This is a genomic window from Ruegeria sp. CDSC068, assembly GCF_059610545.1.
Map to the genome: position 1 here is coordinate 284,101 of NZ_JBXWNV010000001.1, position 56,734 is coordinate 340,834.

Consider the following 56,734-nt stretch of genomic DNA (forward strand, 5'->3'; position numbering starts at 1 on the left):
TCATGGCGCACCCGGCCTATGATCAGTGCATCAAGGCCAGTCACGTGTTCAACCTGCTGGACGCGCGGGGCGTGATCTCGGTAACCGAACGTCAGGCTTATATCGGCCGCGTGCGGGCTTTGGCGAAGCAATGCGCAGACGCATTCCTGCTGACCGAGGCCGCCGGGTTCCAGGCCTAATGCGCCGCTCAGGCCAGTCCGGGCAGCAAGACCTTAAGGCCAGCCGCGATCATGCTGATTGCGATGGCCGACAGGATCATGCCCATGAACCGGCTCATGATAACACGAGCATTGTCAGAAAGACGTTTGGCAATGGCTGCGGCGTTCCAGAATGTCACGAACAGCAACAGCAGGACGGCCAGGAAAACGCCAGCGTAAACAATGGCATCTACCGGTTTATGGATGTGGCTCGCATACAGGATCAACGTAGTGATTGTGCCCGGCCCGACAAGGATCGGAAAGGCCAGCGGATAAAAGGCAACCGTATCAGGTTCGGGGTAGGATTGCCGTTCCCCCTCGGTTCCGTGATGCGACGTGCTGGGCTTTCCGTTCAGCATGTTCAGACCAATCATCAGAACGACCAGACCACCCGCGACGCGCAGGTCATCGACGCTGATGCCGAACAGGCTGAGCGTTTGACTTCCCACAGCCGCAAACGATGCGCCAAGGATCAGGCAGTAGAGGGCCGTCTTTGTAGCCACTTTGCGTTGCTCAGCCGGGGCAAGGCCGTCGGTGACGCTAAGGAATACTGGCAGGTTCGTGATTGGATTCATGATCGCAAAAAGCGCTCCGAAGAATCCTACGGCAAGGGTGCTGTCCATTTCAAAAGTCTCTTTCCGGCCTGTAATCAATTGGAACCTGTCCTATTTTTACCGATGGTGAAAGAGGCATCGTGAGCAAAAGGAAAAGACGATGACAGGAAAAGTGCTTGCGATCATAGTGCTGATCTCGGCGGCAGTAGCCGGTTTTGGGATGTATTACCTGCAGATCTACGGGTTTTATTATGACGTGGAATCTAAGCCCGGGCAGGATGTCATGTTGATGACGGAAGGGGCCGAGGCGCCCACGCCTATATCCTACAGTGCGTTTCAGGCGATTGACGCGGACAGCTCACCCATCCGCTACCGTGCGTGTTTCGAAACGGATCTGACGCTTGCGCAGATTGAGGAAAACTATGTCGCGGTCGAGAATGCAGAGCCGCTGACCGCGCCCGGATGGTTCGATTGCTTTGACGCCGTGGCGGTGGCGGATGCCCTGAAATCAGGCGAGGCCAAAGCCTTTCTGGGCGCAAAAAACATCCACTTTGGCGTTGACCGAATTGTTGCCGTTACAAATGGCGGCAAAGGCTATGTCTGGCACGCGCTGAACAATTGCGGCGAAAAGGCCTATGACGGCACCGTGATTGGCGAAGAATGCCCGGACCGGCCACAGAATTGAGGATATGATGACCGCCGAGACCCTGCAGATACCTGATTTCCTGACCGCTACGTTGGGCTTTGCGGTGTATCTTTTGGGGGTCGAGATCAATGCGCGCGTCGCCGCATTGCGCCAGTTTAACATTCCCGAACCAGTCACGGGTGGCCTGCTGGCCTCACTGGTCGTGCTGATATTGTATCTGGCCTTCGATCTTGAGCTGTCCTTTGGCCTTGCCACACGGGATTTTCTATTGGTGGTGTTCTTTGCGGGCATCGGGTTAAACGCGCGACTCTCTGACCTGATATCAGGCGGCAAGCCTCTGTTTTTACTTTTGATCCTGACTTTGGCGACGATAGTCGCGCAAAACGGGATCGGGGCAATTGGGGCGTCTATGTTCGGGTATCCGGCGCAGGCTGGGGTTCTGTTCGGCTCGGCTTCTCTGATCGGCGGCCATGGAACCGCGATCGCCTGGGCACCTGAGGTGGCCGAGGCCACCGGTCTGGACGGCGCGACTGAGTTGGGGGTTGCCGTCGCTACCCTCGGGCTGGTTCTGGCCGCTTTGATTGGCGGGCCGATCGCAAGGCTTCTGGTAGAGGGGCGCAACCTCAGCCCCGCGCGTCCGGATGAGGACCACACTGTCGGCCTGCCGATCGATTCCGACGAAACGGCGATAAAGATTGACCATGTCACAATCATGCGGGTCTTGTTGTATCTCAATCTCGCGATCATCGCGGGGTATTTCTTGGGAGAGGTGATCAGCGCCGCTGGCCTGAAGCTGCCCCTGTTTGTGCCTTGTCTGATCATGGGCATCGTAATCGCAAATCTGCGCGCAACGTTTTTCCCCAGCCGTCCACCGATCGAACGTACACCCTCACTGGCGTTGATCTCGGAATTCTCGCTGGGCGCGTTTCTGGCGATGTCGCTGATGAGCCTTCAATTGTGGACTATCGCGGAATTGGGCCTGGCGATTGTGGTCATCATGTCGGCCCAGACCCTGTTCACCGTAGCTTTCGTAATCTGGGTTCTGTTTCCGGTCATGGGCAGCAATTATCGCGGCGCCGTTCTGGCCGCCGGTTTCGGGGGCTTTGCCCTGGGCGCCACCCCGACTGCAATTGCAAATATGACCGCCGTCACCAAGCGATATGGCCCATCGCCTATTGCTTTTATCGTATTGCCCCTTGTATCCGCATTCTTTGTGGATATCGCTAATGCCATCGTCATTCAGACGATCGTCAATTTCTAAGGACCGAATATGCCCGACCTGCTGATCGAATTGTTTTCCGAGGAAATCCCCGCGCGCATGCAGACTCGTGCCGGCGAAGACCTGAAAAAGCGGATCACCGATGGTTTGGTCGAGGCTGGTTTGACCTACGCATCTGCTGCTACGCTGACAACGCCGCGCCGCCTGACGCTGGCGGTCGAAGGGTTGCTTTCGGAAAGCCCCATGATCCGCGAGGAACGCAAGGGTCCGAAAGTCGGCGCGCCGGACAAAGCCATCGAAGGTTTCCTGCGGGGCGCAGGTCTGACCCGCGATCAACTGGAAGAGCGTGAAACACCCAAAGGCGCGGTTTATTTCGCCACCGTCGAAAAACCGGGCCGTCCCGCTGCCGAGATCATCGCCGAGGTACTCGAGGCGACGATCCGCAACTTCCCCTGGCCGAAATCCATGCGATGGGGCAATGGCGGTCTGCGCTGGGTGCGTCCGTTGCACTCGATCCTGTGTATTCTGACCGATGAGGCTGGCGCGCAGGTCGTGCCGATGGAGATCGAAGGCATCAAGTCCGGCGATACCACGGAGGGTCATCGTTTCATGGCGCCGGGTCGGTTCGCCGTGTCGTCCTTTGAGGATTACGCCGCCAAGCTGAAACGCGCATTCGTTGTGCTGTCGCCTGCAGAACGCGCTGAGCATATTTGGAACGACGCCCAGAACCTTGCTTTTGCGGCGGGTCTGGAAGTAGTCGATGACAAGGGCCTGCTGGCCGAGGTCGCGGGTCTGGTCGAATGGCCAGTTGTCCTAATGGGGCGGATCGACGACGAGTTTCTGGAACTGCCTCCCGAGGTTCTGCAGACCTCGATGAAAGAGCATCAGAAGTTCTTTTCCGTGAAGAACCCCAAAACGGGCCGGATTGAGCGGTTCATCACTGTTGCGAACCGTGAAACCACCGACAACGGCGCGACCATTTTGGCAGGGAACCAAAAGGTGCTGTCGGCCCGTTTGGCCGATGCCAAGTTCTTCTGGGAGAATGACCTCCGCGTTGCCAAATCGGACATCGCCCAATGGACCCGCGCGCTGGAGAATGTGACCTTCCACAACAAGCTGGGAACTCAAGCCGAGCGGATCGACCGCATCGTGGCGCTTGCCCGCGAATTGGCCCCGGTGACGGGCGCGGATGCCGATCAGGCCGAGAAAGCCGCTCGATTGGCCAAGGCCGATTTAAGCTCCGAGATGGTCTATGAATTCCCGGAACTTCAGGGGCTTATGGGTCGTTATTACGTCGAAGCCGCCGGCGAGGACGCCGCCGTGGCCGCCGTGGCGCAGGAACATTACTCGCCGTTGGGGCCGTCGGATGATGTGCCCACCGCGCCGTTGTCAGTAACTGTGGCGCTGGCCGACAAGTTGGACACGCTGACCGGGTTCTGGGCGATTGAGGAAAAGCCCACGGGATCGAAAGACCCGTTTGCCCTGCGCCGCGCGGCGTTGGGCGTGACGCGATTGATACTCGAAAACGATTTGCGTCTAAGATTGGATCGGTTCTTTGATAGCCAGTTGGTTCGGGCAGAGGGTGCCATCAATGACGCGTTGCCGAAATCAGATGTCGAGGACCTGCTGGAAGAAATCGCGGATCACGGCGTCTTCGGTGCAGCCTTCAAAGCGGTCAAAGACAATCTCGGCGACAAGCCGACCGCTGAATTTCTGGGGTTGGAGAAGAAAGTCCCGGACGCGTCCGACGATCTCCTCTCCTTCTTCCACGACCGACTCAAAACCTTCCTCCGCGACGAGGGCATTCGCCATGACATCATCGACGCCTGCATCGCGATAGACGGCAATGATGACCTCAACCTGCTGGTCAAGCGCGCCCGCGCGCTGAATGCCGTGATCGCGACCGAGGATGGCGAAAACCTCGTGCAGGGGTTCAAGCGCGCCAACAATATTCTGACCCAGGCCGAGGAAAAGGACGGGGTCGAGTATTCCTATGGCGCTGATATCAAATTTGCGGAGACTGACAGTGAAAAGGCTCTGTTCGGCGCGTTAGAAGCTGCACAGGCCAAGATCGACCCGGCGCTGAAAGCCGAGGATTTCCCAAGTGCGATGTCGGCCATGGCCGACCTGCGCGGCCCAGTGGATGCGTTTTTTGAGGATGTTCAGGTCAATACCGACAATGACATCCTGCGCCGTAACCGCCTGAACCTGCTAAGCCAGATCCGTCAGGTCTGCTCCAGTGTTGCTGATCTGAGCCGCATCGAAGGCTGATCCAGAACGCCCTTGCGCCGTTGGTGCAGGGGCTTATGCTGCGGTGAAATCAAAAGGTGCCGCAGTGCAGAATAATCCGCATACTACGCTTATCACGTCCGAAGCGCCCGTTGCTGCCAACACGCATGGCGGGCGGGCGAAATGTCTGCAACGTCTGGTTCGTCTGGAACTGCCGGTTCCACGAACGGTCGCCCTGTCGTTTGATGCGGTGCATCAGATATCGGATGGGCAGGTGCCGGATTTGGCCGCTGTTCTTGAGCAGTTTGAACAGACCGCGCTGCTGTGTGTCCGGCCCAGTTCAGAAGATCCCGATTGGGGCGGCCCGGGTGCCATCCTGAACATCGGCATGAATGACGCGCGCTATGTTGACCTGTCGGATTCGATGGGGGTCGAGGCCGCGGCTGCGCTGTATCTGCGCTTTGTCCAAAGCTACGCGGTTCATGTTGCGCGGCTGGACCCGGATGTGTTTGACGAGATCGATGCAGATGGCCGTGAGGGGCTGCAGAAATCTCTGAGGGCTTACGAAGACGAGACGGACGAAGCCTTTCCACAGGATCGCGGAGAGCAGCTGATTGCCGTGCTGCGTTCGATGGCACGCGCATGGGAGGGCACCTCGGCGCGATTGTTGCGTCAGGCAAAGGGGGCGCCGGCGGACGCGGGTCTGGGTTTGGTGATCCAAGAGATGATCCCCGGCGTTGGGCAGGGCGAGTGCGGATCGGGTGTGCTGCAACTAATTGATCCGACCACTGGATTGCCTCAGATCACCGGTCGGTATCTGAGCCAAAGTCAGGGGCGGGATGCGCTGGGGGAAGGCGTCGCGGCGCTGTACCTGGAAAAGGATCCGCGCGGAAAGTCCCTGGAGGAGGTCGCGCCCAAGGCATTTGCGGACCTCAAAACGCATGCGGCGCTGATGCGGGTCAAGCTGCGCGAGGAAATGCAGGTCGAGTTCGTGATTGAAAACGGCCACGTTCACATTTTGGATGGTGTCCGGGTTCAACGCAGCGCACGCGCGGCGATGCGGATCGCTGTGCGCCTGGCCGAAGACGGGATCATTCCTCCGCAAGAGGCTGTAATGCGGGTTGATCCACATTCCCTGAACGAGCTGTTGCACCGGCAGGTTCACCCTGATGCGGAACGCGACACCCTGACCACCGGAATTGCCGCCAGTCCGGGTGCTGCGACCGGCAAAATCGTTTTCACCTCGGCCGAGGCTCAGGCAAGCGCCGCGCGGGGAGAGCCGTGCATTTTGGTGCGCCGTGAAACCTCCCCGGAAGATGTGCGCGGTATGCATGCCGCCGTGGCGGTCCTGACGGAAAAGGGCGGCATGACCAGCCACGCGGCCGTGATTGGCCGGGGTTTGGGCCTGCCGTGCATCGTCGGCGCGTCCGAGATGCGGTTTCAGACAAAGAAAAAACAGCTGATGGCTCCCGACGGGCGGGTTTTCAAAACAGGCGACACATTGACCATCGACGGTAGCTCGGGTCAGGTGTTGGCGGGTAGGCCGACGATGCTCGAGGCCGCGCTGGATGATTGTTTTCAGACCCTGATGGGTTGGGCGGACGCAGAGCGAGACATTGCAATTCGCGCCAACGCGGACACACCCGCAGACGCACAAACAGCGCGGAACTTCATGGCGCAAGGGATCGGGTTGTGTCGGACTGAACACATGTTCTTTGACCCCGGTCGTCTGATCGTAATGCGCGAAATGATCTTTGCGCAGACCTCATCCGGTCGCGAAGCGGTGTTGGAACGCTTGTTGCCGATGCAGCGCGATGACTTCGCGCAGCTTTTCCGGATCATGGAGGGACAGCCTGTCTGTATCCGTCTGTTCGATCCACCGTTGCACGAGTTTCTTCCGACGACGCGCACCGGGCAACGCGAACTTGCCGAAGCGCTAGACCTGCCAGTCTCAGATGTCGAACGCAGGGTCGACGCCATGACCGAATATAACCCGATGCTGGGCCTGCGCGGCGTACGTCTGGGTGTGACGGTTCCCGAAATCTACGACATGCAGGCGCGTGCGATTTTCGAGGCGACACTTGAAGCCAGCAAAGACGGCGCACCGGTGGTGCCCGAGGTGATGATCCCGCTGGTATCCGCCAAGCGCGAGGTCGAACTGGTCAAGGCGCGCATCGATTCCGTGGCAGCGGCCGTCGCCGCCGAACGGGGGCAGGAATTTGAGTACCGGTTGGGCGTGATGGTCGAAACCCCTCGGGCCTGTTTGCGGGCGGCCGAAATCGCGCCGCAAACCGCGTTTTTAAGTTTCGGAACCAACGACCTGACGCAGATGACCTATGGCCTGTCCCGCGATGACGCTGGTCGGTTCATGTCGGCCTACGTCCGGCAGGGTGTCTTTGTCGAAGATCCGTTTCACGTGTTGGATGCGGACGGAGTTGGCGAATTGCTTAAACTGGGGGCTGAACGCGGCAGGCAAGCACAGCCAGAAGTGACATTGTCAGTTTGCGGCGAACATGGCGGGAACCCCGAATCAATCGCCATTTGCCGGGAATTGGGCTTTGACTATGTGTCCTGTTCGCCCTTCCGGGTGCCCGTCGCTCGGCTGGCTGCCGCTCAACTGGCAATTTCGTCCAGACTTGGGGGTTGACAGAAGGGTGGCACTCTAGAATTAGTAGGTAACAGAAAGCGCCGTCGTCAAATATTGTTGACGAAACGGCGATTTTCCACTTGCTTTTCCGTCAGAACTGGACGTCGCCGTTTGAATTCGGTAAGAGCCTCATCGCGCCCGCCGGGGGAGGGTCTGGCGCTGAATGTGCCTGTGCGAGGTTATCTGATGCTACGATACATATTGGCTGTTGCCACATTGGCAGCAACCGTGCTGCCGAGTGTTTCCATCGCCGAGAGGGAAGCCACCGAATCTGCCAAACGCGAACTTGTGACCCGAAGCGAATTGCCCGGGCAAAAGTTCCGCGATTATTTGGGCCTGTTCAAGCCGCGTAAATCGCCTGTGCTTGAAAAAGTATCCTATTCAAAGAATTGGCTAGACCAATTGCCAACCGCCACTGGGGACGAGAACTTCAAATGTCTGGCCGAGGCGCTGTACTTTGAAGCGCGCGGCGAAAGCGTTCGCGGTCAGTTCGCCGTGGCCGAGGTGATCCTGAATCGGGTCAAAAGTAGCCGCTTTCCAAGTTCGCTGTGCGGGGTGATCAAGCAGGGAACCGGTAAGAAGTACCAATGCCAGTTCACCTACACCTGCGATGGTCAGAAAGAAGTTATCCGCGAGAAAAGAGCCTATGAGCGTGTGTCCAAGGTTGCCCGCGCGGCAATCGACGGCGTTGGCGTCGGGCTGACCGAAGGGGCGACCCACTACCACACCAAAGCGGTGCGCCCGTCATGGTCACGTGTCTACAAAGAAACGGCCCGGATCGGCGTTCACATTTTCTACCGCCACAACTATCGGACCGCGAGCAACTGATTGACGCACCCGCGCTGGAACCTTGATTGCGCGGGGCGTTTTCTGCCTTATGTAGCGGGCCAGGAGGTCCGCCATGATGTTATCCCGCAGACGGTTTCTGCAAACTTCGACCGCGCTTGCTCTGCTGCCAAAGGTAGCACATGCGGTCAGCTCTGATCTGGTCGCGCAAGAAGCGGTGCAACAGATTGCGCCTGACGGATATCCAGCTACGCCGGTTTGGACCTATGGCGGCCGCGTTCCCGGAGTCGACATCCGATTGCCTCAGGGCGGGCGCGTCAGTCGCAAGCTGATAAACAACCTGTCTCAACCGACGGCAGTGCATTGGCACGGAATTCGGATCGACAACGCAATGGATGGCGTGCCCGGGTTGACGCAGGACGCGGTCGAGATGGACCAATCCTTCGACTATGACTTTGTTGCGCCAGATGCAGGAACCTATTGGTATCACTCGCATAACCGGTCTACCGAACAGGTTGCCCGAGGTCTCTATGGACCCCTGATCGTTGAAGAATCTAACCCGCCGGATGTTGATCAGGATCTGACGCTGATGTTGGATGATTGGCGGCTGGACCCTGAAAGCGCGCATATCGTGGATGATTTTGACAATGGACACGACCTTAGCCATGCGGGGCGGCTGGGTAATCTGGTGTCCGTCAATGGCGGCTTTGATCCGGCTTATCCTGTTGGATCGGGGGAACGATTGCGATTGCGTCTGATCAATGCATCGAACGCTCGGATATTTGATTTGGCGTTGGACGGGCTGGCGGGTTGGATCGTGGCACTGGATGGCATGCCGCTGGCAGTTCCATTGCCTGTAGAGGACAGCTTTCCACTTGCGCCCGCACAACGGGCGGACCTTGTCGTGGATGTGACGTCCGCGTCCGGGGATGTCGCGGGTCTTGCCAGTATCGAGCGGGATGGCGGCTATGGCTTGGTACGCTTTCAAGTTTCCGAAGCGTCCACATCGCAAAGGCAGGGTATTGAACCATTGCCTGCGAACAATATGCCTGAATTTCAGTATGATCAGGCACCGCTGCATCGTATGTCCCTGCAGGGCGGTGCGATGCGATGGCTGGAAGGGGCCAAGCTTGGCGATCAGGACCTGACAGGCCGTGAGCTGGCTCAACTGGGCCGGTTCTGGGCGTTGAACGGATACGCGGAACGACCCAAGGATCCGTTTCTGGATGCGCGTCTGGGTCAGGTGCACCGGATCGAGTTTGTGAACGAAACCGCTTTCCCTCATGCCATGCACCTGCATGGTCACCACTTCCGGCTCATCCTGCCGGATGGCAGTTTGGGGCCTTGGCGCGACACCGTGCTGGTGGACCGGGGCCAGACCCGTCAGATCGCGTTGGTCGCGGACAATCCGGGAGACTGGCTGCTGCATTGCCATATGCTGGGACACGCTGCTTCGGGTATGATGAGCTGGTTCCGCGTAACCTGACGCCGCATTCGATGGCTGGAAAGACGCATGTTGCGGTGTTATACGCCCGCGCATCGTTTATTTTGGGCAAACACGTCCACAAAGCCCGAAAAGGTCCGCCTGTATGAGCTCTGAAATCCGTCTTGCCTTTGCGCACCCGTCCGAGCGGTCCGAAGCGACCGCTGCCCGGGGGCCGTTGGATCGTATTTCTCTGCGTGATCATATCGTCGAGGTTGAAATCGGCGCGTTTCAGGCCGAGCGTGGAACGACCCAGCGGATTTGCTTTAACATCGTGGTCGAGGTTCGCCCCTTGAGTGATCCCATCGACGATGACGTGGATCGCATCCTGTCTTATGACCGGGTGACTGAGGCGATCGCGTATGAGCTTGCGGCGGAACGTCTTAACCTGCTTGAGACTTTGGCAGACCGGGTGGCCGAGCGAATTTTACTTGAACCGCAGGCCGTAAGAGCTTTTGTCAGAATAGAAAAACTGGATCGTGGTCCTGGCGCTTTGGGTGTCGAGATCGTGCGCGGAAAAGACAAGACTCACCACGACGTCGTCGAAGAGGAACGCCCGCATCCCCGTCTGGCTTTCCTGTCGAATGAGGCCATTGCCTCGCCCAATCTGACCGGGTGGATCGATCAGTTGGAAAACCGCGAACGACCCCTAATCCTGTGCGTCGGTGCGGCGGATATGCCTGTTTCACAGACTGGCCACGCGATGACCCAACGCCGAATTGATCTGTTGGCGATTGAACAGAATGCCTGGGTTTTAGCTGCCCGCGATCACCGCTGTGTCGTCGTTTCAACGCGGACTGAGCTGGATTGGGCCATGAAAAATGGTCAGATTTGCGTCTGGGCGCCCTCGAAAATCGTGCTGGATGCTGTTGACGGCCAATCGGCGGCACCTTCGGATGCGGTCGCGCTGGCGGCATGGTTTGCTGCCACTTTTGAGGCGAGTGAGATGATGGTGATCGGCGGCGCGCTGCCCGACGCCCCTGAAACCCCTTTGCGTGCGATCTCGGTGGATCAGGCACAACTGTGACCGCTTATTTTCGACCTCTGGTTCAGCATGGTCCGAACCGTCCGCCGGGTTCAGTGCCGCTAGCTGGCCAGCCGCTTTGGTTTACCCATGTTGAACGGTTAAGCCGAAAAGAACGTCCAATGATCATTGCCGTGCAGGATGTACCAGGTGATGCGCTGGACCGACTGACGCGTCCGCGTGCCGATGTTGCGGGCCTTGCCATGGATCGCCCGCACATTATGGGCATTCTGAATGCGACCCCAGATAGTTTCTCGGATGGCGGTGTGCACAATTCGGTCAGCGCGGCCCAATCTGCGGCTGAACAGATGGTTTCACAAGACGCAACCATTCTGGATATCGGCGGCGAATCGACCCGACCCGGCGCAACCTTCGTGCCCGAAGATGAAGAGATCGCCCGGACCCGCCCCCTGATCGAAGCCATCAAATCCCGCACTGATGCGTTGATATCCATCGATACGCGCAAATTCGCCGTCGCCAAAGCCGCGTGGGAGGCCGGAGCAGGGCTGATCAACGATGTAACAGGATTTACCTTCGACCCACAGCTTGGGCCGTTTTGCGCGCAAGTTGGCGCTCCGGTCTGTGTGATGCACATGCAGGGCGATCCGGGCACGATGCAAGACAATCCGACCTATGACGACGTTCTGCTGGACGTCTACGATTTCCTTGAAGGTCAGGTGGATCGTCTCGAAAACCTCGGGTTGGATCGGGATCAGATTATCATTGATCCGGGCATAGGGTTTGGCAAGACCGAGGCACATAACCTGGCCTTGCTGCAGGGGATCAGCCTGTTTCATGGTTTAGGTTGTCCGATCCTGTTGGGCGTGTCCCGCAAAGGTATTATCGGACAAATAGGCAAAGAGCCGCGCAAGGACGCCCGCGCGCCGGGATCAATCGCCGTCGGGCTGGCTGGATTGTCACAAGGCGTTCAAATTTTGCGCGTGCACGATGTTGCTGAAACCGCTCAGGCCTTGCGCCTTTGGGTCGCCGTCCGGTAAGGCGGAGGCAGGCAAGAAATGACGGAGTGACATTATGCGCAAGCTGTTCGGAACCGATGGGGTGCGGGGTACCGCCAATACCCATCCAATCACGGCCGAAATGGCATTGCGCATCGGGGCCGCCGCTGGCCGTTACTTTCGCCGTGACCAATCAGACGTTCACCGTGTGGTGATCGGTAAGGATACGCGCCTGTCCGGTTATATGGTGGAAAACGCCCTGACGGCCGGATTGACCTCGACCGGGATGAACGTGTTGCTGCTTGGGCCGGTTCCGACGCCCGCTGTCGGTCTGATGACACGGTCGATGCGCGCAGATCTGGGGGTCATGATTTCGGCCAGCCATAACCCGGCCGAAGATAATGGTATCAAGTTCTTTGGCCCTGACGGATACAAGCTGTCTGATCAGGCGGAGCTCGAGATTGAAAGGCTGATCGAAGAAGGTGTCAAACCTGCGCAGGCCCAGAATATCGGCCGTGCCAGACGGGTGGATGATGCGCGATTCCGATATGGTGAACGCGTCAAATCTTCGCTGTCGCGTGACTTGCGTTTGGATGGGCTAAAAGTTGTAGTCGATTGCGCCAATGGGGCCGCGCACCGCACGGCGCCCGAGGTTTTGTGGGAACTGGGTGCCGAGGTGATCCCGGTCGGCATCACGCCGAATGGTAAGAATATCAACCTCAACTGTGGCTCGACCAAACCGCAGCTGGCTGCCGAAACCGTCGTGGCCCATGGTGCAGATGTCGGGATTTGTTTGGATGGTGACGCCGATCGCGTCGTCATGATCGACGAGAATGGTCAGGTCGCGGATGGCGATCAGTTGATGGCGCTTTTGGCGACCAGTTGGGCCGAGGCAGACCGCCTGAAAGGCGGTGCGTTGGTTGCAACGGTGATGTCGAACCTAGGTCTGGAACGTCATCTTGAAAACCATGGTCTGCGTCTGGAGCGCACCGGCGTCGGGGACCGCTATGTCGTTGAACGTATGCGCGAAGGCGGGTTCAATCTGGGCGGCGAACAATCAGGCCACATCGTCATGAGCGATTACGCGACCACAGGTGACGGCCTGATGGCGGGCCTCCATTTCCTGGCGGAGATGGTTCATACGGGTCGCAAAGCATCGGAATTGGCTGTGCAGTTCGAAACCGTACCGCAAATGCTGAAGAATGTGCGTTATGGCGAAGGACAAGCTCCGCTTGAGGCCGCCAGTGTGCAGGCTGCAATTTCTGACGCCGAGGCGCGGCTGAACGGGCAGGGGCGGTTGCTGATCCGCAAGTCGGGTACGGAACCTCTGATCCGCGTCATGGCGGAATGTGAAGATGATGCGCTGCTGACCCAGGTTGTCGACGGCATCGTTGCCGAAGTCGAGGCCGTCACAGGCTAGCGCCCGGTCAGCATCTTTCGCAGGCTGAACCACTGACTGATGGCAAGACCTGTCAGGATCATGGCCAGCGCCACGAAAAAGCGCAGCGGCAACGCCTCGGACAGGACCCATGCGCCGAACACCATCGACCAGATTGGCACTTGGTAGTTAACGAGTGTCATGAACACCGATCCTGCGCTGCGAATGACGGATACGCGCAGCAGTGTTGCGAATGCCGTAGGGACCAACCCCAAAACGATGATGGCAATGCTTGGGCGGGTACCTTCCCATGTCGGGACGCCTTCAGTCACGAACATGATCGGCAGCAGGATTACTGCGCCGACCAGCAGGGTCAGGGCGGCCAGAACCACCGGATCAATGGGCGGGCACTGCCGGGTGAAGATCGACGCGCAGGAATAGCATAAAGCGGCCCCGATGCAGGCCAGTTGCGCCAAAGGTTCCGACCCGTGGCCGAGTTGCGCCAAGCCGGGGCCGATCAGCACCAACGCACCGCAGAATCCAAGGGTCACGCCCACCAGTTTTCTCAGGTTCAGGGGCTCGTCCGAAAAGAAGTGCGCCAGCGGCAGTACCATCAGAGGGATTGCGGCCATGGACAGTCCCGCGAAGGCGGACGGTACGTATTGCTGCCCCCAGCTTAGCAGAACAAAGGGCAGGGCCGAGGACAAGATACCGATCACGATGACCGAAGCCCACAGGGCGGCCGACCCCGAGGGTAGCTTGCGGTTTGTAGCGGCCATCAGCCCCAGCAACATTACTGCGCCCAGCGTCGTCCGCGCGGTGGCGACGGTGATAGGTCCATACCCTTCCAGCGCCATGGCAACGACCATGAATGTCCCGCCCCAGATCAGGCCGAGGATGATAACGCCGCTCCAATCGCGGGATGTGGGGTGCTGGACCATCTTCGTCTCGGCTTGGGGCATGGACAAAAAAGGGCGGCCAGATGGGCCGCCCTTTCCCATTCGCTTGGCAGGATCAGTTCTTTTCCTGATCGACCAGCTTGCCGGCGGAAATCCAGGGCATCATGTCGCGCAGTTTCTTACCAACCTGCTCGATCTGGTGCTCATCATTGTGGCGGCGAGCCGCTTTGATGGTCGGCTGACCAACAGCGTTTTCCAGCATGAAGTCACGCACGAATTTGCCGGTTTGGATGTCCGACAGCGTCTCTTTCATCGCTTTCTTGGTCTGCTCATAGGGCAGGATCCGTGGGCCGGTGACGTACTGGCCGTACTCGGCAGTGTTCGAGATCGAGTAATCCATGTTCGCGATACCGCCTTCATAGATCAGGTCAACGATCAGCTTGGTCTCGTGCAGACACTCGAAATAGGCCATTTCGGGTGCATAACCTGCCTCAACCAGAGTTTCGAAACCACAACGGATCAGTTCGACGATGCCGCCGCACAGAACGGCTTGTTCGCCGAACAGGTCGGTTTCGCATTCTTCACGGAAGTTGGTCTCGATGATGCCCGAGCGACCGCCACCAATTGCCGAGCAATAGGACAGGCCGATTTCCAGCGCTTTGCCGGTCGCGTCGTTGTTCACGGCAACCAGGCAAGGCACGCCGCCGCCCTTGACGTATTCGCCGCGCACGGTGTGGCCGGGGCCTTTGGGAGCCATCATGATGACGTCGATGCCTTCTTTCGGCTCAATCAGACCAAAGTGGACATTCAGGCCATGGGCAAACGCAATGGCCGAGCCGGGCTTGATGTTGTCATGCACGTATTTCTTGTAGGTCTCGGCCTGCAGTTCGTCGGGCATGGTGAACATGATGACGTCGCACCAGGCTGCCGCTTCGGCGATACCCATGACTTCCAGGCCTTCGGCTTCAGCTTTCTTGGCCGATGCGGAGCCTTCGCGCAGAGCGACGACAAGGTTCTTCGCGCCCGAGTCGCGCAGGTTCAGTGCGTGGGCGTGGCCTTGCGAGCCGTAGCCCAGGATCGCCACTTTCTTGTCTTTGATCAGGTTTATGTCGCAATCGCGATCGTAATAGACGCGCATGTCGCCGGTCCTTTCTGGTTAGATTGCCGAGGGTTTTACCTGCCGGATGTTGTATTGGCGATAGGGTTGCACTTGAGTATTTGTGAAAAAGATGAAGAATAATTCGTGTAACACCAGAAATGCGAAAAATTCATGCTTGATGACATTGACCGCCGAATCCTGCGCCACTTTCAGGCCGATCCCAGCCTGACTGCTGCGGAACTGGCCGAGCGTTGCCGTATCAGCCAGGGTGTCTGCTGGCGCCGGGTCGAAAAGATGCAGGCAACCGGAATAATCCAGGGGCAGGAGGCCGTGATCGATTGGGCGGCGCTTGGGTATGCTGTCGAGGTTTCGCTGCGCGTAACGCTGGACAAGACGCAATCGCGCGCGTTTGACGAATTTACTGCCGCCGCCCGGCAAGTGCCCGAGGTGATCGAATTGCAAACATTTCTGGGCAGGGTGGATGTGCGGCTGTCGGTGATTGCCAGGGACATGTCACACTACCAACAACTCTACCGTGACCGCATTCTGACCCTGCCGCATATCGCGGATATTGAGGCCTTGATGCATATCGCGAGGGTCAAGAGCGAAGAGGTCTTGCCGGTATGACCGAATTGGATGAGCTGGACCGAAAAATACTGTGTGCGTTGGCTCAGGACGCCTCCCAGAGCGCCGGGGCGTTGGGGCGTAAGCTGGGTCTGTCACAACCGGCGACATGGCGCCGCATCCGCCGGCTGGAAACCTCGGGCGTTATCAAAGGTCGCCGGCTGCGCCTGAATGCCGAGGCGTTGGGATTTGGCGTGACGGTATTCCTTGGCGTGAAACTGGCGCGCAAGGGTCAGGTCAGTCTGGAGGATTTTGAGCGTGCCGTCAGTGCTATTCCAGAAGTTCAGACCGTCGAGCATGTGCTGGGTCTGTACGATTATCGCCTGCGAGTGGTTGCCCGCGACCTGTCCGATTTTGAGCGGGTCCTGCGCCGTCGGATTATGACCTTGCCCGGCGCAGGAGATGTCGAAGCCAACGTCCTGCTAAGTGAGGAACGTTTGCCGGGACCGATCGGATAAGCCCGTTCAGTACCGAGTGCGGATGCAATATCCGGGATGGTGCGTCATCCGGGCAAATGCCATCGGATTTCCGTTCTTCCAGGTCGTGCGCTCTAGCTGGATCATCGACGTTCCGGGGGTTGTTCCCATGAATTCCGCCAATCGTCCGTCCGCGGATATCGCGCAAAAGGAGACCTCAGCCTCGGTAAACGGAGAGGCGTTCAGTAGCCATTCATGAGGGCCGTGGTTGGTCAGATCGGCATGTTCGATTTCGGGCACCGCATCTATGTTGATCCAGCGTTCTTCCAATTGGAAGGGACGGTTATCTGCATAGTGCATACAGATGACTTGCAGGACGCGAATGTCCGCCGATACACCGATCTGTGAAGCCAGCCAACCGGGGCTTGCGACCACGTTGCGTTCGACCAGCGAGTACCGATAGGTTGCATTTTGGTTTTCAACCGTTTGACGAGCCAAAGAAAATTCCAGCTTGGCATGCTTGCTGGGTTCCTTTTTGACCCGGGTCCCGCTTTTGCGTTTGCGCTCGACAAAGCCCTGATCGGACAGTTCGCGCAGGGCACGGTTCACTGTAGCGCGTGCGCAATTGAATTCCTCGGCAAGTTGCGTTTCGGTTGGCAGAAGCGATCCCTGCGGCCAAATGCGGCTTTCAATCCGCCGTTTGACTTCGTCCCTTACAACTTGAAAACTGATCCGCTTATGCGCATTCACCTGTCGAAATACCTTTCTTCTGTAAAGTGAGTGCATCTGGTCAGAAACACGTCAGAGTGTAAAGGGCAGCTGACACTAATTGGCGTCATTTCTTGCCAAATTCGACCAACAAAATATCATTTGAGTGTTTTGTTTTTAGTTCCCTTAGGTCAGATATTCGGGTTCAGTACGGGTCTCGGCAAATTAACCCGGGTCGCGAGGCCGCTGACGACAATTTGAAAGGACAAACCATGCCAGCGCTATTGGACACCGTCGATCCCTCTGGGCTCGAAGAGTTCTCGGTCGTGTTTACGGATAGGTCGCTGAACCACATGTCGGTTCAGTTTCAGCAGGTGATGCGCGACATCTCGGGCTTGCTGAAGGATGTGTATAATGCGGATGGTGTGGCGATTATCCCTGGTGGTGGCACCTATGGCATGGAGGCCGTCGCCCGGCAATTTGCGCGCAACGCCAATGTATTGGTCGTTCGGAATGGGTGGTTTTCCTACCGCTGGAGCCAGATTATCGAATCCGGTGATCTGACGGCGTCAGCGACGGTTCTCAAAGCTCGTGAAACCGGCAATTCCAGCCCGTCTCCCTTTGCCCCCGCACCGATTGACGAGGTTGTTTCAACAATCCGTGAACAGCGTCCGGATGTTGTATTTGCCCCACATGTAGAGACCTCGGCCGGTGTCATTCTGCCCGATGATTACGTGACCGCCATGGCCGCCGCGGCGCACGAGGTGGGGGCCTTAATGGTGCTGGACTGCATCGCGTCGGGTTGTGCCTGGGTCGATATGAAGGCCACCGGTGTGGACGTTCTGATCTCGGCGCCCCAGAAAGGGTGGAGTGCATCGCCCTGCGCGGGCCTTGTCATGCTATCTAAGCGCGCCGAAGCGCGGTTGGAGGAGACTACTTCGGACAGCTTTGCCGTTGATCTGAAGAAATGGCGGCAGATCATGCAGGCCTATGAAAATGGCGGGCATGCGTATCACGCGACCATGCCCACGGATGCGTTGAAGGCATTCCGCGATACGATGGTCGAGACCCGCGACTATGGGTTCGACAAGCTGCGGGACGCCCAATGGGCGTTGGGCGATGGTGTGCGGGCGATGCTGCGGGACAAAGGCATCGTTTCGGTTGCGGCAGACGGATTTGGCGCGCCGGGTGTCGTGGTCAGCTATACGGCGGACCCGGATGTTCAGAATGGCAAGAAGTTTGCCGCTTTGGGCATGCAGATCGCAGCAGGTGTGCCGTTGCAATGTGATGAACCCGAAGGTTTCAGCACCTTCCGCCTTGGTCTGTTTGGTCTGGACAAACTATACGACGTCGACGGCACCATCGGACGGCTCAAGCGCGTGCTGGATCAGGTTCTGTAAAACCATTCGGGCCTTAGCGTACGCCGAGGCCCATTTGCATCAAGGTCTTGCGAACAGCCGGCAAGGAATAGAGCGCATTCAGCCCCATTGCCCGCACGTCCCTTAACGGTCGCGCTTCAATCATTGAGGCGCGGTTCAACAGATCGATGCCTTTGACCCGCATCTCAATCTCGGTATGGCGGGCTTTGTGATAGGCATCGAGCATCTGTGCATCGCCCAGACCTTCGGGGCGGGCCTGCGCCAGTTCCAGCAGGCTGCTCAGATCACCCAGCGACATGTTCAATCCCTGTGCACCAATTGGCGGCACCACATGGGCGGCCTCTGCCATCAGCGCGACTCGCTCGCCAGCCAGACGTTCCGCTGACTGGCTGATGATCGGCCAGATGGTCCGGCGCGAAGCCAGTTTTAACGGTCCGAACAACCCACAGGACCGTTCGGTCATCAACGCTTCAAACGCCTCGGGCTCGGTGTTGAGCAACTCAACCGCGCGGGGTCCGCGCTCCATCCACACAATCGCCGAAGACGGTTGCCCCTGCCAATCGGGCAGGGGGACCAGGGTGAACGGCCCGCCCGAGCGGTGAATTTCGGTCGAAACATTGTCGTGCGGGATGGGATGTGTGACTGCAAAGGCCAATGCTTTCTGGCCATAGCGCGTGGTATGGACGTTGATCCCAGCCGCCTCGCGCATGGGAGAGTTGCGCCCGTCAGCGGCGACCACCAGTTTGCAACGAATGCGGCTGCCGTCACTCAGGCCGACACGCGCTTCGGCAGTGCGGGTGAACAGACTGACAGTGCCAGTACCGGGGCGGAAATCGACGTTGGGCAGTTCGGCCAGTCGTGCCACCATCTCGCGCCGCAACAGCCAGTTGGGCAGGTTCCAGCCGAAGGGCAGATCCGAAATATCTGCGGCGTTGAAATCGCGTACCACGCGGGGTTCAGGAACGTCTCCACCTGCGTCCACAATCCGCATGATCTGCAAGGGGGCCGCGTGTGGGTCCAGCCGTTGCCACAACCCACATTGCTCTAACAAGCCGTGCGCCGGTTGCAAAAAGGCGGTGGTCCGCAAATCAGAGCCGTCCACGTCGCGCTCGGTTATCGGGAGCGTCGGGTCGACACAAATAACGTCGAACCCGGCGGTTCCAAAGGCTGCCGCAGCGGTCAGACCGGCGATTCCGCCGCCTGAAATCAGGATGTCACAGCTGTCTTTCATGACCTTGGCCTCCGAGTGTTGGGCAGAACCTAGTTCGGTTCTGCATCGGGTGCCAAGTGACATCCTGTCCCGCGTGTCAGCCGCGTGAAATCAGGATGAGGATCAGGAACATCACCGGCACCATCATCACGGCTGGGATGTATAGGCCCGGCAGACCGAACAACAGGGCAGAACAGCCCCACATGCTGAAAATCGCGGCCGCTGTATAACCCCACTCTTCGCCCTTTGCATGAGCGGCATCTTTGACTAACCAGCCAAACAGGGGAACTGCAAATAACAGGCGCTGCCAGATGGGCAGGCGTCCGGGCATCTCGATCGCGCTCATGGGGTCTCCGATTCTGTTCGTCGCTGAGGCGCATATAGGGTCGATCATGCACCTGCAGAATGTGCAGATCGTCGCAGTGTGACAGCCTATCGCAGGCGGGACAAAAACGCAGTCAGATCGTCGGTGTGATGGTGTATATGATCGGCCTTTTGCGGCTCGGGCGCTACGTGAACAGTGCGCATTCCCATCGCGTGCGGAGCAGCCAGATTGCGCGGATCATCTTCAAACATGGCCGCCTTGTCGGCGTCGATGCCATCCTGTGCAAAGATCGCCTCGAACGCGGCCTGTTCGGGTTTTGGACGATAGCCCGCGTGTTCTACGCCATAAACCGCATCGAACAAACCGCTGAGGCCGCGTGCTTTTAGCACACGTTCGGCATAAGGCGCGCTACCGTTGGTGTAAACGATGCGACGGCCAGGCAGGCACCGGATGTGGTCGGCCAACTCGGCGTCGGGGTCCATGTGGCTCATGTCCACCTGATGCACGGCATACAGATAGGGTTCGGGGTCCAGGTCATGCTCGGCCATCAAGCCGGCCAGCGTGGTGCCGTATTCCCGCCAATAGTGCGAGCGCAGACGATCCGCCTCGGCTCGGTCGACGCCAATGGCCTGCACCACGTAATCCGTCATCAGAACCTCGATCTGGTCGAATAGTTGCATATGAGGCGGGTACAGCGTGTTGTCGAGGTCGAACACCCATTGGGTGACGTGCGAAAAAGAAGGTTTGACCATGGGTTGGGTTTAGGCCGCCATGCACAGGTTTTCAATGCTACACTTGATTGCACGGGCCTGAGGCGGATAGACATGTCCGAACGAGGAGAAAAAACACCCCATGCCGCAATCCCGTCAGCCCAACAAAGACGCCTATAGCCTTATTCTCGAAGCGATTGATGTGGGCGTTTACAAGCCCGGCGACCGATTGGTCGAAAGTGAGCTGGCAGAACGATTTGGCGTGTCTCGTACACCTATCCGCGAAGCGTTGCAGCGACTTGAGACGCAGTCCCTGCTAGAGCGTGACGGACGATCACTGATCGTGGCCTCATTGGATCACAACCAAATGGCCGAACTTTATGTGGTCCGGCGCGAATTGGAAGGGTTGGCCGCAAAGCTGGCCGCGAAACACGCCACCGAAGAAGAGATCAAAGTGCTGCAGGACATGGTCGCCGCTGACGATGCGTTGGTGAATGATCCAACGGCACTGTCGCGGGCCAACCGGCGGTTTCATGAACAGATCCATCTGGCTTCGCACAACCGGTATCTGGTGCAGCAGCTGAATCTTGTGCACCGCACAATGGCTCTGATGGCTACGACGTCTCTTGCCGTTCAGGGCCGCGGCGAGATTGCGCAAAGCGAGCATAAGGGCATTGTCGAGGCGATCACCGCCCGTGATGAAGAGGCGGCAGAGCGCGCGCTGAAAGAACATATCTCGGTGGCCTTCATGACCCGGCTGAAACAGGATGCGGTGCTGCGCGAGAAATGACCGTCAGTGCGGCTGTACTTCTTCGCGGGCCTGCCCATGCTGAGTTTTGTCCCAGAAGAACGGGTTGCTGGCCAGTTCCCACAGGGCTTTGTAGGCGGCTAATACGCCTAGCGGAAAATACAGCGGCATTGTTGGAACCCACGGCGTCAGGAACCGTCTTTCCTGTGCTGCAACGGCCAGCATTCCAACGATCAGATTGGTGATCTCGGCCGCCAGAAACAGGCTGATGAGTGCGTAGAAGGCCCAATCAGACAAAAGCGAATCGAACGGGCCAGGCAAGCCCAGTGTTGCTAACCAGAACAGCCATAGGACTGGTGCCAGTAGAAACTGGCCAATAGTGCCTAAGAAGAACGCCTGAACGCCAAGAAATCGCTTGAACCCGATGTCGCTTAGCAGACGCCGCGGCGCACGCATGTGCACCAAATAGGTCACCATGAACCCCTTCAGCCAGCGCGAGCGCTGCTTGACCCACGGCCAGGCACGAAAGTTTGCCTCTTCATAGGTGGTGGTATCGACCATCTCGGTTCGATACCCCGCACGGCTGAGGCGCACGCCCAGATCTGCATCCTCGGTTACGTTGTGGGCATCCCAGCCGCCAAGCTCCAGCAATTTATCCCTGCGAAAATAGAATGTTGTGCCCCCAAGGGGGACGACCAGACCCAGATGCGCAATGCCTTGCAGGATGATCCGAAACCAGCTGTTGTATTCGATGGTAAAGCAGCGTGACCGCCAATTTGTGCGCGGGTTGTAATAATCCAGAACACCTTGCAGGCAGACGACGTCTTCGTCAGCCCGCGCAAAATGCCGGACCACCCGTTCGATCTGATCCGGTTGCGGCGCGTCCTCGGCATCCCACACACCCAGAACGTCGCCACGGCAAAAATCCAGCGCGTAGTTCATCGCGCGGGGCTTGGTCGTCAGTCCATTCAGTTCCGGGACTTCCACCGTTCTGATCCAGCTAGGCAGATCCACTCGGCTTAATGTGGTGCGCGTTACCTCATCTGAGGCCTCCAGCACCAGAATGACATCCAACAACGCCTTTGGGTAGGTCAGGCGTTGTAGCCGCTTAATTAAAGCGCTTGCTATTTCTCGTTCTTTGTAAAGGGGCACCATCATCGATACGCGTGGCAATCGCAGCGGGACAGGCTCGGGCGCTGGGCACACTTGGCGGCATCTCATAAGGTATGAGACCAAGCCCACAATGCGCAAAACCATGAACAAGAGCAGTGAAACGGTGGCCGTGGTCAAAAGAGCAGCCAGACCAACCAGAGGAAAGGCTGTAAAAAAGAAAAGAAGTCCCGCAAGGGCCGCGATGGGACCCGCGCGCTTTGTCGGCGTCCATGATCGACAGCTCTGATCCTTGTCGACCCGGGTTTCCGCGCCTTTTGCCAAAGTTTCGGAAAATGCACTGGCAATCGCGTGATCAATCTGACTGGCCGATGCAAGTACCGGGGCAATCGTGTGTTCAGTGTCGGACAGGGCGGCGCGGACCGCGGCAAAGCGGTTTGGATCCGCGGTCGCGATCAGCAGGATCGGGCCGATGCGCAACCACGGGATCACATTGTGCTTTAGCCAGAATTCGACCGGTTTGATGTCACATAAGGTCGGGGAGGGGGGCGTGTCTTTCAGATCAGCAATTTGCAGGTTGGTCTGCTCGGACAAAGCATCCATGACTTCCTGACGGCTGATCCAGCCCTCTCCGACAAGGATCTCGCCTAGTGGAGCCTGTTGTCTGGATTGCAAATGCAGCGCCTTTTCGAGCTGCGCGGGGGTGATGCATCTACGTTCGAGTAAACAGGCGCCAAGGGGTTTCCGCGCCCCAACAGAAATCGGCGCGGCGCGCGCGAATTGCTGCAGGCTATGTTCAACCATAAAAAAAACCCTGACACGGTGACCCGCGTCAGGGTGGCTCAATCAAGGTTAACAGCGCGTTAACACTATACGATGAAGTGGTTAAGCCTGCGCTTTCTTGTCTGCCATTGCTTCGGCAAAGCGTTCGAACAGATAGTAGCTGTCCTGTGGGCCGGGCGAGGCTTCGGGGTGGTGCTGCACTGAATAGACAGGGCGATCGGTCATGCGGATGCCGCAGTTGGACCCGTCAAACAACGAGCGGTGGGTTTCCACAACCCCGTCGGGCAGGGACTGGGCGTCCACCGCAAAACCATGGTTCATCGAGGTGATCTCGACCTTGCCGGTATCCAGATCTTTAACCGGATGGTTGGCCCCGTGGTGGCCGTGGTTCATCTTTACGGTATGGCCGCCCAAAGCCAGCGCCAGCATCTGGTGTCCCAGACAGATGCCAAAGACGGGCAGGTCGGTGGTGCCCAAAACGTCTTTGATCATCGGCACGGCGTATTCACCGGTGGCTGCCGGGTCTCCGGGGCCGTTCGACAGGAACACGCCATCGGGATTATGGGCCAGCACCTCGGCGGCCGTCGCTGTTGCAGGCAGAACCGTGACGTCGCATCCGGCCGAGGCGAGGCAGCGCAGGATATTGCGCTTTGCGCCAAAGTCCACGGCGACAACTTTATGAACCGGAGCTTCCTGACGTTTGTACCCGTCTGGCCAGGCCCACCGCATTTCATCCCAGCGATAGCTTTGGGCGCAGGTGACCTCTTTGGCCAGATCCATACCTTCCAGACCGGCAAAGCCACGCGCGGCAGCAACCAGGGCCTCGATATCAAAGTTTCCGTCGGGATCATGTGACAACGCGACATGTGGTGCGCCTTGCTGACGGATGGCACGGGTCAGGCGACGCGTGTCCACACCACCGATGGCGATGCGGCCACGGCGGGCCAGCCAGGTTTTCAATTCTTCGGCCGAGCGCCAGTTCGAGGGCTCGGTCGGGTCCCATTTGACCACCATCCCGGCGGCAACCGGATCGCCGGTCTCGTCATCCTCGGGGTTCACGCCGACATTGCCGATATGAGGGAAGGTGAAGGTCACGATCTGTCCCGCATAAGAGGGGTCAGTCATGATTTCCTGATATCCGGTCATGGCGGTGTTAAAGCACAGTTCAGCCACGGTTTGGCCGGTGGCGCCGAAGCCCATACCGTAGAACAATGTACCGTCGGCCAATGCCAGACATGCGGTGGGCTTGGACGGGGCGTTCTGGGCCATGGCGCGACTCTCCTGCAAGGTAAACCGGCGCATACCTAAGGGGGTTGTACGCTCGGGTCAAGTCTGTTCAATTTTTGGGCTATTGTTTAAAATCAACAAGTTAACCATATGCACCCCCTGTTGTATCGCGCTTTTTGTTTCGATATGGTCGGGGTTCCTTTGCCATGGGGATGGACAGAACATATGGATATGCGATCACGGGTGAACACTGCCCTGAAGCAAGCAATGAAAGACAAGGATGCCGAGCGCTTGTCGACGCTGCGCCTGATTAATGCTGCGATCAAGGACCGTGACATCGCCTCGCGCGCGTCTGACAACGAAGAAGCCAAAGGCTGCGGCGACACAGAGGTGCTTGAAATTCTTGGTAAAATGACCAAGCAGCGCAAGGAAAGCGCCCGCGCTTATGAAGAGGGCAGCCGATTGGATCTGGCCGAACGGGAACTGCGCGAGGTCGAGGTCATCGAGGAATTCTTGCCCAAGCAATTGGACGATGACGAGGTGAGCAAGGCCATTCAGACCGCAATCACGGCCACCGGCGCCGGGTCGATCCGCGACATGGGCAAAGTGATGGGTGAGCTGAAAACCCGCTACACCGGCCAGATGGATTTCGGCAAGGTTGGCCCGATGGTCAAAGATCAGCTCTGCGCTGCGCCAGGCGGCAGCTGCTAAGCAATATTGTTTGCGAAGATGCTAAAGCTGCGCGACAGGCTCGCGCAGTTTTTTTGTGAGCTCATCAAACAGCGAAATCCGCTCTTCCTCAGACAGAAACGCGCCGATTTCAACTTCGCGGCCGTCACCGGTCAGTGTGACATAATTCGGGACCGGGCCGCCGCGCTCATGCATTTCGGGACGCGCCCAATAGCGGTTGCAGGACCACTCCTGCTGCCCCCGTTGGGGGTGATGCTGTACCAGACGGGCTTGCGTGCGGGTCAGGGTCAACACCTCAAATACGCTGCGTGCACGGTAATTGGACTGGATCGCGAACCACAGTCCCAGAACGGTCAACAGCATGAATGGCAGCAAACCCCACAGCAAAACCGACCCAAGAACAGCCATCAGGGGAATCAAGCCAAACAGGAAGACCGCCAACACCACACGCATCGCCCAGCGTGGGGGCAGAGAGTTGTGCGGCCACAGGCGCAACTCTTGCTCGGAACTTGAGGTTTGATTCCATCGATACGGCATGGTGCAAAAATAGCGCAACACCTGCCGGTGTCTAACAGGAAAGATCAGATGACGTGCCCAACTCTGGCCCACGACAACGCGTCGTCCAGCCGGTCATCGCCCCAGAAAACCTCGCCGCGAACGACCAGGCTGGGGGCGCCAAAAACGCCCAGTTTTGTGGCCTGTTCTGTTTCGGTTTCAAGCGCCGAGATCGTGTCCGGGCTGCGGGCGCGTGCAAGGGTCAGGCGCGGGTCCTGCTGACACCGGTGCAGTGCTTCTGACAGCGCTGTTTCGCTGCCCGCCTCAATCCCTTCTTCGAACCAGATGCGGTACAGGTTTTGGGTAAAGGACTTGCCCCAGCCATCCGACATACCCAGCACAGCGACCTGATTGGCCAGCGCAAGATCCGAGATCGGGTAGGGTGCAGGAAGCGTTGCGTGCAGGTGGTACTTTGCGGCGCGCCGCTCGATATCACGCCACATATATGCGGATTTGGCCGGTTTGCCCGCAAAGGGAATGTTCTGTTGTTCGGACATTATGGTGCGCACGTTGAACGGGCGCCAATTGACGGTCGCGTCATGCTCATCACACCAATCATCCAGGCGCATGATTGTCAGGAAGCTGTATGTGCTGCCGATGGAAAACCAAAAGTCAATTTCGGGCATCTGATGGCTCCGATCCCAGGGTTTCTGGATACATGATACCCTAATTTGGGCAGATTATCGAACGCACCCTGAAATGGCGTTGCGCACGCGCCAACTCGGGTCGCTCTAAAACAGAACTTTTTCGATGGGTTGCGCGGGTTGAGGCGCAACCCCGCAGTCGGTCATCTGCCGCAAGTCAATCTCGATGCTGCGACAAAGGGCCGAGATCGGAACATCGGTCACATCCCCTTCGAACGGATCCTCCATCGAGGCGCTGACGCGTTCGGTGACAAAGAAGATCCAGCAGACCAGCGCCCCAACCGGCGCAAATGTCAGCCAGTCGAAGATAACAAGCTGCAATACGGAGATATCTGTTTCGGGGATGATCGATCGCTCGTCGTTGAACGCCAGCGGCAGCATGAAGATGAAGATCCAACTGAAGACGCGACCGACTTCGGCAACCTGTCTTGGGAACGGTGTGTTTTTGATGCGCTCACATTGCCCCTGCGTCGTCGTAAACCGCGCGAGGCGGTCCATCAGGGCGACGTGCCAATAGGGGTCAATGCCACGGCTGCGCGCCAACTCAGCAAGCTTTTCGCCCTGAAGAAACATCAGATAGGCGGCGCGATTGCTCTTGCCTTCAAGCCTGGGCAAGTCGCTTTCCAATTGGCGTTCACGCCAGCATTCGGGCTTTTGATGCAGCTCGGTGCGGTCTGAAATAGGTTTGTGTCCAAACATCCATGGACGTCGGCTGCGTCCTGTCGGTGAGGGTTGGCGCAGCTGAAAGGCAAGCATATTGAGCCATGCGATGTGACGTTCGATGAGTTCGTCGCGCAGCGCGGGATCAATCGGTGTGCCGTCGGGCAGTACCAGATTGCTAATAGTGTTGCCCCAGTCCCTGCTGGCATTGACGATCTCGCCCCAGATGCTGCGCGCTTCGGACCAGCGCGCAAAGGCCGATGTGTTTTTGAAGCCCAGAAAGAATGCCACTGCCAGCCCGAGCATGGTGACGGGCGGGCTGGGGTTCGAGATCAGCTCGATTGTCGTGAGTTCATCCGCCAGTACAACCAGCAGCGTCCATGTCAGCACGATGCAGATAAAGCCAAAGGAGCCTTTGACCATCTGTCGTACAGTTATTCCGTCGTGAAGGATCATGACCGACCGGGTCCTGCGCAATTGGCGATTGCAGATCAGTCTAACGGCTTATTCTCGGGCAAGTCTATGCCAGCGTTGTTTAATTCTCGAGGTCTGAAAAATGAAAAGCCCCGCATCTGCGGGGCTTTGTCAGTCTATCTTGCCGGGATTAGTGGGCGTGGCCTTTATCCCAGTCTTCCTGCTTTGGCAGCTGCTCGAACGTGTGCTCGGGCGGCGGGGTCGGCAGGGTCCATTCCAGCGTATCCGCGTATTCGTTCCAGGGGTTCGGCCGGGTCTCACGCTTGCCACGCAGCAGGGCGTAGATCACGATGCCGAAGAACAGCAGGAACGAGGCGAACGAGATGAACGCGCCAATCGACGATACATAGTTCCACTGGGCGAATGCCTCAGGGTAGTCGATGTAGCGGCGCGGCATGCCCTGACGGCCCAGGAAGTGCTGCGGGAAGAAGGTCAGGTTGGCGCCAATGAAGAACATCCAGAAGTGAACCTTGCCCCAGAATTCCGAGTACTGGCGACCTGTCATCTTGGAGAAGTAGAAGTACATTCCCGCAAAGATCGCAAACACGGCACCCAAGCTCATCACGTAGTGGAAGTGCGCAACCACGTAATAGGTGTCGTGATACGCACGGTCCACACCGGCTTGCGACAGAACCACACCGGTCACACCGCCAACGGTGAACAGGAACAAGAAGCCGAAGGCGAACAGCATTGGTGTCTTGAACTCGATCGAACCGCCCCACATGGTCGCGATCCACGAGAAGACCTTAACCCCGGTCGGCACCGCAATTACCATCGTGGCCAGCATGAAGTACGCCTGCTGACGCAGTGACAGGCCAACGGTGTACATGTGGTGCGCCCACACGACAAAGCCCAGCACACCAATCGCGATGATCGCCCAGACCATCGGCAGGTAACCGAAGACCGGCTTGCGCGAGAAGGTTGCGATGACGTGGCTGATGATGCCGAACCCAGGCAGGATCACGATGTACACTTCCGGGTGGCCAAAGAACCACAGGATGTGCTGATACAGGATCGGATCGCCGCCACCGGCGGGATCAAAGAAGGTGAAGCCAAAGTTGCGATCCATCAGCAACATGGTGATCGCACCTGCCAGAACCGGCAGGGACAACAGAATCAGCCACGAGGTGACAAAGATCGACCAGCTGAACAGCGGCACCTTGAACAGGGTCATGCCCGGGGCACGCATGTTCAGGAAGGTGGTGATCATATTGATCGCGCCGAGGATCGAGGAGGCGCCCGATACGTGCACGGCAAAGATCGCAAGGTCCATGGACATGCCGCCTTCGGTCGTAGACAGCGGCGGGTACAGAACCCAGCCTACGCCCGAACCGAGCTGATCGTTACCACCGGGGCTCAGCAACGAGGCCACACCCAGCGACGTACCAGCGACATAAAGCCAGAAAGACAGGTTGTTCATCCGCGGGAAGGCCATGTCCGGTGCACCGATCTGCAACGGCATGAAATAGTTGCCAAATCCGCCGAAAAGCGCGGGGATGACCACGAAGAACATCATCAGAACACCGTGGTAGGTGATCATAACGTTCCACAGGTGTCCGTTAGGCGTACAGAGCTCGGCTCCGCTACCGAACAGTCGGAAGCCTTCCAGGCACATATGCTGCACCCCGGGTTCCATCAATTCGATCCGCATGACAACAGTCATCAGAACTGAAATCAGACCGGCAAGTGCCGAGACGACCAGGTATAGAATCCCGATGTCCTTGTGGTTGGTCGACATGAACCAGCGCTGGAAAAATGTGCGCTGGTCTTCATGGTCGTGACCATGAATGGCTGCGTCTGCCATTATAGGTGCCTCCTGTTGCAACTGCACCGCGCAGTTGGACCTCTCCAACGCGCGGGATTCCTGCTGGTTTTAGATTGCGGGGGGACGACCTTCAATGGTCGAGTTTGATCTGGATCAAGATTAATTGTCGCGGGCAGGAGGGCGACCCGCGAAATTTTCACCAAATTCCGCATTCATCTGGGTATCAGCGCCCCGAATTCAAGGGGGCGGCTGGGAATTGCGTTCCCCGCTTGACCCGGGCCGGGGTGCGCCGCAGAACTGTCGGCAACGCGTCAATCGGAGAATTGAAATGACCGCCTATGATCCCGAGAATATTTTTGCCAAGATTTTGCGCGCAGAGATCCCTTCGAGCCGAGTATACGAAGATGACGATACGGTGGCCTTCATGGATATCATGCCGCGCGCGGACGGGCATCTGCTGGTGATCCCCAAAACCCCTTGCCGCAACATTCTGGATGCAACGCCTGCACAACTGGCGGCTGTGACCGCAACGGTCCAGAAAATGGCCAAGGCTGTCGTCGCAGCGTTCGATGCGGACGGGGTCACGATCCAGCAATTCAACGAGGCCGCCGGAGGGCAGGAGGTGTTCCACCTGCATTTCCATATTCTGCCGCGCCATGATGGTGTTGCTGTGCGGGCACCCGGAACGATGGGCGATTTCGACCTGATCGCGCAGCATGCCGAAAAGATCAAAGCTGCGCTGAGCTGACTGGGAGGCAGTTACGTCAAGTGCGTGTGTGGCCCCGCGCACTCACTATGATCGCCAAATGCGTGAAGCACGGCGCAGACATGGTCGTGCTTGCCATCGCAGGCTTTGGAAATTCGAGACAGTTCCGCCTCGAGGCTGCGCAGGCGGGAAATACGGTCCCGTAGGTCGGCCAGTTGTCTTTCGGCAATTTCATGCGCTTGGTTAAGGTCGCCGCCAGATGCGCCTTCCAGAGACAGCAAACCTTCGATGTCGGTCAGCGGTAAACCCAGATCGCGGCAATGGCGAACAAAAAGCAGTCGTTTTAAGGCAGTGTCGTCGTACCGGCGCTGATTACCCGCTGTTCGATCCGGGCGCGGCAACAGCCCCTTGTCTTCGTAAAACCGGATGGTCGGAATCTTGACCTGCGTGTGACGCGACAGATACCCAATTGAATACATCTTTTTTCCTCAGGGCTCTTGAACCTCTAGTCACTAGAGGAATTACATGCAATGTGCAGCCGTAACAAGGGACACACATTTTAGATGGCACATGATCACTCTCATAAGGGGCACAGCCACGCGCACCACCACATAGACCCGGAGGCAGGGGACGCGCGCGTTGCTTGGGCCATTGCCGTCAACATGTTCTTGACGCTGGCACAGGTCATTGGGGGCATTTTTTCAGGGTCGCTGGCGTTGATCGCCGACGCCCTGCATAATTTCTCTGACGCCATCGCGCTGGTCATCGCGTTTTTCGCCCGCAAAATCGCCCGCCGACCTGCCGATCCACGCATGAGCTTCGGCTATGGCCGGGCCGAGGTCGTCGCAGCGCTGGTCAACTACACCACTCTGGTCGTGCTGTCGGTGTACTTGTTCTACGAAGGCGTGATGCGGTTTTTTGAGCCTGAGCCGGTTAACGGCTGGATGGTCGTCTGGATCGCGGCACTGGCTTTGATTGTGGACCTTGTCACGGCTGCGCTAACTTACTCGATGGCCAAGGACAGCATGAACATCCGGGCGGCCTTTCTGCACAACGTGGCGGACGCCTTGGGATCGGTGGCCGTGATCATTGCCGGCACCGCGGTGATCCTGTTCAACTGGACATGGGTAGACCCCGCCGTCACGATCCTGATTTCGGTCTACATACTGTGGCATGTCAAAAGTGAAATTGGCGAAACGATCCGCGTTCTGATGATGGCAGCGCCCCCAGAACTGGAACCGGAGGAGGTCGCCTCGGCCATCGAGGACATACCGGGTGTGTCCGAGGTTCACCATGTCCACCTGTGGAGCATGCAGGAGAGAGAGCCAGCGTTGACGGCCCATCTGGTCGTGGACGCGGCGGCCTGGGCCGATGCGGAAGGGGTGAGGGCTAGCGTCAGACAATCGCTCCGTGACCGGTTTGCCATTGGTCACGCCACGCTTGAGCTTGAGCAGATCGACCGCGCGTGTGTCGGGTCGTCTCGTTTTGGGCATACAGAAGAGAAGCTATAGAGTGGGATGTGAATTGCCGCTCCGATTTGGGGTCGGAACGGCAGACTCGTTAACAAAAAATTTTCCGATTACTCAGGATGACCCAAGATCACCGGTTAACACACCACTCACTCTAAGAACGGTAAATCTATACTACCCGCAAACACGCGGGATGTATCCATTTGAGTGAGTTTTTCACCCATTTGCCCTATTTGTACTGTAGCCATTGGGAAATTTTGGCTCAGTATGGAAACAGCGGGGTTAAAAATTGCCGGATTGTTAACAGCGCATTGATTCTGAACGATTCGCAGGTATCGATTTAGCCCCCATTGGGGGCAAAAACCTCTGAGAAGGTTTTCCGCAGGGCTGTGTCCACGTCCACCAAGGTAACCGGCAACCCCAGATCGACAAGCGACGTGACCCCATGTTCGGTGATGCCGCAGGGGACGATGCCCGAAAAATGTTCGAGGTCAGGTTCGACATTGATCGAGATGCCGTGGAAGCTGACCCATTTGCGCAAGCGCAATCCGATCGCGGCCACTTTATCCTCGGCAGGTTGGCCCGAAGGGGTCAGCGGTTTGTCATTGCGCCGCACCCAAACTCCAACGCGACCGTCACGGATTTCACCATGCACGTTGAACTCGGCAAGCGCTGCGATCACCCATTCTTCCAGTTGCTTGACGAAACGACGCACATCCTTGCCGCGTTTGTTCAGGTCCAGCATCACATAGGCCACGCGCTGGCCGGGGCCATGATAAGTGTATTCACCGCCGCGCTTGGCCGCAAAGACCGGAAAACGATCCGGGTCGGTCAGGTCTTCGATCCGGGCCGAGGTGCCCGCGGTGTAAAGCGGCGGATGCTCCAGCAGCCACACACATTCATCCGCTTCTCCCGCCGCAATTGCGGCCACGCGCGCCTCCATGAAGGCGACGGCATCTTTGTAATCGGTCAGCCCGTCAGTGATCTTCCATTCCATAAGTGCTCCTTACCGCCGGGGCAGGGCGAAGAAAAGAGGTCACGCAGCTTCGGTCAGGCACCGCTGCAACAGGTCAGAATAGGTTTCGGCCCCTTGCGCACCGGTCACCAGGTACTTGCCCTCAAACACCATTGACGGGACACCTGAAACACCACGGCTGGTCCAGAATTGCTGCTTTTGGCGAACTGGCGCAATGTGATCGCCCGAAGTCAGAGCCGCTTTGGCGGCGTCCCGATCCAGACCCGCCGCTTGGGCCGCATCAAGCAGGACCTCGGATTGGGATACGTCCTGTTGATTGGTAAAGTAAGCCTCGAACAGGGCCGTCTTCAACGGATGCTGGCGGCCTTGCGTTTCGGCCCAGTCCAACAGTTGATGTGCTGCAAAAGTATTCACCATCCGGCTGTCGTCATTGAAGTTGAACGTGAAGCCAAGCTCGGCGCCGATCTGGGACAGCCGATCGCGAGCCTGCTGGCTCTGCTCAACCGTAGAGCCATACTTCTTCATAATATGTTCGCGCAGGTTCTGGCCCTCTGGCGGCATATTGGGGTTCAGCTCAAAAGGATGCCATCTGAGATTAGCCAGCACGTTTTGTTCCTTCAAAGCCAGGTCCAGCTGGCGAAACCCCACGATGCACCAGGGGCACACAACGTCTGAGACGATATCAATCTGGACAATTGGGCGGGGATCTTGCGCGGTCATTGGCTGGCTCCGGGGAAGGGGGAAATAAACTCTGTCTGCAGTACAGATAAGGATGGCAACACGGAATTCAAATCGGCTTGTTTTTTGCCTCTTCACATCCTGTTCGCCACCGTCTATACGCCCCTCAACCAAGTCATTGGCAGTGCGGTCGTGGCGGAATTGGTAGACGCGCAGCGTTGAGGTCGCTGTGGGGTAACACCCGTGGAAGTTCGAGTCTTCTCGACCGCACCATATCTTGTAAGTTATTGAAAATAAAAAATAAAAACAATACCTTTCGGAGTGAAGCTCAAAAAAAATCACTGTAATTTCAACTGTTTCGTAGACCTTTACGCAATATTTTCGCAGCGATTACGCATAAATTGAACGGCATCGTTTGCTTACGTACAGGCGGCAACCTGAGGTTGCCACTAGATCTGCCACTCAGAAGTTCATCGACGCCCAGCAACTTGCAAAGCATTAAATGGCGGGTGTTCAAGGGTTGGACCCCGACGATAGCTGGACTCGTCGGCTAGTGGGGGAAAGCCTAGAAGCCCGTGGAGTGGCCCGCGAAGTTGTAGCCGCTATCCTGAACCTTGATCAGGAACCCCCGAAGCCGATGTTGTTCGACATGCTGGATATTTACGCGCGGGACAACGAGTGAATTAGTTCAAATTGAGAGTGCCGAATCGATGAATAAGCTGAAAAACGTTAACAGTTTGGTGGCCATTGGCTTCTTTGTTTCCAGTTCCTATCATTTGGAACAGCGGAAACGAACAAAACACGAGAAATTCTCAGTGCTTGGAAACTTCATACCTTAATATAATTCTTGTGATATCGCGGCCTGCAAGTAGGAGGCCTTTTTGCCGAAAGTTGTGAATCTACCGCATCTTAGGAAATGTACTTAGTAACGAGTTTGCTGTTCCGATCGCATGATCGGAACAGCATTTTCTTTTTGGGGTTGCATTGGCATTACGCAGACTCCCTCTTTTCACCACAGGCGGTTTCGAGTGTGCCACGAGGTCTTATGATTTTAGGGTTAACTATACCACGGAAAATCCGCTCTGGAACCATGGGATTGCTTCGAAGTAGTACGGTGATGTGCCATCGAAATTGCTCAGTAGGATTCCGCTAATGTTGCTTGGATTGCATGGCGCAGGGTAGTGAGGTCTGCTCGTCTCCGGCGGCACCTACTTCATGCCCGCTTATGGCGGGAAGCATTATAAAAAACTCTGTGCCTTCACCAAGTTTGCTTCTGTAGTCTATTTCTCCTCCAAAATGCTCCACAATTTCCTTTGAAATGTGCATCCCGAGCCCTGTACCGCCTGCGTGACGTTCATCGGAAGAGTCAATCTGTGAAAAGCGATCGAAGACTTTGTCCTGGCACCCCTCGGGTATCCCTATGCCGTGGTCTTTGACGAAGAGGCGAATCTTCCCACGGACTTTTTCGCATCCGACGGTTATCTCGCCTCCATCAAGGGAAAATTTGGCTGCGTTGGAGATCATGTTGGCCAACACTTGAAGCAGGCGGGACGCATCACCTTTAACGAACAGATCTTTGTTTCCCCTTATGTCCTCCACAATTCCTACGTTGTGAGCACTGGTGTACCCGGTGTTAACGGAAATCGCTTCCTGAACCAGCGTATGTACATCAATAGTTCCTTCACGGTAGTTCATTTCACCGGCCTCCATTTTTTGTATGTCCAGCACATCATTGATAAGTGATGCTAGCCGTTCGCTGTTTTTGCACGCTAAGTGTATTAGGCTTTGCATTGAATCTGGAACTTCACCCAATGCGCCTGTGTTGATTAGGTCAAGTGACCCCTTGATCGATGTAAGAGGCGTACGCAGCTCATGGCTGACTGTCGATATGAACTGAGTCTTTGCAATGTAGGCCGCTTTTGTTCTTTCGTGCTCTGCTTTGAGCTTTTCGAGTTGCTCCAAATTCCTGCGGTAGAGCTTCAGAAACACCATCGAACAGTCGATCAGAAAATACATTACAAAGATAACGGTGAAGAAGTGCAGCCAGAGTTCAGAAGAAAGCTCGGGGCGTTCGATCCAGATATCCTTGACGACAATCAACATGAACGAAACGCCGTACATGGCCAAACGGACAATCATCGCCCACAGAAACTGATGGTTGTTCATTGCTGCAAACAACGCCGCAGCAAACAAGAAGAACATTGGCGTAAAGTGACCACCGGCGGGCTGTGCGAAAGCAACTGAAACTGCGTACAGGCAGATTGCGGCTGAGCTCAGGACCGTGTTCAACAGAATCCAAACAACCATCATACCTATTGCTTTGTGCTGGTCTGGCTTTAAGCGCGGTACGCGTTTGGCCAGCAATAAATCTTGCACTTCACAAATGAGGATCGTCCCATAGAACAGCATGGCGTTAAAGGGATCGAAGAAGAACGCAGTCAAAATGGTCGTGGCCAGATAAATAGCCTGCCGCTGCCACAGAAGCGCAAAGCTCATGGCAGTATAATCTATGATGTTTTGCAGAAGCCGGTTTTCCGTTTCACCGGAATCCCGGTCCGGCAGATTAGCGTCGGTGGCTGTCATCCAAATGTCTTCGTTTTTCGCGCTTGGAAAGTACCAATACCGGCATAATGAGGACTTAGTTGGTCCAAATTGGGTTCACAGTTTGGCGCCAATCCTTTGAAGCCTACCGCGATTGTTGGGCGATTCACGCAAGTTTTTGGTATAGGAGGCCGCAAATTTTTTGCACAATTGCAGAGCGGGGTACCCAAAATCGAGGATCTCGTTGCTAAGTGGGAATTTTTTCACCTTAATGTGTCCGAAAGAAGGAATAATTCTAAAAGGGTTGGGGCTTGACTGCAGTTGAAATTACGAAGTTGAGGCAGGGTACTGTCGCTCCTGTTACCGCTAGGCTTGCGACAAAGCCGGTGACACTGCTTCAGTTTGCAAGGTCAGCTGGCCGCAACATGTTTGAAGTCATCCCGGCAGAAACTCTGCGTGAAACTTATGTTCGTGGACCTTTGAACATACACTATATCTGCGATCCTGAAATGGTAACCGAATTACTCGTCGGCCAGGGCCGTTCGTTTCCCAAAGCCAAGTTCACCAAAGACATTATTGGATCGGCTGTTGGCAACGGTTTAATACTCTCAGAAGGGGAAAAATGGCGTCAGCAGAGGCGAAGGTATTCTCCATTGTTCGCCGCCAGAAACCTCCCGGTTCTGGCTCGACATTTTGCAGAGACTGGTGTCGAGATTGCAGACTCATTGGCGGATCACGAAGGCCCAGTGGATATTGCACAAATTGCGCCTGCATCAACATTGACGAATATTTCTAGAGTGATTTTTTCAGGTAATAAGGAAGTCAGTTCAGAGCAGGTACGAGTGGGGCTGATCAAGTATTTCGAGTACATTTCTGATCTGTCCCTTTTCGATTTAATGGGTTTGCCAAAGTGGTTGCCGCGGAAAAATTGGCTACGCAGCTTGGCCCCGGTTACCAATATGCGAGACCTCGCCAGACGGGTAATAGATCAGCGTCGGGCCGAAGGCCGTAGCGAGCCATTGGACTTCCTCGATTTCATGATTGAGGCGTTGAAAACCGATTTCGAAGATGAAGCGACAACTGTTGACAACCTTTTGACCTTTGTCGTCGCTGGTCATGAAACTTCCGCTAACGCATTGGCCTGGGGATATTATCTGCTTGCCTTGCACCAAGATATGCAAGCAAGAGTTAGACAAGAAATTCGATCTGTTCGCCCAGAAGGCCTATTGGAATTCTCGGACCTGGAGACAATGCCACTCTTGCGCGCGCATGTTAAAGAGACGCTGCGGCTTTATCCCTCCGCCGCGTTTTTTGCCAGAGACGCAGCTGCGGACCTTGAAATTAAAGGGGTAAAGATTGAAAATGGCGATGCGTTGTTTTTCCCAGTTTACTCTTTGCACAGAAATGAAAAATTATGGGATGCTCCCAACGACTATCGGCCGGAACGGTTCCTGGGATCTACACTGCCTCGAGGTCAGTACATTCCGTTCGGAGATGGTCCCAGAATCTGCATTGGCGCTCAGTACGCTGAAACTGAGATCATGGTGCTTATGGCTTCGGTGCTCCGTAGAATAAATTTTTCGACTACTGAGTCAGAAATACCGGAACCAGTTTTGACGTTCACCATGCGTACCAGTGGCCCACTCATCCTCAATGCCGAACGGGTTCGCGACTAAAGTTAATATCTAAACCCTAGTGCTCGACTTCTGTTCGAGGTCGGCCTTTGCCAAAGACAAAGCTTGCTACCGGCGAGTGAGGTAAGTGTCATCGCCGTACATTTCACGCAGGACGGTATCAAACAATCTATTGTTGGCCATTTCTTTGCGATGCGGCGTGTGCTTTGAAATCGAGGGGCAGGTCGCAACAAGGCCCTTTCTGAGATTGGTCTCACGAAGATTCACCATTTTAACAGCCGTGTCCAAAGATGCGAATGCTCCAACCTTTGTAATTGAACGAAGCGACACCGGTGTACTGTTCACCACCTTAAGATGGACAGAGGCGCATCGGTTACTGAGAACGGTCCTTAGTTCCTGGTTTAGAAAAGCTTCGGTTGGAATATTCAGGGTGCGTTCCCGTCCATGTGTAATAACGAGAAAAACGCCACTCCCTCGATAGGAATAGATTCCTCCGGCGGCCTGTGTTGTCTTTTGAATGCAAAATCCAATGTCGGAAACAGCGCGCCGAAAATCTCCAAATTCCCTCAGATCAAAGTGGTACCCCGCATCGCGAAATTTGATTGCTGTAACCCAAGAGTCAAATCGGCGCCCCCGTGAAAGCTGCTCCACATAGTTGTCGAACTCGACATACCCCAAGCATTGTTCCTGCTCGTCGATAGACAGGGGGTCTTCAAAACTGAATTTCTGATTAAAATCCAGTTCACTACGAAGACTTTCTATCGACGCTGAAGAGGATTGTGTTTTCTTTCTCTCCATCATTAGAAGATGGGCGGCGTTCATACGGCTGCGCAATTCGAAGAAGTCGAAGGGCTTAGTTATGTAATCAAATGCGCCTTCTAAAAATGCCCTCTCGATGTTCTGCCTGTCATCTAGAGCAGTTAACATTATAACAGGTGTTTCCAGATTGTCCGGCAAGTTTCGGATTTGCGAAAGCAACTCTATCCCAGAGGTTCCGGGCATCTGAATGTCAACAAGCAGACAGTCGAATGGGGATTCCGCTGCTTCTATCTGCCGAAGCGCTTCATCAGCTGAACTGGCGGCAACCACTTTGCAGTTTTCGAGTTCAGGAAGTGCTGATTGGAGCAATTTCAGAATGTCAGGATCATCATCAACCGCCAGAACAGCAAGCGCGGTCTTTCTTTGTGCTCGAAGCTCCAACTTTTTTTGGAACCGATCACTTACGAATGTGGAATGTCTCATAACTGGTGAACCACCGATATCCTCATAACGGGTTAAACTTATGAGGCGAGTGGGTCGAAACAGCGGCAAAAATGGAGAAAATCGTCGTAGAAAGGGGTTTTTTCTTGACCTTTATTTGGCGCCAGCGGCTTCAACGACGAGTTGCCAGTTATTGTTGTGAACTACCGTCGCATTCTCTTAACATTTTTTTTTGGCAATTTGTTCGTGCCTAAGAGCAGTCTAAGATCGCAAAACTACGGAATTGAACCACGGTTGGAAGTTCAAACATCAATTCTGGAAACCCCACTAACATGCAAAACAGCCGCGGTTTCCCAATAGTCTGAAAATCAATCATAGTTGCTAAGAAATCTGCGCCGAGCGTCCAAGAGTACAAAAGACGCCCTAGTGGCTGAGTGGTTCCATTTACTTATGGATGTTGAACAAAACCGACTGACTGACGGTGCCATCGATGGAAAACTTTGCGCCGACAGGCGAGGCATTGATGCCCAGTCGCCGTGACCACCGTGCCCAGACTGAGGGGACGATGCCCAGTATGCTGGTCGCACCACCTTCCATCGCGACAGTAGTCATCTGGTGAAACAACTCCTGTTGAACCAGCAGCCTGCGTGACGATGCAACATCCTTTGCCACGAAGAAACGGGATGCTTCCCAAACAGAGTGCTTTACCGGGGCGTCCATAAATAAAACGTCAGATGGTATTCCTTTAAGGATACCTCTTTGCGCGTCGCGCAGCATATAACTATATACGCCGCATTTTGCAGTCGTGGGTAGAAGTCGCACACCTCCTAAAACTTCACCGAATTCATGCAACACAATCCATCGACAGGCTGGCGTGTCGTATTGGTCGAATTCCATCCCGTCAGCTTCACCGACTTGCCACTTTAACTGGTCAATGAAAATTGACTTTCTGGTTTCAAGGTATTTTGCCAGCAGGGTGCCATACTCGTAAATATTGCGAAAATTAAGTGTAGTCGCGCGAATATTGCCAATGTCACCACGTGACGTTGGCGGACTGTTTTTGACAGCAAAAATTTCTAGTCGCGCTAAAGCATTTGGTGCGCCTGAAGTCCCGTTAGCAGGTGTCAGTTCCGGAAACCCCTCCGGGAGCGGGTATGTCTGCTTATACCTGAGTGGTCTGTCCATATTTTACTCATATTTTTGACACACTTATGGCAAGATTCAGCTCAGCAAGTCCACAACCCTATGCGGTAGTTGTCCGAATAGATGGATAGGTGTGTCTAAATCTCCTCCCTCCCTTTGGTTGAGTTTACTGACTGACCAAAAACTTTAGATAGTTCTTGGCTGTTATTTTCTCCCGCAGGCTTCATTTATTCCCTCGCGTCTGGCAACATTTTGAAAAAAGACAGCTTCTTTTGCGTATTCCTTTCGAATTCACGATGGATCAGGCGCCGTCTCGCTTTCCGATAATGTTTCGAGGTAGCCGTGACGGCTGATAGGAGCAAAATCAAAATGGCATCAAGAATTGGAGGGATTTACTTTTCAATATGCGCACTCGCGCGGAAAATATTGTGCAAATTAAAAAAAATGCACAGACATAAGGAAGCCTGCCTTATGTCACCGTTTTGCCGCCTTCGTAAGAGAGGATGAAGAAACCCTGAGTGTTTTATGCGCCAGCCAAACGTTGCCTTAAGTCTGCAATGCCCAACGTTTGGTGAGGTGCAAAAGGTTGGTGAAAAGTTATGCGTATACTTGCTGTAGACGACGATCCGAGCATCCTGGAGTTGCTAGATAAAGTTCTGGACGCGTTCGGTTATAAAGATGTCGTCACCGCCAGAAGTGGGCGGGAGGCCATTGAAATACTGTCGAGACCTAACGAAGCGTTCGACTGCTTGCTACTGGATGTGCAGATGCCGCAAATGAACGGCATTACTCTTTGCGAAGAAGTGCGAAAACTACCGGAACACACGTACACGCCCATTATCATGGTGACCGCCATGGTGCAAAAAGAGTACATCGACGAGGCATTCGGAGTTGGGGCCACAGACTACGTTACAAAGCCTTTTGAGTTCTCTGATCTGAAGCAGAGGTTGTCCGACGCGTATAGGATGGCAGCGGAACGCAGAGCCGCAATCGAGGTGCTCGAAGCTGAAGCGGATTTTGAGTTGTGTTTTGACAATAGTCCGGACGTTCGCTTAAGTGATCCGCAATGTTTCGGAGAATTACCCGGATTCATTGGGTTAGCTGAATTTGAGAACTACGTAATTCAGCTTTCAACGATGCACTCCATGGCTGCAAAACTTGTAGCGGTTAAATGCACAGGCGCCGAACAAATCTATAAGACGAGCACGGTCAGTGAATTCCGTAGTGCCATGACTTTAGCTGGCACAGCGGTTCTGTCAGCTAACCAGGAAGGGCGTAAAGCGGCGACCTATTGGGGAAATGGGGTGTTCTTGGTGATCTACGACAATCAAATTAACTTGAGATTGGACCAGTTGGGTGCTCCGCTTCCGGAAGCATTGAAAGATATTTCCGGTGATGCCACTTCAGACCCGCCAATTGGCTTCCAGGTGAGCGAAGAAGTTATGCTAAAAGCCAAAACCAAGATGGAGGCGTTGTTCTTGATAGACAAGGCCGTCGAAATGGCTGAAATGTCGGAAGGTCGAGCGGCGAATATCGGTTGAAAAACTGCACACATGGATGGTGATTATGACCAGATACTGGTGGAAAGAGCAGGTTAAAACGCCCTAAGTTTTTTGGGGGGGTGAAGTAAAGCTACGCGCTCATTCATAGGGCGGTCAAACTGTGTGCATTTGCCCTACTTTGCTCGATCCTAGCGCCCATCCGGGAGCAACAATTCGGAGAAAGAACCCGTCAGCCTTTTCTCGGGGTCTGACTTGATGCAAGATCTGGTATCCCCGCCTTTCTTTCATTCCCTGAATGGTAAACTCTTATCTTTCTATGGCTTCACACCCAAGATGCGCTCATTTGTTTCTGCGCCTTGCTCTGTAAACCCAAGCGAAGTGGGTTGGGCCGCTGACGGCAATTCCTCCAATTTGGTCCTTCGGTTTGCCGCGTGACCACTACCAATATTTGGGTCACCCTCAGGTTCTCAAATAATCCCAAGAGTTCTGCGGAATTTTCGAACTCTCCAACTTCTTGGCACAGTTTTGTATGAGGGTTCAGTTTTGAGTGCAGCAGTTAAGGTATTGAAAAATATGAAATTAGTAAACGGCATTGGTATAGTAATTGCCCTGTTAATCGGGTCAGTATTTTTGGCTGTCGTATCGCCTGAGTTAGGTTTCGTCACGGGCTTATTGCTGTTGCTTGTGCCGGGGTTTGCGCTGATCAAGCCGCTGCCTAGGCTCAAGCTGGGCCATAGAGGTTTTAGCTTCGCTGTATTGTCCTTCGTCGGGATGCCAGCCACGTTCAGGTCACTTAGCATGGTAAACAAACAAGAGGAAGTTGAACCAGCGTTACTTAAACAAGACAACCCAGAGGCATACCTTCCCTCGCTAAAAGACAAGGACCAAGAACTCTGGATTTCCGAAATGGCGGATATCGGCCCGGAACGGTATGCTGCCGAATTAGTTCGAATTGATAAAGAGCAGGAACTTCGCCATGCGGAGGCAGCGGCACGGCGTGAAGCAGAAAACCCTCTGCATGCGCAAAGCGTGTGCCATAACTATCTGGACGAAAAAACCGGAGCCGATTGACAGCCTCCACAACACACAATACCTCCTTGCACAGCACACATTTGGGGAAACCTGATGGCTAAAGAAGGGCGTTTTGCTCATAAAAATATTGGGTCTGAGAAGCTAGTTCGAAATCGCCAGATGCTTCTCGACCGCACCATTATACTCCCGAAACACACGAATTTCAGCGCCTTTGTCGTGTAGAGTTGCACCAGTTTGCGTTGGAATGACCACTTCACTATTTCCTGTCTCGCCCACGTGGATTGGGATGTGTATGAGTGGGGCAAGACTATTTGGGAAGGGTAATATGTCTCAGTCCATCACCGTGTTCACAACGATGAAGAACGAAGGCCCGTATATGTTGGAATGGGTTGCGTTCCACAAAACACTGGGCGTCGACCATTTTGTGATTTTCACCAACGACTGTGATGACGGAACGGACAAAATTGCTGCAAGGTTGCAAGAGCTTGGCTTGGCCACGCATGTCAGCAATGAAGTGAAAGAAGGAGGCAATCCCCAGCACCAGATGCTGCGCCGCGCGCGCCGCCAACCCAAGGTCAAAGAGGCCGACTGGCTGCTGTGTCTGGATGTAGATGAGTTTTGGAATATCCGCTGCGGCGACAACGGATTTCATGACCTTATTGCCGAGGTCGAGCAAAAAGCAGGGCAGCCGGTCGATGCGATATCTTTTGCGTGGAAGTTGTTTGGAAGTTCGGGAAACATCAGTTTCGAAGACAGACCGGTGACCGAGGTTTTCTCGATGGGGGATCAAGAGTTCTCCTATCATTCAAGCCGCGCTTTTGGGCTGAAAACGCTGTTCCGAAATAATGGCAAGTTCACCCGGTTTGGTCCGCATCGCCCAAAGGGGTTTGACGAGGAGGTAGCGCCTGACATCGCTTGGTCAGATGCTGGCGGAAAGCTGTTTCCAGCCGATAAAGTCGGTTGGCGGGCGTGGCGCGGGTTCGACCATTCCTTGGGACGCATCCACCACTATTCAGTCCGGTCCATGGACGGGTTTCTGGTCAAGCGCGACCGGGGACGCACAAACCACATCAAGGTGGATCAGGGCCAAGCCTACTGGCAGGACATGAATGCCAACAAAGAGGCCGACCAATCCATCTTGCCTGCCGCACGCCGCGCCGCACCTCTGCTGGCCGAACTGAAGGCGGATGAAGAGTTGAACGAATTGCACGCGCAGGCCTGCGAATGGCACCGAGCCAAAGTGTCCGAAATCAAGATGCGCCCGGAATGGGTAGAGTTTCGCGTCTGGCTCGCCGATAACCTGATTTGATCATTATGGCCGAAGACCTATCGAAAGAGCAGCTGAAACCGGAACACCCTGATCGCAAGACAGGGTATGAGCGTATCCTGACGGATCCCGCTCCACCTTGGTTTGTCGAGCTGTACCCCGGCGGCGACGGCATTGGGTACTTTCAAAAGCTGGAACGCCACTCGATCCTGTTCCATCAACGCTACCCGAAGCGTCTGGTGGTCAGCTTCGACAATATCGCCAACGCCAATGACCTGTCCTTCGCGCGCGAGCCGTGGGGCTGGAAATTCTTTCGCGACGAAGGCTGGTCCCACATGGGCGTCTTCGCGCGCACCAAGGCATGGTATCGCGACCCCGAGATCATTTCCTATTTCGAAAACAAGGTCGCCGAGGGGTTCTTTGACCGGTTCGATCAGGTGGTTTTTGCAGGCGCATCGATGGGCGGCTTTGGGGCACTGACCTTTTCGGCGCATGTACCCGGCGCGCATGTGATCGCGTTCAACCCTCAGACAACATTGGATGAACGGCTGGTGCCTTGGGAAACCCGCTATAGGTTCGGCCGCGTACAGGATTGGGATTTGCCGATGAGCGATGCGGCTCAAACTGTTCAGACAGCTGGTAAGGCCTACGTCTTTTACGACCCATTCTTTGATTTGGACCGGCAGCAGGTTCAGCGTCTGCAGGGCGACAACGTGATGTTGCTCAAGACCTGGTTTTCAAACCATTTCGCGGCGCCCATGCTGCGCAAGCTGGATATCCTCAAGCCCGTGATGCTGGGGGCGATGGACGGCTCACTGGATACGGTTGGGTATTACAAGATGATGCGCGCCCGACGTCGCCTGCCTATGTATATTCGGGGGATTGAGGCAATAGGCGCCGAGCGGCACCCTGACTTGGCGGCAAAAGCCCGGCAGCGGTTCCGCCGACTGCGCCGGCAGGCCATGGCCGAGAAGGAAAGGGACGCCTCGTGAGCGCCGCCAAAGGTGTGTTTGTCGGTCAGCGCAAGGACCGCATGGGCGCGCGGTTGCTGATGATGCTGACTTGCATCCGGCTGGCCGAAGATTTCGGCACGACCTACCGGGTGAATTGGTTCCCGCAGGGCGCGGACGCGCCCGAACTTGACCACCCACAAGAGTTGTTCGCGCAGGATTGGATGGATGAACATTTCCTTAGTCCTAAGGAGTTCGGAGCTCTTTCGCAGAATGCCTTGCCGATCTGGTCCTTCCAGAGCGACACCTCGCCCGACCGCCTGATTGCCCATCTCATCGCCGGGCGGTCGGTGTTGGTCGAGGAAGGTTTCGAGGTGCTGGCCTTCCCGTGGGAGGACGTCGAGACCATCCGGCCAAGGTATCGCGACTTCATTCACCGGGTCGGGTTCACGGAAGAAATACGCGAAATTATGGATTGCGCGGATGCCAGGCTGTCAGGGCAGGGTGTTTCTGCCTATCACATCCGCCGCGGTGATATTTTGAATGGGTTGCCGTGGAAGCACACGACCTGGCCCGCAAAGATCGAACCCGAAGAACTGTATGAGGCACATCTGGCGAAGAACACCGATAAAGGGGCCATTATGTTCTCGGACCAGCCGGAACTGATTGCCCGGTTTCAGTCAAAGTTTCCAAAGTTGATGCAAATGTCTGACGTTGCAGATGTGTCAGGAATGACACGTGCAAAACGGGATTTTCTGGAACTCTACACGATGTCGCGCGCGGAGCAGGTAATCGCGCCGTTTATTTCAGCGTTTTCGATGGCCGCCGCACGGATATCAGGACAACAACGCAAAGTTTTCCGTGAGGTCCTGACCGAGGAGGAGGTCAACAGAGCCAACGAAGGCATGATAGAACGACTTCGCTCCGGACCCGAAGGGTTCTTGAACCCCTCCGAAGCAGCCCATGTCTATTCCAAGGCGTCTTTTGCCATGCACGCACTCGGTGCTGGAGATCGCGCTGCAGAGGCGAAGGAACTAGTAAAACCTGTCCTGGAAGCTGGTGCGGACAACGCTTTTCTACCTTTGCTACAGGCGCTTAACTGCTTCTATCTAAAGCAGAGGCCCGAAGCTCTTGAGTTAACTGAACAGGCGTTGGAAAATCCCGGAATCTGGCCGGAAGATCATGCTGTTGGAACGGCACTACGCGCGGGCATATTAGGAGGGCAAAAAAAACGTTGGGCTGCTGCTCTGACTTTTAGTCGCGCGTTTTGGGCCAAGCCCATGAGGCCGGATGTCATTATTTTCGGGTCGAGATTGATCTATAGGGATCAAATTTCCTATCGAGCGTTTCCGCCTTTGGATTGGAGAGTGCTGAAGGCCACTAGACGCCCATGGTTCAACTACAATTCGCATGTTGCACAACGAAAAGTGTTAGGGCGATTACCATGCAATTTGGATCTTGTATTGCTGGATTGGCACCATTTGGCGATTGATCAACGCGCGCGTCGGCTTGCATCGAATCATGAGCGCCTTTCCTTGCTACTTGATGGGCTATTGAACTCGACTCATTTGCCCCCGGAATCGCAGCTTTCACCAGAAGAGCCTGGTTATCAGAGCCTCCTATCCCTTATTGAGTTTAGATTGGGCGAAAGAACTTTGCATGAAGTTATTGATCTTGCCCGAAAGACTACGTCTCATTTTCCGGACAGTAGTTTCTATTTGAAGCGGCTTGCCGAGCTTTATCAGATAGCAGGTGATAACGCGAATGGCCGTTTGGCTATGGCGAGCTCTCTTGCATGTGATCCGGACAACCCGTTTCTGGTATTTGCCATGGGGCAATTCCTTGAGGAAACTGGAGCTGTCGAGCAGGGCCAAAACCAGATCATTCAAGCCGCCGATTTAGATGACAATACTGCTGCAATTCAAGGCGCAGCAGGTCAGGTGCTGCTTCAAAGGGGAGAAAAGGCCAAAGCCCGAAAATACCTGTCCCGGGCGCGTGACCTTTGCCCCAAACTCAAGCGGTTCTCGAACCAACTTAAACGGGCAGGTGGGTAATTGACCGGATTTCCCCTTGGTAGTTCCACTAATTCAACGTAATTTACCGGCAAATTCAGAATGATCCCGATTAGTTCCGGGCAAAAACAACGAACAGGGCAGTCAATCATGACCGATCAGGACCCTCGATATATCAGTGTCACTCCGATGAAGAACGAAGGCCCGTTCGTGCTAGAGTGGGTGGCCCATAACCGTGCGATTGGTATCGACCAGATGGTCGTGATGACCAATGACTGCACCGATGGTACCGATGCCTTGCTGCAACGGTTGGATGAAAAGGGCATTCTGATCCACGTCGACAACAACTCGCGTCGCAAGACCAGTCCTCAAAAACGGGCCTATAGGACTTTTCTGAAGATGGAAGTCGCACGCCCGCAGGATTGGGTCGTGGTGATCGACGCCGACGAACATATCAACGTAAAGACCGGTGATCATACGCTGCGGGCTTTGTCCGATGCCATTCCGGACGCCAAGACGATCTCAATGACGTGGCGGTTGTTCGGAAACGCAGGCGTTGTGCGGTATGAAGACCGGTTTTTGTCGGATCAGTTCCGACAGGCTGCCCGTGAACAGACTTACCGGCCGCCGCAGGCATGGGGCTTCAAGACCATGTTTCAGCGGGAGATTTGGGATGGGTTGGGTGTTCACCGCCCCAAAAAGCCGACCGTTGAAACCATCGAAGAATGTCATTGGTACAACGGATCAGGCCAACTGATGCCTGAACGATACTATGAAAAAAGCTGGCGATCGGCCCGTGACTCGGTCGGGTATGAGTTCGTGCAGGTCAACCATTACGCACTGAAGTCCTGTGAAAGCTATCTGGTCAAAAAGATGCGCGGTCGGGCCCACCATTTGGGGGAAAGCCTTGGTCTGGAATACTGGAACATGATGAACCAGAACGCCGAGACGAATACCTCGATAGACGTGGTTTTGGATCGCAAACGTGGTTTCTATTACGAAATGCTCTCTGACCCCGAGGTTGCGCGTCTTCATCATGCGTCTTGCGATCTTCACCGCCAACAGATCGCGCAATTGCGTGACCTGCCCGAGATGCAGGACCTCATGCAGCAGATGACCGCAGGTTTCACGGCCAATCAGCAGGCGTAATACGAAACGGTTCGGGGACAGGAGCTGAGAAATGCTTTGGCTGCATATGGGGATGCCCAAAACGGGCACAACTGCCTTGCAGGGGTTTTTGCGCCGAAACCATGCGGTGATGGACGAAATCGACCTGCACTATATGGAAACAGGCCGGCGCAGGCTGGAAGGTAGTAGTCGGCTCGCCATAAGTCACAACATTGTCGCCTTTCACATCAACCAAAGCGCTGATCCGATGGATCCGTTTCGGTCCGCGATGACCACCGAATATGACACCCATGCGGATAAGACCTGTGTTGTCTCTTCCGAGATGTTCTATGGCTGCAATCTGAATCGGCTGGCCGAGGTTTTTGCTGATATCCCCTCGCGTGCGTTGACGATCACTTATTATTGCCGCCGGTATTCCGATTTCTTCGAGGCTGATTACAAACAGCGGGCCAAGGCAGGGCGGCTTTCCAACGGCGGGACAGAGTACATCCGCCAGCAACTTGATCTTATCCGCAATCACCCGGAACGGTTGAGCTTTTCTGCCAAGCTGGCCGAAATCCGCGCTGCCTTTCCCGGCGTCACCGTTGCTCCGCTTTTATACGAACGCGCGGGCATGGTGCGGGGGAATGTCGTCGATGACTTCCTGTCTCGGATCGGTACGCCATTGGCTGAGGAAGTTTCAGCAGGAGCCGTGTCCAACCCGTCGCAATCCCGCGCGGCGAGCGAAGCTTTTGGTGTCATCTCCCGTGCGCTGGGGCGTAAGAAGAGCCGCCAGTTACGCCGGATATTTGTCGATGATCCTGTCATGGTGCGCCGGAATGATGTGCTGGAACCCGATGAGCGCGCTTGGCTAGACGAATTCGTGGCCAAGCAGGATACCGCCTTTCAGCAAGAGTTCTTTCCCGACCGGCCCGAACTGTTCACCCCGACAAAACTAAGCGATGAGGACAAGATGTTTCGCCGGGATACGCCCGAAGAGTATGAGGCTTTGCGTAAAGCCTCTGAGATTGTGTTTCGGTTGGCTTTGGACGTCTGATCGTTATTCCTGAACGGCGATTTCCTGACGCTGTTTTCCGGTCGTCTTGTCAAAAATTAGGATGCGGTTGTCATCGGTCACGACCGCGTACCAGTTGCTGCCGATGGTCACGGCCTGAGCTTTGGCCCCGTCCGGCAGTTCGATTTGATCGGGCAGGGTAGGGGTTCTGTCCGATAGTCGGATGACAATCAGTGCGAATGTCACTAGAACCCCGCCAATCATCACCGCGGTCAGCAGCATGACCATGCGCCGCAGCAAGCGAAGCTGCGGTGTTTCCTGCGGTTCTTGGGGTTCGGAAGGGACAGTCATGGGCACCCGCCAGATTGAATTTCAGATCGCGGCCGATCCGCCGCCACGCCTTGATAAGGCGCTTTCACGGGATGTACCAGCGGATGAAAACCTGTCGCGCACCCGCCTGACCCGTCTGATCGAAAACGGCGAGGTGACCATTGACGGTGTCGAAGTTCGGGACCCAAAGGCCAAGGTGGCCGAAGGTGCCTTGGTGTTGATCTCCGTCGCCGAAGCCGAAGAAAGCCACATCGGTCCAGAAGATATCCCGCTGAACGTCGTCTATGAGGACGCGGACCTGATCGTCATCAACAAACCGGCAGGCATGGTCGTTCACCCTGCGCCGGGCTCGCCCAACGGAACGCTGGTCAATGCGTTGCTGCATCATTGTGGCGAGGACCTGTCAGGTGTGGGGGGCGTCAAACGCCCTGGCATCGTGCACCGCATCGACAAAGAAACCAGTGGCTTGCTGGTGGTCGCCAAGTCTGACGCGGCCCATCACGGCCTGGCGGCGCAGTTCGAGGCGCATAGCGTTGAACGCTATTACCGCGCGATTTGCTACGGCGTACCGGATGCGAATGACCCACGTTTGCGCGGCATCAAGGGTGTCAGCTTCGAACCGGGCAATATCATGCGCCTGACCACGCAATTGGCGCGGCACAAAAACGACCGGCAGAAACAAGCGGTTCTTTTCCACGGTGGTCGGCATGCAGTGACGCGGGCGCGGTTGGTCGAGACATTTGGCAACCCGGCAGGCATCGCGCTGATTGAATGTTGGCTGGAAACCGGCCGAACGCACCAGATCCGTGTCCATATGGCCCATGCCGGGCATGGGCTGGTTGGCGATCCGGTGTATGGGGGTAAACGCAAGCTTGCGGCGAAAGCCTTCAACCCGGCCGCTGCTGAGGCTGTGCGCAGTTTTTCGCGACAGGCGCTGCATGCAGCAGTTTTAGGCTTTGAGCACCCTGTGACAGGCGAAAACCTTCGGTTTGAGGCCGATTTGCCAAAAGATATGGAATTTCTGATTGAACAACTGCGCGCGCCGCTGACATAATGCGCAAACATACGTGAGTAACGCGTTCTTAGCTTTCCTTTATCAATCGTTAATTTCAAACTGTTAACGGTACCTCTTGAATGGATCGGGACTTATTCCCATATCCCATGTTAACGAAGTAAACATTTGTCGGAGGGACATGAATCATGGCAAATTACGCAAATCTCCCCGCGCCGACGCCCGAGGGCGGCCTGAACCGCTATATGCAGGAAATTCGCAAATTTCCGCTGCTTGAGCCGGAAGAAGAGTACATGCTCGCCAAGCGCTGGGTCGAAGAGCAAGACACTGAAGCTGCACATAAGATGGTCACGTCGCACCTGCGATTGGCGGCCAAGATCGCTATGGGCTATCGCGGCTATGGCCTACCACAGGCCGAGGTGATTTCCGAGGCTAACGTGGGTCTGATGCAGGCGGTCAAAAAGTTTGATCCGGAAAAAGGTTTCCGTCTGGCGACCTATGCAATGTGGTGGATTCGTGCCTCGATCCAGGAATACGTTCTGCGGTCGTGGTCGATGGTCAAGCTGGGCACGACATCGGCACAGAAAAAGCTGTTCTTTAACCTTCGCAAAGCCAAAGCCCGTATCGGTGCACTGGAAGAAGGCGACCTGCGTCCTGAAAACGTCAAGCGGATCGCTACTGATCTGGGCGTGACCGAAGCTGAAGTCATCAGCATGAATCGCCGGATGTCTGGTGGTGATGCCTCGCTGAACGCGACCGTCGGGTCCGAAGGCGAAGGCACCATGCAATGGCAGGACTGGCTTGAGGACGAAGATGCAGATCAGGCCGGCGATTACGAAGCTCGCGACGAGCTTGACGCCCGCCGCGAGCTTCTGGCGGCTGCGCTGGATGTCCTGAATGACCGGGAAAAGGACATCTTGACTCAGCGCCGTCTGATGGATCAGCCCGTCACGCTGGAAGAGCTCAGCACGCAGTACAATGTCAGCCGCGAGCGCATTCGACAGATCGAGGTTCGTGCCTTCGAGAAGCTGCAGAAAAAGATGCGCGAACTCGCCCGTGAAAAGGGCATGCTGGGTACTGTCTGACCCAATTGGTTCAGCCCGCCACAATGGCGGGCTGATTTTCTTTAGACGAAGATAAAGCTGTCTTCGGTCAGATGTCCGGCCCCAACACCCGCCAGGACAATACTGTTCCCGTCACCTAGATCGATCGTGGTCTGGAAGAAGCCACCCGATATATCATCTTCGATATCTTCGAACCCGGCGATGCCTTCGTAGCCGGACAAGTCAATCTTGTCCTTGCCGACCCGGAAGTCGACGATCCAATCATCGCCATCCCCGTTTTCAATGACAAACATGTCTTTGCCACGTCCACCGAACATGATGTCATCATCGGCTCCACCGTCGATCACATCGGCCCCTCTGCCGCCGAATATCGTATCTTCGCCTTCATCACCGCGCAGAATGTCTTTGCCACGACCGCCAAAGATCACGTCGTGTCCAGCGCCTCCAAGTGCCACATCATTGCCTCGGCCGGTATTGATGACATCATTTCCGCCACCACCATGAACAAAGTCCTGACCACGCCCAGTAAAGTAGAACTCGTCCGAGTCGTCGCCAAGGATGAAATCAGTGTTCTTCTGGCCCAGAATGTCCGTAACCGATACGGGCAGAAGGACTCCGTTTAGGGCGTGAATGATCCCGTTTGTGGCTTCAATATCGGTTTGGATGATACCCGGATCGGCGATGCCGTCATCCGCATCGCCCAGACTTGGTGGGGCGCTTTGAAGGTTCAATTCAACTGACGAACCCTGCAACGTTTCGATCTGCGCGCCGTCGCCCAAGCCGGCAACGGTAGCCAGGTCGAATTCCCCGTTCACAACGTGGTATTTCAGAACCTCTGTCAGCAGGGGGATGGGATCCCCTCCGCCCAACAGGGTCAGCGCCTTGACGATGTGCCCCAACGCGCCTGCTTCGTCCGAACCCGCATAGCCCAATGCCTGGGCAAGTCCGATAAAGGCGGCGTCGGTCGGGGCGAATACCGTAAGGCTGGCCTCGGGGTCATCCAGTGCTCCAGCAAGGCCGGCGGCAACAACGGCCTCGCGCAGGATGTCAAAATCTCCGTTGTTGTCATCGAACGAGCCGACGGCTCCGCTCATCAACACGGTTCCGGTAATTGTCTCTGTCGGTGTTGGCATGTCTGGCAATCTCCCACCCAGTTGGTCACAACATCAATCCCGGGTGATTTGAGCGGACAATGCCGACTACCCGGTGACATAGTTGCTACGGCGCAGACAATGAAACGGATCAAGAAATTCTCAGGTTTGCGTGCGTTAATGGGCGGAAAACACCACGAACCCCCTGACTTTAAAGCGATTCCCTGATAGAGACGGCACAAGCTAACAAAGGATGAGGCGGCGGTATGCAGCAACCTGTTCAATGGGGCGTTCTGGGCGCCGCAAAATTCGCACGACAGTTCATGGCGCCGGCAATTCACGCGGCGGACGGGGCCCGGTTGGCAGGTCTTGCCACGTCAGACGCAGCCAAGGCTGAGCCGTTCCAGCAGTACTGCCCTGATCTGACGGTTTATGGCAGCTATGACGCCATTTTGGCCGATCCCAAGATCGACGCGGTCTATATCCCGCTGCCCAACCATCTACACGTTGAATGGAGCCTCAGGGCACTGGACGCGGGTAAGCATGTTCTGTGTGAAAAGCCGATAACCATGTCCGCGCCCGAGTTTGATGCCCTGATCGAAAAGCGCGATCAAACCGGTTTACTGGCGGCCGAGGCATACATGATCGTGCACCACCCGCAGTGGCAGTTCGTGCGGCAACTGATCGCGGACGGGGCGATCGGAAAGCTTGTGCATGTGACCGGCGCGTTCAGCTTTGACAATCGGGCGGACACCAGCAACATCCGAAACCGAGCGGAAACCGGCGGGGGTGGGCTGCGCGATATCGGCGTCTACGTGATTGGAAGCGCCCGATTCGCCACTGGCCAAGAACCGGTTTCGGTGCAATCCGCGATCCGCTGGGAAGACGGCATTGATGCCTTCACCGAGATACGCGCGCAATTCCCCGATTTTACCTATTCCAGCTACGTCTCGATCCGTATGCACCCGCATCAGGAAATGGTGTTCCATGGCGAGGGTGGCGTGATCCGCCTGACCGCGCCTTTCAATGCGCGTGTTTTTGGTGAGGCACGGGTGGAACTGCATCGTCCGGGTCTTGAGGTTCAGGTCACGCGGTTCCCTGGCGACGATCACTACAAGCTTCAGGTCGAGGCGTTTTGCCAGTCAGTCCGCGACGGGGCTGACTACCCATGCCCGCTGGAATTCTCGCGTGGAACGCAAGCAATGATTGACAGGGTGTTTGAAGGCGCGGTCGCCCTCTGACTTGCCACGCAGCGCTCGGCTGGACTAATCTGGCTGTCACCTGATCAGGAGGGAGACCATGGCAGGCGGCTGGGCGCGTGACGGCGCGGTGAGTGAACAGATTGAGGCGTCCATTACGGACGAGCTGGCCCGGATGCAGGCGCAAAAGCGGCCTGTCGGGGAAAGCCGGACCCATTGCGCCGAATGTGAAGAGCCGATTCCAGAAAAGCGGCGAGCTGCCATTCCCGGTGTTAAACTCTGCCTGGATTGCCAGCAGGATCGGGACGGGGCCTTCAAGGGCCGTTCCGGCATCAATCGGCGCGGTTCTAAAGACAGTCAGTTGAAGTAAGCGGGGCACAAGGATGCCCGACACCAAAGAGAAGCAGCCACTCTTGCAAAACGGGCTGGTTCTTGGGTTTCTTGCGGCTTTCCTGTGGGGCACGCACAGCGTCATAGTCCGCTACCTGACCAGCGATCTGGGAGGGCTGCAAATTGCGGTAACGCGCCTGTTCATCGCAGCCATCGCCATCTATTGCATGCTGCGCGTGATGCGGGTCGCTGTTTCAATCCGGTTGAATGACTGGAACTTTCGGCTGGCCGTTCTGTCCACTGTGGTCAACTACATCCTGTTCCACATCGGGCTTGAACATACCGGTGCAGCCAATGCCATGGTTCTTGAGAACACGGCGCCGTTCTTTGTTCTTATGTTCCTGTACTTTTTTGCCGACACGCCCGTTACGCGCTCAGACGTACTTGCCACGGGATTGGCGATTTTCGGCGTGTTCCTAACGGTTTATCAGGATTTCCAAGGCGGTGGAGAGCCCCTGTTCGGAGACTTGCTTGAAATCGGAGCAGGCCTAAGCTGGGCGGTTTTCCTAATCTCGAGCAGCCGGGCGATGCGAAATTCTGAAACGACCGGAGAACGTCTGAACTTCCTATTTGGGATATTCTTGTGCTCGGGTGTGCTTTTGGTCCCGCTGGCCGCATTTTCACTGCAAATACCAACGGCCAACGATGTCGTGTTCCTGATTTTGTTGGGGGTGCTACCAACCGCTTTGGCCTACTACCTCTGGTACGAGGCCGCCGCGCGGGTTTCGACGTTGACTGCGACCTTGATGTTCGCCGCATCCGTGGTGTTTACGTTCATCAACTCAGCCCTGTTTCTGGGGGCCGCAATCACGCCGGTCGCGGCCCTGGGGGCTGTGTTGATTGTGGTCGCCATTTTCCTGACGACCAAAAACCAGAAGTGACTAGTTTTCCATCGCTTCCAGCTCGTCGATAAAGCCGGAAATCATCGACAGACCCTTGTCCCAGAATTTGGGATCGCTTGCATCCAATCCGAACGGCGCCAGCAGTTCCTTGTGGTGTTTGGACCCGCCTGCACGCAGCATCTCGAAATACTTGTCCTCGAACCCATCCGCACCGCTTTCGTAGACCGAGTATAGCGCGTTCACCAAACCGTCACCGAACGCATAGGCGTAGACGTAGAACGGTGAATGGACGAAGTGCGGGATATATGCCCAAAAGGTCTCATACCCGTCCATGTATTCGAACGCCGGGCCAAGGCTTTCGGCCTGAACGCTCATCCACAAAGCGTTGATATCGTCCGGGGTCAGCTCGCCCTCGCGGCGGGCCGCATGCAGCTTGCATTCAAAGTCGTAAAAGGCGATCTGACGTACGACCGTGTTAATCATATCCTCGACCTTGCCGGCCAGCAGCACCTTGCGCTGTTCCGGAGTTTCGGCCTTGTCCAACATCTTGCGGAAAGTCAGCATTTCACCAAAGACCGACGCCGTTTCAGCCAGCGTCAGTGGGGTAGAAGACAGCATCTCGCCCTGATCGGCCGCCAGAACCTGGTGGACGCCGTGCCCCAACTCATGCGCCAGTGTCATCACGTCGCGCGGTTTGCCCAGATAGTTGAGCATCACGTATGGATGAACCTCGGTGACGGTCGGATGCGCAAACGCGCCCGGAGCCTTCCCGGGTTTAACCGCAGCGTCGATCCAACCCTTTGAGAAAAACGGAGCTGCGATTTCACCCATTCGGGGATCGAAGGCAGTATAGGCGTCCATCACTGTCTTCTCGGCTTCGTCCCAATCAACGATGCGCGTGTCTTCCATCGGCAGCGGTGCGTTGCGGTCCCAAACCTGCATTTTGTCTAGGCTCAGCCATTTGCGTTTCAGCTCGTAGTAGCGATGGCTGAGCTTGGGGTAGGCGGCCACAACCGCCTCGCGCAGAGCCTCAACGACCTCGGGTTCCACGTCATTGGACAGGTGGCGACCGGTTTGCGCGGTCGGCATGTTGCGCCAGCGATCTACGATTTCCTTTTCCTTGGCCTGTGTGTTGTGGACACGAGCGAAGGTTTTGACGTTGTCCTGAAACACAGCGGCCAACTCACGCGCAGCTGCTTCGCGTTTGGCGCGGTCCTGCTCTGTCAGAAAGTTCAGGGTGCCTTCAATGTTTAGCTCTTCGCCATCTACGGTGAAAGTCAGCCCGGCAATGGTTTCGTCAAAAAGACGCTCCCACGCGTCGCCAACAACGCCGAGGTCGTGCAGGAATTTCTCAAGCTCGTCAGATAGTTGGTAGGGTTTCATCGCGCGGATTCGGCGGAAGACAGGCTCGTACCGCGCCAGATCGGCATTCACATCGAAATGCGCCTTCAGGACATCATCGTCGATGCGGTTGATCTCAAGCGTGAAGAACACCAGCGGGGTGGTGAAGATGGTGATCTTTTCCTGCATGTCGGACAGGAACTTGGCACGCTCGGCATCTGTGGTCAGCTGGTAGTAGCGCAGGCCGGCAAACGACATGATGCGCCCGGCGATTGAATTGATCTTCTCATTGCGCTCGACACAGGTCAGCAGACCCGCAGCATCCAGATCAGCCAGCTTACCCTCGTAGTCTTCGGCAAACGAGGCGCATTCCTTTTCCAACCAGTCCAGATCGCGGGACAGTTCGGGCGCGTCCTCTGAGGTGTAGAGATCGGTCAGATCCCATTCCGGCAGGTTGCCCAGATTGCCGGCACCTCCGGCAGCATTTGCGTCTCGGACGGGAAAGGGAAGGTCGCGCATGGATCACCTCGATAATAGCTTTCGCCAACATCTAGGCGCGCGAGACGGGGATCACAAGCGGTGCGTGATCGGACTTAGGAAGACAGAACCGGTTCCGGCACCGCGTCAGTTTGCGCGGCTTTGAAATGAGCGGCCAACTGGTCAAAGACCGGCCCGCGCACGTCGGGCGCTTCCATCAGAACTTCGTGCTCGCCATCCGGGATTTCGACCAAAGTGCCACTGGGCCAGTTCGCCATGCGGGCGCGGATAGCCTTGCGATCGACAATCTGTTCATGGCTGCCCAGAAAGGTAAGACACGGCGTATCCGGTGCGGTCTGGTCCATCAACCATACGCATTCATCCAACGCTTCGCGCAGCCAGATTGTCGAAGGCGCGCCAAGCGCCAGCTCGGGCTGTGCAGCCAGTTGATCTTTCATCATCTGGAACATGTCCGGATCGCGGGTCAGTACATTACCCTCGAACGGTTGGGAGGCCACATAGCTTTCCAAGGATGTGGTCGGTGGTGTTTTTTCCCCCAACCCGATCCTAGGCCCCCAATAGGCTGTCAGACGGCTGAGCGGTTTCATGAT

The 56,734-nt window shown here is 56.0% G+C and carries 54 protein-coding genes and 1 tRNA gene (2 of these 55 running past the window's edge); 32 read left to right on the plus strand and 23 right to left on the minus strand.

Annotated elements, in window-relative coordinates:
• On the plus strand, window positions 1-179 hold the end of the coding sequence (locus AC2FID_RS01330) for a glycine--tRNA ligase subunit alpha (RefSeq protein WP_058274256.1). Its footprint begins 751 nt before the window's first position; 179 of the gene's 930 nt are visible here — the last part of the coding sequence; the start codon falls outside the window, past its left edge; its stop codon occupies window positions 177-179.
• An 8-nt stretch (window positions 180-187) separates the two neighbouring features.
• Here the strand turns inward: AC2FID_RS01330 and AC2FID_RS01335 are convergent, their stop codons facing one another.
• Window positions 188-820: a MarC family protein gene (locus AC2FID_RS01335; protein WP_058277621.1), complete on the minus strand. Its 633-nt coding sequence runs from the start codon at window positions 818-820 to the stop codon at window positions 188-190.
• 91 nt (window positions 821-911) lie between these two features.
• On the opposite strand from AC2FID_RS01335, the gene AC2FID_RS01340 reads away from it, so the two are divergent.
• The 9 genes from AC2FID_RS01340 to glmM all read left to right on the plus strand — a co-directional run bounded on the left by AC2FID_RS01340 (window position 912) and on the right by glmM (window position 13,161).
• Window positions 912-1,436, plus strand: a complete 525-nt coding sequence (locus tag AC2FID_RS01340) for a DUF6446 family protein (protein WP_496835054.1) — start codon at window positions 912-914, stop codon at window positions 1,434-1,436.
• Between the two features lie 7 nt (window positions 1,437-1,443).
• On the plus strand, window positions 1,444-2,658 hold the full coding sequence (gltS, locus tag AC2FID_RS01345) for a sodium/glutamate symporter (RefSeq protein ID WP_496835056.1): 1,215 nt from the start codon (window positions 1,444-1,446) through the stop codon (window positions 2,656-2,658).
• A gap of 9 nt (window positions 2,659-2,667) precedes the next feature.
• Window positions 2,668-4,887: a glycine--tRNA ligase subunit beta gene (gene glyS, locus AC2FID_RS01350; protein WP_496835058.1), complete on the plus strand. Its 2,220-nt coding sequence runs from the start codon at window positions 2,668-2,670 to the stop codon at window positions 4,885-4,887.
• Between the two features lie 43 nt (window positions 4,888-4,930).
• On the plus strand, window positions 4,931-7,492 hold the full coding sequence (locus AC2FID_RS01355) for a putative PEP-binding protein (protein WP_496835060.1): 2,562 nt from the start codon (window positions 4,931-4,933) through the stop codon (window positions 7,490-7,492).
• Window positions 7,493-7,678: 186 nt separating this feature from the next.
• Window positions 7,679-8,320, plus strand: coding sequence for a cell wall hydrolase (locus tag AC2FID_RS01360; protein WP_145975887.1), 642 nt, complete (start codon window positions 7,679-7,681; stop codon window positions 8,318-8,320).
• A 73-nt stretch (window positions 8,321-8,393) separates the two neighbouring features.
• Window positions 8,394-9,764 (plus strand): multicopper oxidase family protein, encoded by a 1,371-nt coding sequence (locus AC2FID_RS01365; protein WP_496835061.1) that lies wholly within the window; start codon window positions 8,394-8,396, stop codon window positions 9,762-9,764.
• Between the two features lie 103 nt (window positions 9,765-9,867).
• Complete coding sequence (locus AC2FID_RS01370; RefSeq protein ID WP_496781420.1) at window positions 9,868-10,788, plus strand: dihydroneopterin aldolase; 921 nt, start codon at window positions 9,868-9,870, stop codon at window positions 10,786-10,788.
• Window positions 10,785-11,783 carry a dihydropteroate synthase gene (gene folP / locus AC2FID_RS01375; protein WP_496781419.1) on the plus strand — a complete coding sequence of 333 codons (999 nt, stop codon included), beginning with the start codon at window positions 10,785-10,787 and terminating at the stop codon, window positions 11,781-11,783. Before AC2FID_RS01370 ends, folP begins: the two co-directional genes overlap by 4 nt.
• A 34-nt stretch (window positions 11,784-11,817) precedes the next feature.
• Window positions 11,818-13,161: a phosphoglucosamine mutase gene (gene glmM / locus AC2FID_RS01380; protein ID WP_058273913.1), complete on the plus strand. Its 1,344-nt coding sequence runs from the start codon at window positions 11,818-11,820 to the stop codon at window positions 13,159-13,161.
• Here the strand turns inward: glmM and AC2FID_RS01385 are convergent.
• Window positions 13,158-14,060, minus strand: coding sequence for a DMT family transporter (locus AC2FID_RS01385; RefSeq protein ID WP_496776383.1), 903 nt, complete (start codon window positions 14,058-14,060; stop codon window positions 13,158-13,160). The genes glmM and AC2FID_RS01385 overlap by 4 nt on opposite strands.
• A 73-nt stretch (window positions 14,061-14,133) precedes the next feature.
• Entirely contained in the window at window positions 14,134-15,156 is a 1,023-nt protein-coding gene (gene ilvC, locus AC2FID_RS01390) for a ketol-acid reductoisomerase (protein ID WP_108858914.1), read from the minus strand.
• Window positions 15,157-15,288: 132 nt separating this feature from the next.
• On the opposite strand from ilvC, the gene AC2FID_RS01395 reads away from it, so the two are divergent.
• Both AC2FID_RS01395 and AC2FID_RS01400 read left to right on the plus strand, forming a co-directional pair.
• Window positions 15,289-15,744 carry an Lrp/AsnC family transcriptional regulator gene (locus tag AC2FID_RS01395; RefSeq protein WP_108858913.1) on the plus strand — a complete coding sequence of 152 codons (456 nt, stop codon included), beginning with the start codon at window positions 15,289-15,291 and terminating at the stop codon, window positions 15,742-15,744.
• Window positions 15,741-16,199 carry an Lrp/AsnC family transcriptional regulator gene (locus AC2FID_RS01400; RefSeq protein WP_113789069.1) on the plus strand — a complete coding sequence of 153 codons (459 nt, stop codon included), beginning with the start codon at window positions 15,741-15,743 and terminating at the stop codon, window positions 16,197-16,199. The genes AC2FID_RS01395 and AC2FID_RS01400 overlap by 4 nt, the downstream gene beginning before the upstream one ends.
• 6 nt (window positions 16,200-16,205) lie before the next feature.
• Here AC2FID_RS01400 and hutC read toward each other — a convergent pair whose 3' ends face one another.
• Window positions 16,206-16,907, minus strand: coding sequence for a histidine utilization transcriptional repressor HutC (hutC, locus tag AC2FID_RS01405; protein ID WP_282118729.1), 702 nt, complete (start codon window positions 16,905-16,907; stop codon window positions 16,206-16,208).
• Window positions 16,908-17,137: 230 nt separating this feature from the next.
• On the opposite strand from hutC, the gene AC2FID_RS01410 reads away from it, so the two are divergent.
• A complete protein-coding gene (locus AC2FID_RS01410; protein WP_282118728.1) occupies window positions 17,138-18,265 on the plus strand; it encodes an aminotransferase class V-fold PLP-dependent enzyme in 1,128 nt (375 codons plus the stop codon).
• A gap of 13 nt (window positions 18,266-18,278) precedes the next feature.
• Here AC2FID_RS01410 and AC2FID_RS01415 read toward each other — a convergent pair whose 3' ends face one another.
• The 3 genes from AC2FID_RS01415 to AC2FID_RS01425 form a co-directional block, all read right to left on the minus strand.
• The gene (locus AC2FID_RS01415) at window positions 18,279-19,475 is read right to left on the minus strand and encodes a UbiH/UbiF family hydroxylase (protein WP_496835066.1); all 1,197 of its coding nucleotides are present in this window, start codon (window positions 19,473-19,475) and stop codon (window positions 18,279-18,281) included.
• A 76-nt stretch (window positions 19,476-19,551) separates the two neighbouring features.
• Window positions 19,552-19,800, minus strand: a complete 249-nt coding sequence (locus AC2FID_RS01420; protein ID WP_282118726.1) for a hypothetical protein — start codon at window positions 19,798-19,800, stop codon at window positions 19,552-19,554.
• Window positions 19,801-19,886: 86 nt separating this feature from the next.
• The gene (locus AC2FID_RS01425; RefSeq protein ID WP_496835068.1) at window positions 19,887-20,531 is read right to left on the minus strand and encodes a pyrimidine 5'-nucleotidase; all 645 of its coding nucleotides are present in this window, start codon (window positions 20,529-20,531) and stop codon (window positions 19,887-19,889) included.
• A 100-nt stretch (window positions 20,532-20,631) separates the two neighbouring features.
• On the opposite strand from AC2FID_RS01425, the gene AC2FID_RS01430 reads away from it, so the two are divergent.
• Window positions 20,632-21,279 (plus strand): GntR family transcriptional regulator, encoded by a 648-nt coding sequence (locus AC2FID_RS01430; protein ID WP_058273905.1) that lies wholly within the window; start codon window positions 20,632-20,634, stop codon window positions 21,277-21,279.
• Between the two features lie 3 nt (window positions 21,280-21,282).
• On the opposite strand, the gene AC2FID_RS01435 is transcribed toward AC2FID_RS01430, so the two are convergent.
• Both AC2FID_RS01435 and carA read right to left on the minus strand, forming a co-directional pair.
• The gene (locus AC2FID_RS01435; protein ID WP_496835070.1) at window positions 21,283-23,151 is read right to left on the minus strand and encodes a glycosyltransferase; all 1,869 of its coding nucleotides are present in this window, start codon (window positions 23,149-23,151) and stop codon (window positions 21,283-21,285) included.
• An 81-nt stretch (window positions 23,152-23,232) separates the two neighbouring features.
• On the minus strand, window positions 23,233-24,399 hold the full coding sequence (gene carA / locus AC2FID_RS01440; RefSeq protein WP_496835072.1) for a glutamine-hydrolyzing carbamoyl-phosphate synthase small subunit: 1,167 nt from the start codon (window positions 24,397-24,399) through the stop codon (window positions 23,233-23,235).
• Between the two features lie 183 nt (window positions 24,400-24,582).
• Here carA and AC2FID_RS01445 point away from each other — a divergent pair, with 183 nt between their 5' ends.
• Window positions 24,583-25,068, plus strand: a complete 486-nt coding sequence (locus tag AC2FID_RS01445) for a GatB/YqeY domain-containing protein (protein WP_058274249.1) — start codon at window positions 24,583-24,585, stop codon at window positions 25,066-25,068.
• Window positions 25,069-25,089: 21 nt separating this feature from the next.
• Here AC2FID_RS01445 and AC2FID_RS01450 read toward each other — a convergent pair whose 3' ends face one another.
• From AC2FID_RS01450 to ctaD, 4 genes are all read right to left on the minus strand, one after another.
• A complete protein-coding gene (locus AC2FID_RS01450; RefSeq protein ID WP_496835011.1) occupies window positions 25,090-25,584 on the minus strand; it encodes a DUF2244 domain-containing protein in 495 nt (164 codons plus the stop codon).
• 44 nt (window positions 25,585-25,628) lie between these two features.
• Window positions 25,629-26,228 carry a 2-hydroxychromene-2-carboxylate isomerase gene (locus AC2FID_RS01455; protein WP_282168546.1) on the minus strand — a complete coding sequence of 200 codons (600 nt, stop codon included), beginning with the start codon at window positions 26,226-26,228 and terminating at the stop codon, window positions 25,629-25,631.
• A 105-nt stretch (window positions 26,229-26,333) separates the two neighbouring features.
• The gene (locus AC2FID_RS01460) at window positions 26,334-27,362 is read right to left on the minus strand and encodes a bestrophin family protein (RefSeq protein ID WP_496738760.1); all 1,029 of its coding nucleotides are present in this window, start codon (window positions 27,360-27,362) and stop codon (window positions 26,334-26,336) included.
• A gap of 148 nt (window positions 27,363-27,510) precedes the next feature.
• A complete protein-coding gene (ctaD, locus tag AC2FID_RS01465; RefSeq protein ID WP_058277640.1) occupies window positions 27,511-29,184 on the minus strand; it encodes a cytochrome c oxidase subunit I in 1,674 nt (557 codons plus the stop codon).
• Window positions 29,185-29,473: 289 nt separating this feature from the next.
• Between ctaD and AC2FID_RS01470 the strand changes: the two genes are divergently transcribed.
• Window positions 29,474-29,893 carry an HIT family protein gene (locus tag AC2FID_RS01470; protein WP_282118720.1) on the plus strand — a complete coding sequence of 140 codons (420 nt, stop codon included), beginning with the start codon at window positions 29,474-29,476 and terminating at the stop codon, window positions 29,891-29,893.
• An 11-nt stretch (window positions 29,894-29,904) separates the two neighbouring features.
• Here AC2FID_RS01470 and AC2FID_RS01475 read toward each other — a convergent pair whose 3' ends face one another.
• Entirely contained in the window at window positions 29,905-30,330 is a 426-nt protein-coding gene (locus tag AC2FID_RS01475; RefSeq protein ID WP_496753640.1) for a MerR family transcriptional regulator, read from the minus strand.
• 84 nt (window positions 30,331-30,414) lie between these two features.
• Between AC2FID_RS01475 and AC2FID_RS01480 the strand changes: the two genes are divergently transcribed.
• Window positions 30,415-31,362 (plus strand): cation diffusion facilitator family transporter, encoded by a 948-nt coding sequence (locus AC2FID_RS01480; protein ID WP_282168542.1) that lies wholly within the window; start codon window positions 30,415-30,417, stop codon window positions 31,360-31,362.
• 298 nt (window positions 31,363-31,660) lie between these two features.
• On the opposite strand, the gene lipB is transcribed toward AC2FID_RS01480, so the two are convergent.
• Together lipB and AC2FID_RS01490 are read right to left on the minus strand one after the other, a co-directional pair.
• Window positions 31,661-32,317, minus strand: a complete 657-nt coding sequence (gene lipB, locus AC2FID_RS01485; protein ID WP_496753642.1) for a lipoyl(octanoyl) transferase LipB — start codon at window positions 32,315-32,317, stop codon at window positions 31,661-31,663.
• Window positions 32,318-32,356: 39 nt separating this feature from the next.
• Window positions 32,357-33,016, minus strand: a complete 660-nt coding sequence (locus tag AC2FID_RS01490; RefSeq protein ID WP_496753643.1) for a DsbA family oxidoreductase — start codon at window positions 33,014-33,016, stop codon at window positions 32,357-32,359.
• A gap of 144 nt (window positions 33,017-33,160) precedes the next feature.
• Here AC2FID_RS01490 and AC2FID_RS01495 point away from each other — a divergent pair.
• Together AC2FID_RS01495 and AC2FID_RS01500 are read left to right on the plus strand one after the other, a co-directional pair.
• Window positions 33,161-33,247: transfer RNA gene (locus AC2FID_RS01495), tRNA-Leu, on the plus strand.
• A gap of 229 nt (window positions 33,248-33,476) precedes the next feature.
• Window positions 33,477-33,656 (plus strand): hypothetical protein, encoded by a 180-nt coding sequence (locus AC2FID_RS01500; protein WP_282168539.1) that lies wholly within the window; start codon window positions 33,477-33,479, stop codon window positions 33,654-33,656.
• A gap of 467 nt (window positions 33,657-34,123) precedes the next feature.
• Here AC2FID_RS01500 and AC2FID_RS01505 read toward each other — a convergent pair whose 3' ends face one another.
• Window positions 34,124-35,557 (minus strand): sensor histidine kinase, encoded by a 1,434-nt coding sequence (locus tag AC2FID_RS01505; RefSeq protein WP_282118703.1) that lies wholly within the window; start codon window positions 35,555-35,557, stop codon window positions 34,124-34,126.
• A gap of 269 nt (window positions 35,558-35,826) precedes the next feature.
• Between AC2FID_RS01505 and AC2FID_RS01510 the strand changes: the two genes are divergently transcribed.
• Window positions 35,827-37,191, plus strand: coding sequence for a cytochrome P450 (locus AC2FID_RS01510; RefSeq protein WP_282168538.1), 1,365 nt, complete (start codon window positions 35,827-35,829; stop codon window positions 37,189-37,191).
• A 66-nt stretch (window positions 37,192-37,257) separates the two neighbouring features.
• Here AC2FID_RS01510 and AC2FID_RS01515 read toward each other — a convergent pair whose 3' ends face one another.
• The gene (locus AC2FID_RS01515) at window positions 37,258-38,391 is read right to left on the minus strand and encodes a response regulator (protein ID WP_282168537.1); all 1,134 of its coding nucleotides are present in this window, start codon (window positions 38,389-38,391) and stop codon (window positions 37,258-37,260) included.
• A gap of 402 nt (window positions 38,392-38,793) precedes the next feature.
• Window positions 38,794-39,534, minus strand: a complete 741-nt coding sequence (locus tag AC2FID_RS01520; protein WP_496835077.1) for an acyl-homoserine-lactone synthase — start codon at window positions 39,532-39,534, stop codon at window positions 38,794-38,796.
• A gap of 557 nt (window positions 39,535-40,091) precedes the next feature.
• On the opposite strand from AC2FID_RS01520, the gene AC2FID_RS01525 reads away from it, so the two are divergent.
• The 7 genes from AC2FID_RS01525 (at window position 40,092) to AC2FID_RS01555 (ending at window position 48,419) form a co-directional block, all read left to right on the plus strand.
• Window positions 40,092-41,033: a response regulator gene (locus tag AC2FID_RS01525; protein ID WP_282168535.1), complete on the plus strand. Its 942-nt coding sequence runs from the start codon at window positions 40,092-40,094 to the stop codon at window positions 41,031-41,033.
• Window positions 41,034-41,537: 504 nt separating this feature from the next.
• A complete protein-coding gene (locus tag AC2FID_RS01530) occupies window positions 41,538-42,065 on the plus strand; it encodes a hypothetical protein (protein ID WP_282168534.1) in 528 nt (175 codons plus the stop codon).
• A 286-nt stretch (window positions 42,066-42,351) separates the two neighbouring features.
• The gene (locus AC2FID_RS01535; RefSeq protein ID WP_282168533.1) at window positions 42,352-43,335 is read left to right on the plus strand and encodes a glycosyltransferase family 2 protein; all 984 of its coding nucleotides are present in this window, start codon (window positions 42,352-42,354) and stop codon (window positions 43,333-43,335) included.
• 5 nt (window positions 43,336-43,340) lie between these two features.
• A complete protein-coding gene (locus tag AC2FID_RS01540) occupies window positions 43,341-44,285 on the plus strand; it encodes a hypothetical protein (protein ID WP_282168532.1) in 945 nt (314 codons plus the stop codon).
• 182 nt (window positions 44,286-44,467) lie between these two features.
• A complete protein-coding gene (locus tag AC2FID_RS01545) occupies window positions 44,468-46,297 on the plus strand; it encodes a hypothetical protein (protein ID WP_496835080.1) in 1,830 nt (609 codons plus the stop codon).
• A 108-nt stretch (window positions 46,298-46,405) separates the two neighbouring features.
• Window positions 46,406-47,404, plus strand: a complete 999-nt coding sequence (locus AC2FID_RS01550) for a glycosyltransferase family 2 protein (RefSeq protein ID WP_496753657.1) — start codon at window positions 46,406-46,408, stop codon at window positions 47,402-47,404.
• 31 nt (window positions 47,405-47,435) lie between these two features.
• Entirely contained in the window at window positions 47,436-48,419 is a 984-nt protein-coding gene (locus tag AC2FID_RS01555; RefSeq protein ID WP_496835082.1) for a hypothetical protein, read from the plus strand.
• A gap of 3 nt (window positions 48,420-48,422) precedes the next feature.
• Here AC2FID_RS01555 and AC2FID_RS01560 read toward each other — a convergent pair whose 3' ends face one another.
• Window positions 48,423-48,728: a DUF6476 family protein gene (locus AC2FID_RS01560; protein WP_058277654.1), complete on the minus strand. Its 306-nt coding sequence runs from the start codon at window positions 48,726-48,728 to the stop codon at window positions 48,423-48,425.
• Here AC2FID_RS01560 and AC2FID_RS01565 point away from each other — a divergent pair.
• Both AC2FID_RS01565 and rpoH read left to right on the plus strand, forming a co-directional pair.
• The gene (locus tag AC2FID_RS01565) at window positions 48,727-49,761 is read left to right on the plus strand and encodes an RluA family pseudouridine synthase (RefSeq protein ID WP_496835084.1); all 1,035 of its coding nucleotides are present in this window, start codon (window positions 48,727-48,729) and stop codon (window positions 49,759-49,761) included. The genes AC2FID_RS01560 and AC2FID_RS01565 overlap by 2 nt on opposite strands.
• 146 nt (window positions 49,762-49,907) lie before the next feature.
• Window positions 49,908-50,804, plus strand: coding sequence for an RNA polymerase sigma factor RpoH (gene rpoH, locus AC2FID_RS01570; protein ID WP_058273882.1), 897 nt, complete (start codon window positions 49,908-49,910; stop codon window positions 50,802-50,804).
• 41 nt (window positions 50,805-50,845) lie between these two features.
• Here rpoH and AC2FID_RS01575 read toward each other — a convergent pair whose 3' ends face one another.
• The gene (locus AC2FID_RS01575; RefSeq protein WP_496835087.1) at window positions 50,846-51,916 is read right to left on the minus strand and encodes a fasciclin domain-containing protein; all 1,071 of its coding nucleotides are present in this window, start codon (window positions 51,914-51,916) and stop codon (window positions 50,846-50,848) included.
• Between the two features lie 224 nt (window positions 51,917-52,140).
• Here AC2FID_RS01575 and AC2FID_RS01580 point away from each other — a divergent pair, with 224 nt between their 5' ends.
• The 3 genes from AC2FID_RS01580 to AC2FID_RS01590 are packed head-to-tail and all read left to right on the plus strand — an operon-like array spanning window position 52,141 to window position 54,344.
• Window positions 52,141-53,115: a Gfo/Idh/MocA family protein gene (locus tag AC2FID_RS01580; RefSeq protein ID WP_496835088.1), complete on the plus strand. Its 975-nt coding sequence runs from the start codon at window positions 52,141-52,143 to the stop codon at window positions 53,113-53,115.
• Between the two features lie 58 nt (window positions 53,116-53,173).
• The gene (locus tag AC2FID_RS01585; RefSeq protein ID WP_108858884.1) at window positions 53,174-53,443 is read left to right on the plus strand and encodes a DksA/TraR family C4-type zinc finger protein; all 270 of its coding nucleotides are present in this window, start codon (window positions 53,174-53,176) and stop codon (window positions 53,441-53,443) included.
• Between the two features lie 13 nt (window positions 53,444-53,456).
• Window positions 53,457-54,344: a DMT family transporter gene (locus AC2FID_RS01590; protein WP_496835090.1), complete on the plus strand. Its 888-nt coding sequence runs from the start codon at window positions 53,457-53,459 to the stop codon at window positions 54,342-54,344.
• On the opposite strand, the gene AC2FID_RS01595 is transcribed toward AC2FID_RS01590, so the two are convergent.
• Together AC2FID_RS01595 and AC2FID_RS01600 are read right to left on the minus strand one after the other, a co-directional pair.
• A complete protein-coding gene (locus AC2FID_RS01595) occupies window positions 54,345-56,165 on the minus strand; it encodes a M3 family oligoendopeptidase (protein WP_496835092.1) in 1,821 nt (606 codons plus the stop codon).
• Between the two features lie 74 nt (window positions 56,166-56,239).
• Window positions 56,240-56,734, minus strand: partial view of an alpha/beta fold hydrolase gene (locus tag AC2FID_RS01600; protein WP_496835093.1) — the 3' portion only. 483 nt of this gene lie beyond the right edge of the window; only the last 495 of its 978 coding nucleotides appear in the window; the start codon falls outside the window, past its right edge — the gene reads right to left on this strand; its stop codon occupies window positions 56,240-56,242.

Bases quoted from the DNA above. Each gene is read 5' to 3' on its own strand.
- AC2FID_RS01410 (WP_282118728.1), top strand. From the start codon at position 17,138: ATGCCAGCGCTATTGGACACCGTCGATCCCTCTGGGCTCGAAGAGTTC.
- AC2FID_RS01430 (WP_058273905.1), top strand. From the start codon at position 20,632: ATGCCGCAATCCCGTCAGCCCAACAAAGACGCCTATAGCCTTATTCTC.
- ctaD (WP_058277640.1), bottom strand. From the start codon at position 29,184: ATGGCAGACGCAGCCATTCATGGTCACGACCATGAAGACCAGCGCACA.
- AC2FID_RS01360 (WP_145975887.1), top strand. From the start codon at position 7,679: ATGCTACGATACATATTGGCTGTTGCCACATTGGCAGCAACCGTGCTG.
- AC2FID_RS01480 (WP_282168542.1), top strand. From the start codon at position 30,415: ATGGCACATGATCACTCTCATAAGGGGCACAGCCACGCGCACCACCAC.
- AC2FID_RS01425 (WP_496835068.1), bottom strand. From the start codon at position 20,531: ATGGTCAAACCTTCTTTTTCGCACGTCACCCAATGGGTGTTCGACCTC.
- AC2FID_RS01370 (WP_496781420.1), top strand. From the start codon at position 9,868: ATGAGCTCTGAAATCCGTCTTGCCTTTGCGCACCCGTCCGAGCGGTCC.
- AC2FID_RS01535 (WP_282168533.1), top strand. From the start codon at position 42,352: ATGTCTCAGTCCATCACCGTGTTCACAACGATGAAGAACGAAGGCCCG.
- AC2FID_RS01555 (WP_496835082.1), top strand. From the start codon at position 47,436: ATGCTTTGGCTGCATATGGGGATGCCCAAAACGGGCACAACTGCCTTG.
- AC2FID_RS01460 (WP_496738760.1), bottom strand. From the start codon at position 27,362: ATGATCCTTCACGACGGAATAACTGTACGACAGATGGTCAAAGGCTCC.
- AC2FID_RS01450 (WP_496835011.1), bottom strand. From the start codon at position 25,584: ATGCCGTATCGATGGAATCAAACCTCAAGTTCCGAGCAAGAGTTGCGC.
- AC2FID_RS01595 (WP_496835092.1), bottom strand. From the start codon at position 56,165: ATGCGCGACCTTCCCTTTCCCGTCCGAGACGCAAATGCTGCCGGAGGT.
- AC2FID_RS01590 (WP_496835090.1), top strand. From the start codon at position 53,457: ATGCCCGACACCAAAGAGAAGCAGCCACTCTTGCAAAACGGGCTGGTT.
- lipB (WP_496753642.1), bottom strand. From the start codon at position 32,317: ATGGAATGGAAGATCACTGACGGGCTGACCGATTACAAAGATGCCGTC.
- ilvC (WP_108858914.1), bottom strand. From the start codon at position 15,156: ATGCGCGTCTATTACGATCGCGATTGCGACATAAACCTGATCAAAGAC.
- AC2FID_RS01400 (WP_113789069.1), top strand. From the start codon at position 15,741: ATGACCGAATTGGATGAGCTGGACCGAAAAATACTGTGTGCGTTGGCT.
- AC2FID_RS01470 (WP_282118720.1), top strand. From the start codon at position 29,474: ATGACCGCCTATGATCCCGAGAATATTTTTGCCAAGATTTTGCGCGCA.
- AC2FID_RS01525 (WP_282168535.1), top strand. From the start codon at position 40,092: ATGCGTATACTTGCTGTAGACGACGATCCGAGCATCCTGGAGTTGCTA.
- AC2FID_RS01580 (WP_496835088.1), top strand. From the start codon at position 52,141: ATGCAGCAACCTGTTCAATGGGGCGTTCTGGGCGCCGCAAAATTCGCA.
- AC2FID_RS01565 (WP_496835084.1), top strand. From the start codon at position 48,727: ATGGGCACCCGCCAGATTGAATTTCAGATCGCGGCCGATCCGCCGCCA.
- AC2FID_RS01340 (WP_496835054.1), top strand. From the start codon at position 912: ATGACAGGAAAAGTGCTTGCGATCATAGTGCTGATCTCGGCGGCAGTA.
- carA (WP_496835072.1), bottom strand. From the start codon at position 24,399: ATGGCCCAGAACGCCCCGTCCAAGCCCACCGCATGTCTGGCATTGGCC.
- AC2FID_RS01365 (WP_496835061.1), top strand. From the start codon at position 8,394: ATGATGTTATCCCGCAGACGGTTTCTGCAAACTTCGACCGCGCTTGCT.
- AC2FID_RS01550 (WP_496753657.1), top strand. From the start codon at position 46,406: ATGACCGATCAGGACCCTCGATATATCAGTGTCACTCCGATGAAGAAC.
- glmM (WP_058273913.1), top strand. From the start codon at position 11,818: ATGCGCAAGCTGTTCGGAACCGATGGGGTGCGGGGTACCGCCAATACC.
- gltS (WP_496835056.1), top strand. From the start codon at position 1,444: ATGACCGCCGAGACCCTGCAGATACCTGATTTCCTGACCGCTACGTTG.
- AC2FID_RS01455 (WP_282168546.1), bottom strand. From the start codon at position 26,228: ATGCCCGAAATTGACTTTTGGTTTTCCATCGGCAGCACATACAGCTTC.
- AC2FID_RS01585 (WP_108858884.1), top strand. From the start codon at position 53,174: ATGGCAGGCGGCTGGGCGCGTGACGGCGCGGTGAGTGAACAGATTGAG.
- AC2FID_RS01560 (WP_058277654.1), bottom strand. From the start codon at position 48,728: ATGACTGTCCCTTCCGAACCCCAAGAACCGCAGGAAACACCGCAGCTT.
- AC2FID_RS01515 (WP_282168537.1), bottom strand. From the start codon at position 38,391: ATGAGACATTCCACATTCGTAAGTGATCGGTTCCAAAAAAAGTTGGAG.
- AC2FID_RS01420 (WP_282118726.1), bottom strand. From the start codon at position 19,800: ATGAGCGCGATCGAGATGCCCGGACGCCTGCCCATCTGGCAGCGCCTG.
- AC2FID_RS01520 (WP_496835077.1), bottom strand. From the start codon at position 39,534: ATGGACAGACCACTCAGGTATAAGCAGACATACCCGCTCCCGGAGGGG.
- AC2FID_RS01335 (WP_058277621.1), bottom strand. From the start codon at position 820: ATGGACAGCACCCTTGCCGTAGGATTCTTCGGAGCGCTTTTTGCGATC.
- AC2FID_RS01445 (WP_058274249.1), top strand. From the start codon at position 24,583: ATGGATATGCGATCACGGGTGAACACTGCCCTGAAGCAAGCAATGAAA.
- AC2FID_RS01505 (WP_282118703.1), bottom strand. From the start codon at position 35,557: ATGACAGCCACCGACGCTAATCTGCCGGACCGGGATTCCGGTGAAACG.
- AC2FID_RS01415 (WP_496835066.1), bottom strand. From the start codon at position 19,475: ATGAAAGACAGCTGTGACATCCTGATTTCAGGCGGCGGAATCGCCGGT.
- rpoH (WP_058273882.1), top strand. From the start codon at position 49,908: ATGGCAAATTACGCAAATCTCCCCGCGCCGACGCCCGAGGGCGGCCTG.
- AC2FID_RS01540 (WP_282168532.1), top strand. From the start codon at position 43,341: ATGGCCGAAGACCTATCGAAAGAGCAGCTGAAACCGGAACACCCTGAT.
- AC2FID_RS01575 (WP_496835087.1), bottom strand. From the start codon at position 51,916: ATGCCAACACCGACAGAGACAATTACCGGAACCGTGTTGATGAGCGGA.
- AC2FID_RS01490 (WP_496753643.1), bottom strand. From the start codon at position 33,016: ATGACCGCGCAAGATCCCCGCCCAATTGTCCAGATTGATATCGTCTCA.
- AC2FID_RS01395 (WP_108858913.1), top strand. From the start codon at position 15,289: ATGCTTGATGACATTGACCGCCGAATCCTGCGCCACTTTCAGGCCGAT.
- AC2FID_RS01545 (WP_496835080.1), top strand. From the start codon at position 44,468: ATGGATGAACATTTCCTTAGTCCTAAGGAGTTCGGAGCTCTTTCGCAG.
- AC2FID_RS01385 (WP_496776383.1), bottom strand. From the start codon at position 14,060: ATGGTCCAGCACCCCACATCCCGCGATTGGAGCGGCGTTATCATCCTC.
- AC2FID_RS01435 (WP_496835070.1), bottom strand. From the start codon at position 23,151: ATGGTTGAACATAGCCTGCAGCAATTCGCGCGCGCCGCGCCGATTTCT.
- glyS (WP_496835058.1), top strand. From the start codon at position 2,668: ATGCCCGACCTGCTGATCGAATTGTTTTCCGAGGAAATCCCCGCGCGC.
- AC2FID_RS01475 (WP_496753640.1), bottom strand. From the start codon at position 30,330: ATGTATTCAATTGGGTATCTGTCGCGTCACACGCAGGTCAAGATTCCG.
- AC2FID_RS01500 (WP_282168539.1), top strand. From the start codon at position 33,477: ATGGCGGGTGTTCAAGGGTTGGACCCCGACGATAGCTGGACTCGTCGG.